The sequence below is a fragment of the Xanthomonas sp. NCPPB 1068 genome, from assembly GCF_041479385.2.
GTDB classification, from domain to species: Bacteria; Pseudomonadota; Gammaproteobacteria; order Xanthomonadales; family Xanthomonadaceae; genus Xanthomonas; species Xanthomonas cannabis.
The window spans coordinates 1,087,185-1,141,844 of the sequence record NZ_CM192986.1; the positions used below are offsets into that span (position 1 = coordinate 1,087,185).

Genomic DNA, 54,660 nt, shown 5'->3' on the forward strand with positions numbered 1-54,660 from the left:
ATGGGCGTGCGCGAAATCGCCAGGCGTTCGGCCAGGGCCGCTTCGGTGATGCGTTCGCCCGGGGCAAAGGTGCCGCACAGGATCAGTTCGCGTAACTGCTGGACCGCTTGCAATCGGTGGTTGTTCGCCATTGGCTCCATTCTCTCGCGCCGTGCCGCAGCGCACGTTCCTTGGAAGGGAAAACTCGCAAATGCGTGTATAAAAACCTTGCGGACGAGATCGCTTGATGGCAATTTGGATCCCAAGGATACCTTTTTGGCAATCCGGAGTGCTCGATCGTCCCTGTTGGGATCCATTGCATCGCCGGTCCCGACCCAATCAATGACGCGCGCCCGGCCTTCCTCGGCAGCGCCGCGTCGCAGGAGCGCAGCATGGCAAGCATCATCGGCGGCATCGGAACCTCGCACGTTCCCACCATCGGGGTGGCCTACGACAAGGGCAAACAACAGGATCCGATATGGAAACCGTTGTTCGACGGCTACGGGCCGGTCGCCGAGTGGTTGGCCCGGCAACGGGCCGACGTGCTGGTGTTCTTCTACAACGATCACTGCACCACGTTCTTTTTCGATCTGTACCCGACCTTCGCGTTGGGCGTGGGCGAGCGTTTCCCGGTGGCCGACGAGGGAGCGGGCTTGCGCAACCTGCCGCCCATTCGCGGCGATGTGCAGTTGCAGGCGCATATCGCCGAGTGCCTGGTCAACGACGAATTCGACCTGACCGTGTTCCAGGACAAGCCCATCGACCATGGCTGCGCGGCTCCCTTGCCGCTGCTATGGCCGCATGTGCCCGACTGGCCCGGCACGGTGGTACCCATCGCGATCAACGTGCTGCAGTACCCGCTGCCGACCGCGCGCCGCTGCTACCGGCTTGGTCAGGCGGTGCGGCGTGCCATCGAGTCGTATCCGGAAGATCTCAGGGTGGTGGTGGTCGGCACCGGCGGTTTGTCGCACCAGATCCATGGCGAGCGCACCGGCTTCAACAACACCGAGTGGGACATGGAGTTTCTGGACCGCTTCCAGCATGCCCCCGAGACCCTGACCGACCTGACCCACACCGATTACGTGCGCCTGGGCGGGGCCGAGAGCGTGGAGCAGATCATGTGGCTGGCCATGCGTGGCGCGCTGGAGGGTCCGATCCGCAAGTTGCATCAGAACTACTACTTGATGACCACCACCGCGATGACCGTGGTGGTGTACGAGCCGGGCGAAGAGGCGGCCGATGCGCCGCGTTCGGCAGAGCTGTTGGCGCGTACCGCCAACGCGGCATGAGGGCGTGCACATGAATCCGCAAGTCAACGGCATGGACAAGATCGACGGGACCTATCTGTTCGATCTGCGCACCAGCAACCGCGCGCTGCGCCTGAATCGCTTCTTCTGGCAGATGATCCGCGCGCCGTGGCGCGACCGCTTCTTGCAGGATGCAGAAGTGCTGATGCAGGAGGCCGGACTCACCGAGCAGGAGAAGGCGCTGATCCGCGCGCGCGACTGGCTTGGCCTGGTGCAGTACGGCGCCAATTTTTTCGTCATCGAAAAGTTCGCCCGTGTGGTGCGCATGACCAATCTGCAGGTCTACGCCATCATGCGCGGTGAATCGTTCGAAGCGTTCATGCAGACCCGGCAGGTGCCCGAGGCGCGCTGAACTGCGCGCCTCGGGCATCTGCCGGGTGCTGTCACCCGACTTCCCAACGTAAGGCCCACCCCCATGACCATGTCCTCCGTGTTCTTCGAACACCGCATCAAGGTCCGGCATCTACGTGTCATCGAGGCGCTGGACCGGCAAAAAAGCCTGCTCCGCGCCTCGCGCGTCTTGAATGTGACCCAACCTGCGCTCACGCGTGCCCTGCAGGAGATCGAAGAGATCGTCGGGGCACCGCTGTTCGAACGTCACTCACGCGGCGTGCGCCCCAACGCCATGGGCGAGGTGCTGGTGCAGACCGCGCATGTGGTGCTGGGCCAGTTGCGCCGCGCCCAGGACACGTTCGAGGGTCTGCTGCAGGACGACGCGCTCACGATCACCGTGGGCGCCCTGCCGGTGGCGGCAAGCGGCCTGTTGCCGGCCGTGCTGGCGGCGCTCTACCGCGCCGAGCCCACGCTGCGGGTGCGGCTGTTGCATGGCCGTACCGACGAACTGCTGCCCAAGCTGGCCGGCAACGAAGTCGATCTGGTCGTGGGCCGGCTCTATCCGCTGGCACGCTACGACGCACTGGTCCGCAAGGTGCTGTACCAGGATCCGATCGCGCTGGTGGCGCGCAGCGACCACCCCCTGTTCGCGAACGGCCCGGTACGCATTGCCGAAGCCGCGGCATATCGCCAGGTGCTGCCGACGCTGAGCCAGCACGTGGAGCGCGACGTGGCGCAGGTCATGCGCGAGCATGGGCTGGCCACGCGCGACCAGCTGCGTTCCAGCTCGGCCAGCTTCACCCGTGAGATTCTGCTCGGCACCGACAGCATCGCGGTGATGCCGAGCATGATGGTGGCCGGCGACATCGCCCGTGGCGAGTTGCGTGCCTTCCAGCTGCAGCAGCCGTCGCAGGCGCGTGCAGGTGGGGTGATCTACCGCGACAACAATGCCATTCTCAAGCCGGGCGTGCGTCTGCTGATGCGCGAGCTGGAGCACCAGTTGGCGCTCATGGCCGAGCAGGGCGCTGTGTGGGTGGACGACCATGTCGGCGAAGACGACATCCTGCTGGATGCGTCCGCGTAAGCGATGGCGTGCCTGTCTGCTCGTGCTGCAGTGAAAGGCACGATGCAGGCGGTCTGAGTAACGCACATCGGGCAGCCAAGGCTGCCCGATGTGCGTATTGGGACAGTGGTGCCTACGACGGTGTCTTCAGCACTCGCCCTGCGCGTGCGTTGGATGCAGGTGAGTGCAGCGTGCTGGAGTCAGGGACGCGCAGCGACACACACGCCGCCAAGGCCAATCGGCGGGCACGTCGCCGTCGGGCAACGTGTCCGCCCAAAAGCGGCCAACAAAACCTAGCGAGCGGTCGTCAGGCGGGTGCGGGCGGCGCGGAGGAACCGGCGTGTACGCGTGGTACATGCGGGTTCCGGGCACCGGCCGCGCAGCCGTTTTGTCAGCTGCTCTGCGTCCGACGTGCATCAGCAGGCGCTACGCATCGTTCGCGAGCGCATCCTTCAGGCGCGCCTTCTGCAGTTTGCCTGTCGCCGTGCGTGGCAACGCTTCCACCACGCGTAGATGCTTTGGCACCTTGTACTTGGCCAGGCGCTCGATCAGGTAGCTGCGGATTTGCTCCAGATCCGGGTCCTCGGCGGCTGGCACGATCGCCAGATACCCCACCTCGCCCCATTGCGGGTCGGCCATGCCCACCACCGCGCATTCGCGGATCTGCGGGTGATCCGCGAGCACGGCTTCGATCTCCGCGGGGTAGACGTTCTCGCCGCCGGAAATGAACATGTCCTTCTTGCGGTCCACCACAAAGAAGAAGCCATCGGCATCGCGCTTGACGATATCGCCGGTACGGAACCAGCCCTGCGCATCGCGCATCTCCGCAGTGGCCTTGGGGTCGCGCCAGTAGCCGGGGCTGAGATTTGGCCCGCGCAGCAACAGCTCGCCGGGAACACCCGTCGGGCAGTCGTTGCCGTCGCCATCGACGATGCGGGTCTGCACCGTCGGCGAGCAGATGCCGGCCGCGCCCAGCTTGTTGCGAATGACCTCGCAATCGACCGACATGCCGAACACCGTGCCGGCCTCGCTCATGCCGAAGCCGCAGACCATGGGAATGCCGTCGTCCACCCAGCCCAGCAGGTCGTCGCTGGCGTGCGGCGCACCGCCGCTGACCAGGGCAGTAAGGTGACGCAGCGCTGCGGGGTCGAAACCCGGTTGAGCGCGGAAGGCCTGCATCATCTGCGGCACACCGACGTAGTGGGTGATGCCCAGCGCCGGATTGCCGAGCCAGCCCAGCGTGCGCTGCGGCTCGAAACCGCTGGAGACCTGGATCGACCCGCCCACCGCCAGTGCCGGCCGCACATTGGTGGCCAGGCCGATGATGTGGAACATCGGTGCTTCGCACAGGAAGCTGCTGCCCGCATCCACGCGGGTGGTGACGCCGAAGTTGTGCGCCACCTGCTGCAGGTTCTGCTCGCTCAGCATCACGCCCTTGGGCTGGCCGGACGTGCCCGAGGTGAACAGGATCAGGCTGACGCGGTCCGGCGGAATGTAGGACGTCTCGGCCGGCGCGAGGCCTTTGGCGGTCTCGATGAAGTCCGTCAGCGCTTCGACATGCGCGCGCCCGGCGGCGACATCATCGCCCAGCAGCAAACGCGGCTCGGCGCGTTGCAACAGGGCATCCAGCTCGGTGGCGCTCAGGCGCCAGTTGAGCGGCACGTAGATCGCGCCCACGCGTCCGCAGGCGAAGTGCAGCGCCACCTGCCAGACCGAATTGCGCGCGAGCACGGCGAGCCGTTCGCCGTCGATGCAGCCGCGCGCCTGCAGCAGGGCGGCGAGGCGGCCGATCAGCTCGTCCAGTTCGGCGTAGGTCCATTGCTGATCCAGCAACAGGTCGCGCGCGGCGAGGCGTTGCGGTGTGAGGCGGGCATGGAAGGAAATCGAGTCAGTCGGCATGGTCATGGCGCTGTCTTCCGAATGCGGTTTGGGGGAGTGGCTGGCGTGAGTGCGACGGCAACGGCAGAAGGTTCACGCGCACGCCCGATGACGCAGCGGGCATTCACCAGCGATGGCGTGAACCGGTTGCAGGAGAGCGGCAGGGCCGCGGCGTTAGCGCCGCGAGGCGGAGCGCGCACCGCTGGCCGGTACGCGCTCGGGGGGTGCCCGGCTAGCTGAGATAGACGGTTTTGGTTTCGAGGAAGGCGTGCAGCCCTTCGATGCCGCCTTCGCGGCCGACGCCGGAGTGCTTGAAGCCGCCGAACGGCATGTCGATGTCCACCCACATGCCGTTGATCGAGTGGCTGCCGCTGCGCACGCGGCGTGCGATGCGGTACGCGCGGTCGACATCCTCGCTGTAGACGGTGCCATGCAGGCCGTAATCGCTGGCATTGACCTTGGCGATCAGGTCGGCCTCGTCGTGGTAGTCGATGAAGCTGACTACCGGGCCGAAGATTTCCTCGCGTGCGATGGTCATGTCGGGCGTGACATTGGCGAACACCGTCGGTTCGAGGAAAAACCCGCGCGGCAGATGCGCTGGCCGGTTGCCGCCCATCACCAGCTGCGCGCCTTCGGCGCTGCCTTGCGCAATGTAGGACTGCACGCGTTCCAGCTGCCGGCCGAGCGCCAACGGGCCCATGCCGGTGTCGGCGGCGAACGGGTCGCCGAGCTTGAGTGCGCCCAGGGCCGCGCAATACGCCTGCAGGATCTCCTCGCGCCGTTGCGCCGGGACCAGCACCCGGGTCAGCGAGAAACACACCTGGCCGGTGATCGGCATGGAGTAGGGCACCAGGCTGGGCAGCACCTTGGTGAGGTCGGCATCCTCGAGCACGATGGCGGCCGACTTGCCGCCCAGCTCCAGGCCGACACGGGCCAGCCGTTCGGCGCAGGCCACACCGATCAGTCGCCCCGCCTGGGTGGAGCCGGTAAAGCTCACCTTGTCGACGAGCGGATCGCGGATCAGCTGTTCGCCAACGTCGCGACCGGCCGGCAGCAGGTTGAACACGCCATCGGGCACACCGGCGGCGCTGATGCATTCGGCCAGGATGTAGGCATCGATCGGGGTTTCCGGCGATGGCTTGGCCACCACCGTGCAACCGGCGGCCAACGCGGCGGCGACCTTGTAACAGAGCAGTACCAGCGGCGCATTCCAGGGCGTGATGGCGGCGACTACGCCAACCGGTTCCTGCACCACGTGCACGCGGCCGCCGTTGGCACGTGCGCGCGGTTCGACGAACGGGTGGGTGGTGATCAACTCGCCGTAATAGTCGAACAGCCCCGGCGCCTGCTGCGAGGCGCGGCGGCTGAAGCCGATGGTGGCGCCGACCTGGCCGGTCCAGGCCTCGGCCAGTTCCGGCAGGCGGGCACGCAACTGGTCGGCAACCCGCTTGAGCACCGCGCCGCGTTCGGGTGGCGACAGCTGCGGCCACGGGCCGGTATCGAAGGCGGCACGCGCCGCGGCCACGGCGGCCTCGGTATCTGCGTGCGAGGGTTCGGTGTAGCGCAGCAGGCGCTCTTCGTTATGCGGGGCGACCACGTCGACATGCCGGTCGCCGCTGCTCGCGCGCCACTGGCCATCGATGAACAGGCCCAGGGGCCCACGCGCGGCGATTCCGCGCAGCGTTGCGGATAAGGCTTCCATACTCCCTCCTCGGTGCAGAAAACCACTGGCGGCGCCAGCGATGCGTGGCGTGCACGCAGCGCTGCAGGTGCCGTTGGACGTGCTCAGGTGCTCTTTTTGGTCAGGTCGTATTCGCCCAGGCCGGGCTTGTAGCTCTTCTCGTCGATGAACTGACGGATGCCTTCCTTGCGCGCGTTGTTGTCGAAGGAATTGGCCGCTTCCTGCATGCGCACCAGATAGTCCTCGGCTTCGTCGTAGGTCATGGTGCCCACGCGACGGACCGCATCCTTGGCGTATTTCAGCGCCACCGGGTTCTTGCGCAGCAGCAGCTCGGCCACTTCGCGGGTGCGCGCTTCCAGGTGCTCCAGCGGCACGCTTTCGTTGACCAGGCGCCACTCGGCGGCCTTCTTGCCATCCACCATTTCGCCGGTCAGCGTCATCCACATCGCATCGCGCATGGACAGCAGTTCCACCGCCACCTTGGTCACCCCGCCGCCGGGCAGGATGCCCCAGTTGATTTCCGACAGGCCGAACTGCGCCTCGTCGGCGGCAATGGCCAGATCGCACGCGAACAACGGGCCGAAGCCACCGCCGAAGCACCAGCCGTTGACCATCGCGATGGTCGACTTCTGATACCAGCGCAGGCGCCGGAACCAGCCATAGGATTCGCGTTGCGAACGGCGCACGCCACGCAGGCCCTGCGCTTCGGTTTCGCGGAAGTATTCCTTCAGGTCCATGCCGGCCGACCAGGCGGTGCCTTCGCCGCCGAGCACCAGCACGCCGACGTTGTCGTCGAACTCCAGCTCGTCCAGCACATCCATCATGCGGCGGTTGAGCGCCGGGCTCATCGCGTTGCGCTTGTCAGGGCGGGCGAACTTCACCCAGGCAATGCGGTTTTCGATGCGAACCGATACCACGTCATGCTCGTTCAAGCGGCGTCTCCTTCAAGTCGGGGGCTGCGGGGATCAGAAATCTTCTGCCAGCGCGGGGTCCGGCGCGGTCGTCCGTTCCAGCGTGGCGCTGGCGTTCAATTTGCATAGCAGGCGCAGCAGGGTCTGCTGCTCGCTGGCCTGCAGGCCGGCGCAGGTGCGTTCGACGGCGCGCGCAAGGCAGCCCTGCGCCACTTCCAGCGTGCGCTGGCCGTGCTCGGTCAGGTACAGGCCCTTGCTGCGGCGGTCGCGGCCGGCCAGGCGTTCGATCAGGCCCTGCTCGGCCAGCGCATTGGCGATCTTCATGCCGGCGGCGCGGTTGACCAGCAGGCGATTGCCGAGTTCGGTCTGGTCGCAGCCGGGCTGGTCGCGGATATGGATCAACGCGGTGACACGCGCCGGTGTCAGGTGCAGTTCGGCCAGCTCCTGGCGCGCAGCGTGGCTGGAGGCCAGGGTGGCCAGTTGCAGTTGGTAGCCGAGGTCGGCGGCAAGGGCCAGGCGAGCGGTCATCGATCCATCCAGATTGTATCCGTTAAATACAATCTAGCTGAGCGAAGCGAGCGCTGCAAGGGGGTTGGTGCGTCAAAAACGAAGGCCGGCGCGCGCCTGCGTAGCGTCGGCGCGCGTGGCTGCCATGCGGATGTGCGCCAGCGCTACTGGATCAGCCAGCCGGCCAGCTGTTCGCGGGTGAGATAGCCGCTGTGACGGCTATCCAGCGCATCGAATTCGTCGGCCAGTGCGGGGTTGGTCTGGGCTTCGGTGCGACTGATGCGGCCATCGCCGTCCACGTCCATGGCCTGGAAGTCGATGCGGTAGCTGCCCGCCACGCTGCTTGGCTGGATCGAGCGCACGATCACGCTGGATTCGCCGCGCGGGCGCTCCAGCTGGGTCTGATGGGTGACCTCGCCGCTGGCGAGCGGCTGGGTGCGGATGACGTTGGGTACCTCGATCAGCGGCATGCTGCTGGCAGGTGAGGGTGCTTGCTGTGCGTGCGCGGCGCCGCACGCGAGCAGCATGGCAATGAGGGTGGCAATACGGCTGGTGGTCATCAGATCCCCCTGATGTGGAACAGCCGGTAAGGATAGTGGGTGTCGAGCCGATTGCGGTGGGCGCCGCTTGCACGCTGGCCGCTGCGCGCCACGCGGGCGACCGCCAGCGTGCGGGCAACGGCGTGTGGCCGCTGCCCTGCACGTCGCTCAACCGGGAATGAAGGGAAACACGATTTTGAGCAAACCCTTCAGTCCGCCCTCGGCGGTGCTGGCCACGGCCTTGGCGCCCAGGCTGTTGAGTGCGCGGCGCACATCGTCCCAACGCAGCTGGGCGATGTCTTTTTTCAACAGGTCCGACACCTCTTCGGCGGTGGGGGTGAGTTTTTGCAGTGCGCGGATGGCCGCCTGCGGGTCCTGCTGCAGATAGCCCCAGCGTTCGGCAATCTTCAACAGCGTGTCGAAACGCACCGCCACCACTTCGCGATTGCGTTCGTACACCGGCAATGCGCCGACGTCGAGGATGGCCTGCTCGAACTGTTGCGCGTCATCGGGGTGTTCGATGCGCACTGCCAGGAAGCCTTCCTTGCGGCTGCGTTCGCTGACATGCTTGGCACCCGAGCGCAGGTTGTCCTCGGTCAGCACGTTGGCCACGATGCGCTGCATGGCCGCATCGCCTTCCTCGGGCACCAGCGCACGCCAGCGCGCATAGCCATCGCGACGCAGGGCCTTGACCTTGGCCGAGGTGACCCGCAACTGCAGTGCGACCACGGCATTGGCGCTGTTGCGCGAGATGGCGCCATCGCGTTCGAGCAGCACGAAGATCAACAATTCCAGGTCGCGCTTGGTCAATGACTGAAACCCCTGCAACAGGGTCAGTCGCAGGAATTCGCTGCCGAAGGCGGCTGCGTCCTTGAGTTCGATCGGTTGCATGGGGAGTCCTCCGCGGGTGACCTGCACAATGCCAGCACCCGGTTGCGCGGGCTGAGAACCGATGCGACGCGCACAGCAGTTTCAGTGTCCGGTTTCGCGCCCGGTGCGGTCGGATCTGAACGTTTCAACTGCGCCGCGATCCTGCAGTGTCACAAAGACCTGTTTGCCGTCGCTGCCGCCGAAGGCGACGCTGCTGGCCTTGCGCCCCTTCAGCGCAACCGTGCGCAGCAGCCTGCCCGTTGGCGACACCACGGCGATCTGCCCCGCATCGTAGCGGGCGATGTACAGATTGCCATCGGCATCGCAGCGCATGCCATCCATGCCGAAATCGGGGAACGCGATCAGCAGGCGTTTGTTGCGCAGGCTGCCGTCATCGCGACGGTCATACACCCACACCTTGCGCGACATGCTTTCGTTGACGTAGAGACGCTTGCCGTCCGGGCTGACGTCCAGTCCGTTGGGGGTGGTCATGCCGGACTCCAGCAGCCGCACTGCGCCGTCGCGCCCGATGCCCCACAAGCGCCCGCTGTTGTCCTCCCAGTTCGGGTCGCTGGCGTAGAAGCTGCCGTCCGGTGCAAGCGCCAGATCGTTGGGACCATCGGCGTCGGGCAACGCAGCGAACGTGGTCACGGCACGCGTCTGCATGTTCACCTGCAGCAGTTTGTGGCCGGTGTAATCGGCCACGTACATCGCCCCATCGCGAAAGCGGATGCCGTTGCCGGTGCTGCCTGCTGGCAAGGTGACGAACACTTGTGCGTTGGCACTGCCGTCCGGCTGCAGGGTGATGCGTGCGATGGTGCCATCCTTGCCCAGATTCACGGCGTAGAGCGCGCCATCCGGGCCGGTGGCCGGGCCTTCTGCGTTATGCGTGAAGGCGCCATCGCCGATCAGGTCACGCGCAACGAAGGGCGCGTCGGCCGCGGCAGCGAGCGAACTGGACAACAACAACGCCAACGTCAGGCAGCGAGCGCGTGCAATAGCCATCATGCGGAATGCTCCAGGCGGGATCGTGCGCAGTGTGCCAGAACGTGCAGCGCGACCATGGCGGTACTCACGCGCGATCAAGTAAGGTGCGCGGGCGGTACCGAACCAGTGCAACGTGCAGGCGGCAGCTTCTGCTCCGGCAGGCGATGGCGTGGTGCATACGTGCCGTGCATGCCGCATGACATCGCGGTGTCACCGCTGCCTGCCTGACGTCGCTTGCCGGTGCTGGTCGCCATTCTCACTTGAAGGAGGTTTGCATGTCCGTGGAATCCTTGACACGTCGCCGCTTGCTCGCCGCCTTCGGCAGTGCCGGCATCCTGCTGGGCGCGCCGGCCTGGGCGCTGCCCAAGAAGAAACCGGGAAAGCCGCTCAATGTCGCCCTGGCCGGTCTCGGCAGTTATGCCAGCGAACAACTCGCGCCGGGTCTGGCCTTGACCAAGCACTGCAAGCTGGCCGGCATCGTCACCGGCACGCCGTCGAAGATTCCGCAATGGCAATCCAAGTACGGTATCGCCGATCGCAATGTCTACAGCTACGAGAACTTCGACAAGATTGCCGATAACGACGATATCGACGTGGTGTACATCGTCACCCCGACCCATCTGCATGCGCCGCTGACCCTGCGCGCAGCGGCAGCCGGCAAGCACGTGTGGTGCGAAAAGCCGATGGCGATGCATGCCGGCGAATGCGAGGCGATGATTGCCGCCTGCAAGCGCAACAAGGTGGCGCTGACGATCGGCTACCGCATGCAGCACGAGCCCAACACGCGGCGGCTGATTGCGATGGCCAGCGAGAAGCCGTTCGGCGCCATGCAGCGCGTGCGTGCCGAGGCCGGTTACAACGGGTATCGCGATACGACCAAGGCCGATCGCCCATGGCGGTTGCGCTCGGAATTCGGCGGCGGCGCGATGTACGACATGGGCGTGTATCCACTCAATGCCGCACGCTACACCGTGGGTGCCGAGCCGCTGGCAGTCACCGCCAAGCGCTGGACCGACCGTCCCGAACTGTTCGATGAAGTGGACGAACATATGGATTTCACGCTGGAATTCCCCAATGCCGTGCGTGCGGCGTGCAAGACCAGTTTCGGTGCCAACATGAATGTGCTGCGTGCCGACTGCGAGCGCGGCTGGTACGAACTGTCGCCGTTCCAGAGCTACCAAGGCGTCACCGGCAAGGCCAGCGATGGCCGTGTGTTCGATGCCAAGGTGCCGCACCAGCAGGCCTTGCAGATGGACGAAGACGCCTTGGCCATCATGAATGGCACGCCGCTGCGCGCGCCCGGCGAAGAAGGCCTGCGCGATATCCGCATCGTCGATGCGATCTACCGCTCCGCCCGCGAAGGCAGCAAGCGCATCGTGCTGTAAATGAGCCAGCTCCGGCGGCCGACTGCCGCCGGGGCAACCGCAATAGCGGCGGCGGCTCAGGACCGCTGGGCATGGCAGCACACAGCGGCAACCGACAGCGGAATCTGGAGCGAGCAAGCAGCCAACGGAACGCAGTGCATCACGCTCGCACAATCAACGCTCGACAGCGGCGCGCAGCACGCCAGCGGCAGGCAGCGCCCACAGGTCGCAGAAACGTCGATGCAGTGAGTGGCAGTGAGTGACGGACAAGCGTCGTCAACGCGCGGGACCAACCATCTCCAGAATTCCCGCTCCACGTCCTGGGTGCGCTTCAGACGCTCATCGCTTCGCTGTGCAGGAGTTGTTCAAACGCTCAGTGAGCTGCGCGCGGTTGTCGAGGGAATGGACGGCGGCACATACAGACAGGGCGCCAACCAACCGCTTTTACGATTCCCGATTCCCCATTCCCAGCCTCAGTCCCGCATCGCCAGCACCGTGATCTCTTCGCGATCGTGATACAGCTGCTTGGCCCGCACGGTCAGGGACTTTTCGGCCTGCTGCTCGAATAGATCCAGGCACAGGCGGGTTTCGTCCCAGCGCTTTTTCATTGGCAGCTTGAGGTTGAACAGGGTGTGGCGACACCAGCCTTCACGCACCCAGGTGGCCATGCGCTCGGCGACGCGGCGTGGTTGCTCGACCATGTCGCAGACCATCCAGTCCAGCGCCTGTGCCGGTTTCCAGTGGAAGCCATCGGCGCGCAGGTGCTCGACCAGGCCGGTGTCCAGCACGTGCTCGCGCAGCGGGCCGTTGTCCACGCTGGTGACATGCAGGTGCTGGCGGGTGAGCACCCAGGTCCAGCCGCCGGGCGCGGCGCCCAGATCGGCAGCGCGCATGCCGGGCTTGACCAGGCGTTCGCGCTCGTCGGGCGTCAGCAAGGTGAGCAGTGCTTCGTCGAGTTTGAGCGCCGAACGCGACGGTGCGTCGGGCAGCAATTTGAGCCGCGGAATGCCCAGAGGCCAGGGCGCGCTGTCGTCGGCATCGGCCACCGCCAGCAATGCGTGGTCGCCATCGAGGAAACACACGTGCAAGCGTGGCAGGCGCGGCTGCGGCTTGTCGGTGAGCAGGCCGGCCTTGCGCAGGGCCGGGCGTAACGCATTGCCAAAGCTGCGCGCCAGGCCTGCCAGCGGTTTGCCTGCATCCGAATCCGGATGCTCCACCCACAGGTCGCCAAAGCGCGGTTGCCCGTGCAGTGCGGCCAGGATCGGGGTGATGCGATCGGTTGGGTCGATGCCCTTGAGTTCGGCAAGCACGACCAGTTTCTGGCGGGCAAAGATCAGCTCGCGCCACTGCAGTCTGGCGGCCAGATGCGCGGCGTCTTCGCAGACGAACAGCACATAGCCGTCGTTGCGTTGGGTGCGCGCATAGCCGGCAATGCCGACAAATGCCGCGCGCGCGCTCAGTTCGGCCGCCAGTTCCGGCTCGAAGCCCTGGCGGCAGTAACACAGCAGCCCGCTCATCGCAGCGCTCGCAGGGAGAGGTCAATAATGGTCACCGCCGCCCTCGCCGTAACTGCGCAGCACCGCGCACGCCTGCTCGCGCTGTACGTCGCGCACCACATCGATGCCGCGGCGGGTGAGCTCGCCCACCCAGTCGGCGGGCAGCGGGCCTTCGTCGAATTCGGTCAGGGCCATCACGTCTTCGGCGCGGGCGCCGATCAGCAGCCGGTCGATGCCCGCCCATACCGTGGCGCCGTAGCACTGGCAGCACGGTTGCGCGGAGGTCGCCAGGGTGATGGGCGACAGCACATCGTTCAGGCGCGGGGTCTGCAGGCGCTGCTGCGCCAGCATGTACGCCATGTTTTCGGCGTGCGCCAGCGAGGTGGTCTGCGGCACCACACGATTCACGGCTGCGGCGATGATGTGATGGTCCGGGCCGAACACCACTGCGCCAAAGGGGCCGCCGCTGCGCGCTTCGACGTTCATCCGCGACAACGCGATCGCCAGCGCCACCTTCTCGTCGTCGCTGGGATAGGCGCGACTGGCATCCACGAAATCATGGATCCAGGCGGGCAAGGTGAGGTGGACCTGCGCGTAGAGCATCACGTGACGACCGGTAGGAGAGGGGGAAGGGGCGGCGCAGTGTATCGGCCCGGGGGCAGCGCGCAACACCAGGAGGCGGCCGGAGATGAATGCCGTCACTGCCGGCCACGCTCTGCTGCACACCAGGCGGCAACCAACGTACGCGATCGCTACCTGCGTGGTCCTACCTGGCGGCGCACTGGCCGGAGACGCATTGGCAGCCGCTGATGTCCTGAAAACCGCACACGCTCATCATGCCGCTGGACTGGCATTGCGCCATCACACCCTTGGGGTCGGTGGCGCTGTTGACGTTGACGCAGGCCGGGAACGCCCCGCAACAGTTGCCGACGTTCTTTACCGTGCAATCGGCATCGACCTTGCACGTGGTGATGACGGTGACGGGTTTGGCGGTCGCCGCAGGTGGCGTGGCGGCCTCGGTCGGCGGTGCGGCGACACAACCGATCAACGTGAACACTACCAACAGCAACAGGCTGCTCAAATACCAGGACAAGGCACGGGACATGCGGTTGCTCCGATCAGGACAGGTGAGAGGTCATGGTAAGCCTTGGGCGCGCCCTGGGGTGCGGCCAAGCGGCCCTGGCGTTGATCGCTGCGCGTTTCGCGACTGCATGTCGCTGGCGTCAACGGGCGTTGCCGCGCGCAGTGTGACCACTGAGGTGGACGACGTCTGGTCAGCCGGTTGGCGGGGCACCGGCGGCACCCGGCTGTCGCGGTCGTGCAGAAGACCACGGGTCCCCATCCACGGCTCGCTGTACTGCAAGCGCGTGGTCAGCGACCTCGGGTCAGCGCAGAACCGCAACGGCTGGCCAGCGCTAGTTGCTGCATGCTTTCGTCGCGGCGATCACTGGGCAGTTCGTCGTCCGGCGGGTGCGGAACGAACAGGCACAATGCCTCGGCCGGAGTCACCGCTTGCGCGTTGTGCGGCGGCGGCGAGCAGGCCGTCAGCCCGAGGGAGAGCGAAAACACGGCGCCATATAGCGTCCGCGGGCTGGGGCGTGGCAGGCACATGGCGGCGTTCCAGTGGACACAGCCTGCAATCTAGGCGCAGCACCTCGACAGCGCTGGGCGTCAATTCGCTTCCGAATGCAGTGCTGCGCACCACAGCACGCCGACCAGCAGGCACGCGATCGCTGCCAGTTCCAGTGGCGTGGGCAGACGCATTTCCCAGGCAAAGCCGTACAGCAGTGCAAAGATGGTCTCGAACACGATCATCTGCCCGACCAGCGTCAACGGCAGCACGCGGCTGGCGCGGTTCCACAGGGCGTTGCCGATCACCGAGGCCAGGATGCCCAGCAGCAGCGAGACGCCCCAGAAGCCGGCCCAGTCGATCGGCGCATGCGGCGCGCTGCCGATCAGCGCAGCCGGCGCCAGCAACGCCGCCAGTGCGCCGGTGACCACGCCGGTCAGCAGCGACCAGTCGCCCCCGGACAGATCGGGGCGGCGCCGCAACCAGCGTGCATTGACGATCGAATAGGCCGACCACGAGACCAGTGCACCGACGGCGCACAACAGGCCGGCAATGCGGGTGAGACGGTCGCTCGCCTGCTGCCCCGAATCGTCCTGCACGGTGTCCAGCGCTACCAGCGTCACGCCGATGACGCACAGCACGCACGGGGCAGCGAGCCGCCTTAATTGCACCGCGCCCGCCGCCCGCGTGCCGATGACGGTCACCACCACCGGCAACAGGCCGATGATCAGCGCGGTGGCAGCGCTGCCGGCCCATTGCACCGCGCTGCCCAGCAGCACGTAATAGACCAGATTCCCCATCAGGCTGAGGCGCACCAGCGCCCACCACTCGGCGCGGCCCAGCCGGGCGGCGGTCTGGCGCGCGCGTGGTGCCAGCACCAACGCCGCCACCGCGCCGTACGACAGGTAGCGTGCCACCGCCAGTTGCAGGGGCGTGAACGCCGACAACAACTGCGGTGCCAGAAACACCAGCCCCCACAGCGCGCCCGCGCCGACGCCGCAGGCAACCCCCACCATCAAGCGCTCACGCATCGTGTTGCTCCTGTCAGTCGTGCAGCATGCAGGCCACGGCCGGGCGCAGCTCCCTGCGCGTGTGCATTAGCTCAGAACGCGACGCGTCTTGACAGCCCTGTGCGGGGTGCGCAATGCCATGTGGCCCCGCCGTTTGCATCGGTAGCCACGTGTTGCGCAGTGCAAAGGCCGCACCGGCGCCTTGATCCGGTGCAGACACCCGTTACTTGGCCCAGGTATCGCGCAAGGTCACGCTGCGATTGAACACCGGTGTGGCTGCACTATGGTCACGGCGATCGGCAACGAAGTAGCCGGTGCGCTCGAACTGGAACGCCTGCTCTGGCGTTGCCTGCGCGGCGGCCGGTTCCACATACCCGCGCACGCTGCGCTTGGACTCGGGGTTCAGATAGTCGCGGTAGGTCTTGCCTTCGGATTCGTCGTCGGGCTTTTCCACCGAGAACAGACGGTCGTACAGGCGGATTTCCGCGTCCACCGCATGCACGGCGCTGACCCAATGGATGGTGCCCTTGACCTTGCGGTTGGCACCTTCCATGCCCGGGCGCGATTCCGGGTCCAGCCAGCCGCGCAGCTCGACGATGTCGCCGTCGGCGTTCTTGATCACCTCATCCACGCGTGCAATGCCGGCGCCACGCAGGCGGATCTCACCGCCCGGTACCAGCCGTTTCCAGCCTTTGGGCGGCACTTCGGCAAAGTCTTCGCGCTCGATCCACAGCTCGCGGGCGAACGGCACTTCACGCGTGCCGAAGCTCTCGTCCTTGGGGTGATTGGAAAACTGCAGCGTCTCGGTGTGGCCTTCGGGCAGGTTGGTCAGCACCAGCTTGAGCGGTTCGATCACCGCCATGCGGCGCGGCGCTGCTGCGTCCAGATCTTCGCGCAGGCAGCCTTCCAGCACCGAGAAATCGATCAGCGAGTTCTGCTTGCTGATGCCGACGCGGTCCACGAACAACCGCATCGCCGCCGGTGTGTAGCCTCGACGACGCAAGCCCTGCAGCGTGTACATGCGCGGGTCGTCCCAGCCGTCCACCAGCTGTTCTTCCACCAGCGCGGTGAGCTTGCGCTTGCTCATCACCGTGTAATTGATGTTGAGGCGCGAAAACTCGATCTGACGCGGCTTGCCGGCTTCGCGCGGCAGGCCTTTCTCCAGCAGCGGCTGCAGCAATTCCGGGTGGCCGGCCAGGTCCACCTTGTCCACGCACCAGTCGTAGAGCGGGCGGTGGTCTTCGAATTCCAGCGTGCACAGCGAGTGGGTGATGCCTTCCACCGCATCGCCCAGCGAATGCGCAAAGTCGTACATCGGGTAGATCGGCCAGGTGTTGCCGGTGTTCTGGTGCTCCACGTGCTTGATGCGGTAGAGCGCCGGATCGCGCAGGTTGATGTTGCCGCTGGCCATGTCGATCTTGGCGCGCAGCGTGCGCGCACCATCAGGGAACTCACCGGCGCGCATGCGGCCGAACAGGTCCAGGTTTTCCTCGACGCTGCGCTCGCGAAACGGCGAATTGCGACCGGGTTCGGTCAGCGTGCCGCGGTACTCGCGGACCTGTTCTGCGGAGAGATCGCAGACGAAGGCGTGGCCGTCGCGGATCAGCTTCTGCGCGGCCAGGTAATACACCTCGAAGTAGTCTGAGGCATGGCGCAACTGTGCCCATTCGTAGCCCAGCCAGCGCACATCGTCCTGGATGGCGACCACGAACTCGGGGTCTTCCTTGGCCGGGTTGGTGTCGTCCAGGCGCAGGTTGCACAGCCCGCCGAACTCGGCGGCCAGGCCGAAGTCCAGGCAGATCGCCTTGGCGTGGCCGATGTGCAGGTAGCCGTTGGGCTCGGGCGGGAAGCGGGTGCGGATGACCGTGTGCTTGCCGCTGGCCAGGTCCTCGCGAACGATCTGGCGGATGAAGTCTTTCTTCTCCGCCGGGGCGGTGGCGTCGGTGGCTGCAATCTCGGACATGCGGGGCATCGGCATTAGGTAAACCGCAAGTTTAGGCGGTGGCACCGGTTAGGGGTAGGCGGCGGGGCAGCGGGGCGCGTCGGGCCGGTAGTTCGGGTGTGCCGGCCAGATGGTTCGTCACCGCTGCAGGCTGTGCTGGCAATGCCTGGCGTAGCCGTGGCCCGGTTTGGCACCATGCAACCCACCGGCGCATCGTGTGGTCCGCATGCCCGGCGGCCAGTGCGCGGTTGCCGCCATCGGTGCGCCGCAACCGAATTGCGTGGCTGCGGCCATGCAATGCCTGGGCATCGGTCGCCCCGGCCCTGCCCAAAGCGCCGCCCCGTCGCTGCGCTGCGGCCGGGCGCGGCTGGCGGGCATCGGTCGCCACGCGTACGCTGCGCCAACCCCGTTGGAGCGCCCTACCCATGTCACTGCCCCGCCTGGTGATCGGCGACAAGACCCTGTCTTCCTGGTCGTTGCGGCCGTGGCTGCTGTTGCGGCACTTCCAGGTGCCGTTCGAGGAAGTCGCGCTGCCGCTGGACACGCCGGAATTCCAGGCCCGCATCGCCGGGTATTCGCCCACGCGCCAGGTGCCGGTGCTGTGGGACGACACCCTGCATGTATGGGATTCGCTGGCGATCTGCGAGTACGTCAACGAGCGCTGGCTGGATGGACGCGGCTGGCCTGCCAAGCTGGCCGTGCGTGCACAGGCGCGCGCGGCCGCGGCGGAGATGCACTCGGGCTTTGGCGCGCTGCGCACCCAATTGCCGATGGACCTGGCCCGCACGCCCGCGCCCGCGCAGTGGGACGCCGCCGTCGAGCGCGATATCACCCGTATCCAGGCGCTGTGGGCCAGTTTGCGCGCAGAGCACGGCCACGCCGGGCCGTTCCTGTGCGGCGAGTTCGGCATCGTCGATGCGATGTACGCGCCGGTCGCGTTGCGCTTTACCAGCTATGGCGTCCCGCTGTTCGAAGCCGCCGGCGATTACCTGGCTGCACTGGATGCACTGCCGGCGCTGCGCGAGTGGAAGCAGGGCGCTGAGCGCGAACGCCTGGAGCGCGGCTGACATGCAGATCGCGTATCGCGCCAGTCACATCATCGACGCGCATCTGGCCAAGCACGCGCTGGAAGATGCCGGCATCACCGCATTCGTGTTCGGCGAGTCGCTATTGGGCGGTGCCGGCGAACTGCCGGCCTTCGGCGTGTTGCAGGTCTGCGTGGCCGACCTGCACCTGAGCCAGGCGCAGGCGGTGCTGGCAGACATCGGCCTGTGCGGCGAGGTCACCCGCGCGCTGTAGCGGCCAGCCGCCTGTCGTAGGAGCGCACCGGGGCGCGACGGGGCCGTGCCGATAAACGCCCCGTCGCACCCCGGTGCGCTCCTACGCTGTGCAGGCATCATCCCGGCTGGCGCCACCCGGGCGGCGCAGCCTCCGGCGCGGCCAATGCACGCAGCCGCTTGAACAGCACCGTGGTTTCGGCCACGTTCCAGACCCGCAGCGCCACTTCGAAGGTGTCCAGCGGCTTGGTCAGAAAGTCTTTTGCCCCCAGCCCCAATGCGCGGTGGCGCGCGCTGCGGCTGGGGTCGGCGGTGAGCACGATCACCGGCAGGAAATGCGCCGGGTCGGACAGCCGGGCCAGCTGTTCCAGCAGGGCGTAGCCGTCCAGCTCCGGCATCTTCAGGTCCAGCAAGATCAGATCCGGTGCAAATGCCGAGACCAGGCCCATGACCCGCAGTGGATCGGTGGTGGCGATGACCTGCTGGAAGCCTTCGCGCTGCAGCAGGTCTTCCAGCAGCCGCACATTGGCCGGCTCGTCGTCGACGATGAGGATGCGGGAGCCGAGGATTTCGTCGCGTGTCATGCCAGCAACCTGTCGATCACGGTGAAGAATTCCGCCACGTCCAGTGGCTTGGTCAGATACGCACGCACGCCCTGATTGCCGACGCGCGCCAGCGTGGCGGTGGTGGCATCGGCACTGATCACCACCACCGGGACCTGCGCGGTGGCCGGCTGCGCCTGCAGCTCGCGCAGCAACTCTTCGCCGTTGCCGTCGCTCAGGTGCAGGTCCAGCAGGATCAGGTCCGGCACGCCCTGCAGCAGCAGTTCGCGCGCCTGCGCCAGGCTGGCCGCTTCCAGCAGCTGCCATTGCGGGCGGCGCTCGGTGAGCGTGCGGATCAACGCCTGGTTGGAGGGGTTGTCCTCGATGCTCAACAGGCGGCAGACGCCACTGCCGGTGGTGCTGGGCGGCAGCAGGGTCCGTGCAGGCTCGCTGCGTTGCGGCTCGCCCTGCGGCAGCGAGATCCAGAAGCGCGCGCCATCGCGACTGCTGTCCACCCCGATCTGCCCACCCATCGCCTCGATCAGGCGCTTGCTCAGCGCCAGCCCCAGGCCGGTGCCTTCCACGGCAGAACGCTCGGCACCCAGCCGCTCGAACGGCGTGAACAGCCGCTCGATCTGCGCCGGGGTGAGCCCCGCGCCCTGGTCGGCCACGGTGATGCGCACCTGCTCGTCGCCGGCGTGTGCGCTCACCTGCACCTGGCCACCGGGACGATTGAACTTCACCGCATTGGACAACAGGTTGAGCAGGACCTGCCGCAGCCGCTGCGCGTCGGCGCGCACCGTCCACGTCGCTTCGATGGCCGGCGGTTGCAGGGCAATGCCGTATCGGTCCGCATCCGGTGCGATCAGGCCCAGCGCCTCGTGCACGGCCGCGCGCACCGAGATCGGTTCCGGGCTCAGATCCAGCTGATCGGCCTCGATGCGCGCGATGTCCAGCAGCTCGGTGATCAGACCCAGCAAGTGCCGGCCGGCGCCCAGGATGTGTTGCAGGTGGCGGCGGTGGCCGGGCTCGGGCAGGTCCATTTCCAGCACTTGCGCATAGCCCAGGATGGCATTGAGCGGAGTGCGCAGTTCGTGGCTGCTGCGCGAAAGGAACTCGGTCTTCGCGCGGTTGGCGGTTTCTGCTTCGCGCCGCGCCAGCTGCGCTTCGGCCGCGCGCGCGGCCAGCAGTTCGCTGGCCTGCGCCAGACGCTGACCGACCTGGCCCAGCTCGTCGCCGGCACGCGGTTGCGGTGCCAGCGGCAGGCCTTCGCCCAGGCGGTCCGCATTTGCCGCCAGCGTACGCAGACGCCCGGACAGCGCCGAGGCAAACCAGGCCACGGCAAACACCGCGCCCAGGCCGCCGAGCATGGCCGCACTCAGGGTGATGATGAGATTGCGCTGGCGCAGCCCTTGCGCCTTGGCGGTACGCACCTGCAATTGCGCGGTTTCGTAATTGCGCAGCTCGCGCAGTTCCGCGCGCAGGATGTCGAGCTTGTACTTGCCGTCCCAGAGCTGGCGAATTTCTTCCTCGCGGCTCAGATCCGGTGCCAGCAGCCGGCGCCAACCCTGCATTTTTTCGGCAAAAAGTGGCTTGATGCGCGCAAACCGCTGCGCCTGGCCCGGGTCGGTAATGCGTTGCGACAAGCGCTCGGCCACCCGTTGCAGGCGCGGCTCGGCATCGCGATACGGGGTGAGGAATTCATCGCGCCGCACCAGCCGGTAGCCACGCACACCGGCCGCAGTTTCGGCCAGCAGCGCATGCGCTTCGTACAGATCGCTCAGCACCTCCAGCGTCTGACGCACGTCGTTTTCGGCGGCGATGTTCTGCCGCTCCACGCTGTAGATCGCCATCAATGCGACGGCCAGCAACAACAACGGCAACGTGACGACCGCCAGGCTCTTGCGGGTGATCGGCCAATCGTTCCAACGCACTGCCAATGCATTCATAGCGCGAGTCCGGCTTGGACCGCGTACACCGCGGCCTGGGTGCGATCTTTTACCTCAAGTTTCTGCAGGATTCGCTCCACATGCACTTTCACCGTGCCGGGAGAAATCCCCAGTTCAGCTGCGAGGCTCGCGTTGGTGAGTCCGCGCGGGAGCAATGACAGCACCTGTTTCTCGCGCTTGCTCAGTGCGTTCAGGCGATCGTCCTGCAGCGGTTTGCGCCGCCGCGTGGCAACCGGCTTGGCCGGTTCGGCCACCATCGCCGGCAGCAACAGGGCGAACGCCTGCAACGCCTGCACGTCATCGTTGCCGGGGGCAGGGCGGCCGTCGTTCCAGGCCACGCAGACCATGCCGTGAGTAGTGCCCAGCGCATGGATCGGCACCCTGGCCTCGCGGATGTCGGCCGGGCGCGGCGGCATCAGCCAGGCTGCGTCGTGGCTGTCGCCGGCCGCACTGGCCCCGGGTGGCAGGGCCTGCCCACGGCTGGCGAGCACCTGCGTACGCGGCCCGCGCTGTGCCAGCACCGCGCCGTGCTCCAGGCCCAGCAACAGCAGCACGCGCCCCAGCACGGCATCGCACGCCTGCTCGGGTGTGTGTGCCTGACGCAGCGCCACGGCTGCTTCCCAGAGCGCCTGCCAGCGTGCGCCATCGGAGGCCTCGCGGCGCAAGGCAAGCCGCCAATCACCAGCACTGGTAGGGGTTTCCATGGATTCGCTCTAGGCCGATCAGCATATTTAAGTATATGCCAGTCGGCAGAATTGTTGGGGCCGCTTGATTTCGATACTGAGCTCGCCCGATGAGGCACCCCACAACAACCCAACGGAGATTCCCATGCGTCGCACTCTGTCCTCTATGGTTCTGGCTCTGGCTGCCACCCCGGCGCTGGCTGGCGGCGTGATGCACTACACCGACAAGGCCAAGCTGCCGGCTGGCGGCGAAGAGCGCGAAGTCGCTGCACTGTTCGACACCTGGAACGCCGCACTGGCAACCGGTAACCCGGACAAGGTGGCCGATCTGTACGCACCGGATGGCGTGTTGCTGCCGACCGTATCCAATGAAGTGCGCGCCTCGCGCGAGCAGATCGAAAAGTACTTCGAGATGTTCCTGGCCAAAAAGCCCAAGGGCGTGGTCAATTACCGCACCGTGCGCGTGCTCGATGACGACAGCGCCGTGGACGCCGGCGTCTACACCTTCACGTTGACCGACAAGGACGGCAAGAAGAGCGACGTGCAGGCGCGCTACACCTTCGTGTACGAAAAGCGCGACGGCAAGTGGTTGATCATCAACCACCACAGCTCGGCAATGCCGGAAGTGGATACGCGCTCGGCGGTTGCCAAGACCAAGTAAGTGCCGTCCGGCGACCGTGCGCCGGCCGTGCAGGCTTGAAAGCTGCCGCGGCCGGCGCCATCCAGCAGGCAATCCTCACGATTGCGGAGTTGCACCATGCTGGGAATCGGCGCCTTCAAACAACGCATGCCACGTCCGGGCGAGGCATTGCCCGGACGCGAGCAGGCACTACCGCTGCACAACACGCACCTGATCAACGGTCATCCGTTGCGCGGTGAATTCACCGGCCTGGCCCAGGTGCAGTTCGGGCTTGGTTGCTTCTGGGGCGCGGAACGCAAGTTCTGGAACGTGCCCGGGGTGTACACCACGGCGGTGGGCTACGCCGGGGGCGAGACGCCGAATGCAACCTACTCGGAAGTGTGCTCCGGGCAGACCGGCCATACCGAGGCGGTGCTGGTGGTGTACGACGCGCAAGCGGTGTCGTTCGCCCAGTTGTTGCGCACGTTCTGGGAAAGCCACGACCCCACCCAGGGCATGCAGCAAGGCAACGATGTCGGTACGCAATACCGCTCGGCCATCTACTGCACGACGCAGGAGCAATACGACGCGGCACTGGCCAGCCGCGATGCCTACCAGCAGCAACTCACTGCAGCCGGGTATGGCGCGATCACCACGGAGATCCGTTTCCCGGCGCCCACGTTCTATTACGCCGAAGACGATCACCAGCAATATCTCGCCAAGCACCCCAACGGCTATTGCGGGCTTGGCGGAACGGGAGTGAGCTGCCCGATCGGGCTGGATGCCTGACGGAAAGGCGGGCCGGATTGAAGCGCTGTCATCCACGTGATCGTGGCAGTGCGCCGATGGCCGACAGTGACCGGCAGCGTTATCACGATCAGGCAGCGCATGGGAGTGCATGCCAGGCAACTTGAATGGCTACGTCGGAGACGACGTGGCCATCTTTTTTTGGGTGGTGTTCGCAATACGGGCTGGCGATGGCGCCGTGTGTGTGAACAGCGAATCGGCTGGCGAAGCTGTGCCGCAATCAGTATTGATGAGTTGCTGCGGCGAGCGATGCAGAAGGTGGATGCACTCGTTGCAACGACTCGGTGGCGAATCACTGCAGGTGAATCGCTGCAGCCAACGGTGCGCAGACCGGGTTCAGTGCATCGGCACGGCGCATCGATGCCGAGCATCAGCTGTGCGTGGCTGGATCCGCTGGATCACACGAATTCGCCGGCGAACATGCCGCGCAACTGCGCCAACGTGTCGGTGCGCTCCGGATGCAGCAAGCGCATGCACGCCAGGGCGAAGCCCACCGGGCTGGTGCCCGGTGCGGTAATGACCCCATCGGCGCTGACGACCTTTTCATGGCGGTAGTGCGCTGCGCCCGCATATGGCACGACGTGTTCCTGCAGGAAGGCCAGCGCGTTGCTGGTGTGCGCGCGCTCATCGAGCAGGCCGGCATAGGCCAGGGCAATGGTGGCGCCGCAGATGGCCGCGACCGGGCGTTGTTGCTGCACGCGCTCGACCAGCAGGCCGCTCAGGCCGGGGATCTCACCGGCTTGCCAGCGTTCACTGCCGGGCAGAATCCATAGATCGGCCTCAAGCGGCGCCAGATCGGACAGTGCAAATTCCGGCGTGATGCGCAGGCCGCCGATGGACTGTACCGGCTGCCCGTCGATGCTGGCGATGGCGACCTGATCGCCGAACCATTCGCGTGCCGCCGGTAGCACCACGCCGATTTCCCAATCGGCGACGCCGTCGACCATCACCACTGCAATGTTTGCCATTGTCCGTTACGCCAGTTGAGGGAATCCGGATTCTAGGCAGTGCGCGCGTGGCGGGTGTAAGCGGCGTGTGGAGAGCAGTGGCGGGCCGTGCTCGGCAATCATGTGGCGCGTTACCCGCCGGGCCAGGGCGTGTGCAATAGCCAAGAGCGCAAGGTCGCAGCTGTCCTGGCACTGCGGATACGGGGCTTGAGGCCTGCGCGAATGGCGCGCGGTCGAGGATGGAAGGCGCCACGGTGCCGCATCCATCGCTGTGCCTCGATGGCAGGCGATGTTGCTGCCACCTCCACAAACGACAACGCCCGCAGCCATCTGGCTGCAGGCGTCGTATCGCAGAAGCACCCTGCCGCTATCAGCCGGCGAGCTTGTCGGCGATGGTCTTGCGCAGGGCCTGCAGATCCTTGGCAAAGGTGTCGATGCCGCCGGCGAGCTTTTCGGTGGCCATCGCATCGGCCGCCAGATCGGTGGCAAAGCTGTCGCTGTCGATCGGGGTGATCTGCGCGTCATTGGCTTTGGCCGGCGAGAGCTTGCGCGGCAGCTCGCCGTGTTCGGCGTCGAGCTTTTCCAGCAGGTCCGGCGAAATGGTCAGGCGGTCGCAACCGGCCAGCGCTTCGATCTGGGCGGTGGAGCGGAACGAGGCCCCCATCACCACGGTGGACGAGCCGCGCTGCTTGAACTCGTTGTAGACGGTGCGGACGAACACCACGCCCGGATCTTCATCGATCGTGGCCGGGGTCTGGCCCTGGGCGACGTAGTAATCCAGGATCCGGCCCACGAACGGGGAGATCAGGAACACGCCGGCCTCTGCGCAGGCCAGTGCCTGCGAGCGGTTGAAGATCAGCGTCAGGTTGCAGTCGATGCCTTCCTTCTGCAGCTGACGGGCGGCTTCGATGCCTTCCCAGGTCGCGGCGATCTTGATCAGGATCTTGTCCTTGGACACGCCGCGCTCGGCGTACATCGCAATGAACTTGCGCGCCTTGGCGATGGTGGCCTGGGTGTCGTGCGCCAGATCGGCGTCGACTTCGGTGGACACGCGCCCCGGCACCAGTTCGGCCAGCTTGACGCCCACGCCGATGGTCAGGCGGTCGGCGACTTCGTTGACGGTGGCAGTGCGGTCTTCGCCACCGTGCTCGCGGCCCCAGGCCAGCTCGCGTTCGATCAGGTCGGCATAGACCGGCAGGTCCAGCGCCTTCTTGACCAGGGTGGGGTTGGTGGTGCAATCGACCGGCTTCAGGCGCTTGATGGCGTCGTAATCGCCGGTGTCGGCGACAACAACGGACAGCTCACGCAGTTGGGCAAGCTTGGAGGGGGATGCAGTCATGCGGGTTCTCTCGAATCGTGGAACGGGTCGGGGATGACGCAGCGCGCTACGTTAGCGCGCCGCGCGCTGGAAGTCGCCCGCAATGGCGGGTTGGTCGTGCACGGCGGTCACGCGCAGGCGCAGGTTGCGCCCGTCAGGCGTGCGCCAGTCGATGCTCTGGCCAACCGACAGGCCAAGCAGGGCACTGCCGACCGGCGAAAGCACCGAGATGCGGCTGTGCTGGACATCGGCCTCGTGCGGGTACACCAGGGTGAGCGTATGCCGTTCGCCATGCAGCTCATCTTCGCAGTCGATGCGGGAGTGCATGGTGACGACATCGCCGGGAATCTGATCGGGCGGCAGCACACGGGCGCGGCCCAGTTCGTCGCTCAGCGCGGTGGCGGCGGGATGCTTGTGGAAGGCGGGCGAATCGAGCAACGCCTCAAGCCGGGCGAGGTCGTGGCTGGACACAAGGATGGACGGCGGCAAGCCGCTGTGGTGTTGCGAAGTCATGGCGATCTCCTGACAGAAACGGCTCGCCGACATGGCAAGCGGCACTCACAAGATGAGGGCGCCGGCGGCTGATCGCAATGCATGGACGCGTTGCGACCCCAAGGCATGGGCACGTGTCGCCAGGCAGGCGCTGCAGGCCTGGTGCAGCAGCAAGTGTTCCAGATGAACTAGCCGCAGGGGCAGGGCATGACAGCTGCTGTTGGACGAGCCCGCTCTGCCGACGCATGCTGCAAATGCCGCGCTCCGAGCCCCAAGCAAACGAATCAAAACGCCGTTTGCAAATCGCGGGGCGGCCCGGCCGGCCGGCTCCACCCAGCCCAGCACGCAGCGGCGAGTTGATGCGTGGCCAACCGCCAGGCAAGAGTACTGCGCACACAGACAAACAAAAAGCGACGCTCGCGCGCCGCCCAATTCAAACCTCCACCCGGCGATAAAGCGACCGCAACCGCGATACGCTTTCCCGATTCCCGATTCCCGATTCCCGATTCCCGATTCCCGATTCCCGATTCCCGATTCCCGAATCCCGATTCCCGATTCCCGATTCCCCGCCTTCAGGCAGCCACTGCCTTCGGCCCGGTCGCAGGCTGATCCAGCGCAAACAGGGTGTCGGGCAATTCCTTGAACAACTGCGACAGTTGCTCCAGAAACCCGGTCATGGCCGAGCTACGGCGCCATGCCATCGCAATCCGGCGGCTGGGCTGCTTGTCTTCGCGGAAGCGGATCAGACGGATGTTGTCCGAACGCGCCACCGGCGGCTTGACCGCCAGCAGTGGCAGCAAGGTCACGCCGACATTGGCCGCCACCATCTGGCGCAGGGTTTCCAGACTGGTGGCCTGGAATTCGGATTTCTCCAGCGCGCCGGCCAGGTGGCAGACATCCAGTGCCTGCTCGCGCAGGCAATGGCCGTCTTCCAGCAGCAACAGACGCTGCTCGGACAGATCGTCCAGGGTCATGCTGTCATGGCGCGACAGCGGGTGGCCTTCCGGCACGGCCAGTACGAAGGGTTCTTCGAACAGGAATTCGGCATGCAGCTGGTCGTCCTGCAACGGCAGCGCCAGCAACGCAGCGTCCAGCCGGCCTTCGCGCAGCTGATGCATCAGTTGATCGCTTTTCTCTTCGATCAACAGCAGTTCCAGACGCGGGAACCGCTCGCGGATGCGCGGCACCACATGCGGCAACAGGTACGGTGCCAGAGTGGGAAAGATGCCCAGCCGCACGGTGCCCGCTTCCGGGTCCTGGCTGCGCCGTGCGGCTTCCTTCATCTGTTCGACCTCGGCCACGATGCTGCGCGCACGCACGGCAGCTTCGCGGCCGGCCGGGGTCAGCATGACCTTGCGCGGCGCGCGTTCCACCAGCGACACGCCGAGCTCGTCTTCGAGTTTCTTGATCTGGGTGGACAGCGTCGGCTGGCTGACGAAACATGCCGTCGCAGCACGGCCGAAGTGCTTGTGGTCGGCCAGGGCTACCAGATATTTCAGGTCACGCAGATTCATGTGCAGCAGCCCTCATGGCGATGACGGTGGACGACGGACGCGTGCAGCCAGCTTAGCGCCCGGCTGGGCCGGGCGTTGGCGGTCGCTGCGCTTATGCGGCCTGCGCGACGTTCTCGGCGCTGACCGGGGCGCTGGAGCGGATCAGGTAATCGAACGCGCTCAGCGCGGCCTTGGAACCTTCGCCCATCGCGATCACGATCTGCTTGTATGGCACCGTGGTGGCGTCGCCGGCGGCGAACACGCCCGGCACGCTGGTCTGGCCACGGTCATCGACGATGATCTCGCCGCGCGGAGACAGCTCCACCGTGCCACGCAGGAACTCGGTGTTGGGCAGCAGGCCGATCTGCACGAACACGCCCTCCAGTTCCACATGCTGGCTGTCGCCGCCGGTGCGGTCGGTGTAGACCAGTCCGGTGACCTTCTGCCCGTCGCCCAGCACTTCGGTGGTCTGCGCACTGGTGATGATGCGCACGTTGTGCAGGCTGCGCAGCTTGCGTTGCAGTACCTCGTCGGCGCGCAGCTTGTCGTCGAATTCCACCAGCGTGACATGCGCCACGATGCCGGCCAGATCGATCGCCGCTTCCACACCGGAGTTGCCGCCGCCGATCACCGCCACGCGCTTGCCCTTGAACAGCGGGCCGTCGCAGTGCGGGCAATAGGCCACGCCCTTGTTCTTGTACTGGTCCTCGCCCGGCACGTTCATCTGCCTCCAGCGCGCGCCGGTGGACAGGATCACGGTCTTGCCCTTGAGCGAGGCGCCATTGGCCAGCTTGATCTCGATCAGGCCATCGGCACCGGCCGGCACCAACTGCTCGGCACGCTGCAGGTTCATGATGTCCACGTCGTACTGGCGCACGTGCTGCTCCAACGCTGCAGCCATCTTCGGGCCTTCGGTCTCCGGCACGGAGATGAAGTTTTCGATCGACATGGTGTCCAGCACCTGCCCGCCGAAGCGTTCGGCGGCCACGCCGGTGCGGATGCCCTTGCGTGCGGCATACACCGCCGCTGCCGAGCCGGCCGGGCCACCGCCCACCACCAGCACGTCGAAGGCATCCTTGGCGGCGATTTTTGCGGCATCGCGCTTGGCGGCATTGGTGTCGAGCTTGGCGACGATCTGCTCCAGCGTCATGCGGCCCTGGTCGAACAGCTCGCCGTTCAAGTAGACCGTCGGCACCGACATGATCTGGCGGGTTTCGACCTCGTCCTGGAACAGCGCGCCATCGATGGCGACATGCTTGATGCGCGGATTGAGCACGGCGGCCAGGTTCAGCGCCTGCACCACGTCCGGGCAGTTCTGGCACGACAGCGAGAAATAGGTTTCAAACTGGTAATCGCCGTCCAGGTGCTGCACCTGCTCGATCAGCTCGGCAGTGGCCTTGGACGGGTGGCCGCCCACCTGCAGCAGCGCCAGCACCAGCGAGGTGAACTCGTGGCCCATCGGCAGGCCGGCAAAGCGCAGCGAGATGTCCTGGCCCGGCGTGGTCAGCGCGAACGACGGCTTGCGCTGGTTGTCGTCGCGGTGGATGTCCAGGCTGATCTTGTCCGAGAGCAGCACCAGATCTTCGAGCAGGTCGAGCATCTCGCGCGCAGCCGGGCTGTCGTCGATGGACGCATTGATCTGGATCGGCCGCGTGACCCGTTCCAGGTAGGCGGTCAGCTGGGTCTTGAGGTTGGCATCCAACATGGGGGAACTCCTGGGAATGGGCAAGGGGAGGGCGTGGCGTCGCTGCGCTGAGGCAGGTCGCCGGGAGAGGAAGGAGGTGAACCGCAGCCGGCGCAAGGTCGGAGTGCGTGCTGGCGATGGCTGGCGGGCAGCCCGGCACCGGCTCCGGTTCACCCCCGGCCCGTGCGGGCCGGAGATGCTCCAACCTGAGGACAGGTCGGAGGTGACAGCCGACTTAGATCTTGCCGACCAGATCCAGCGACGGAGCCAGGGTCTTGGCGCCTTCCTTCCACTTGGCCGGGCAGACCTGGCCAGGATTGTTGGCCACGAACTGCGCTGCGGTGAGCTTGCGCAGCGTCTCGGTGACGTCGCGGGCGATGGAGTTGTCGTGGATTTCCAGGGTCTTGATCACGCCTTCCGGATTGATGATGAAGGTGCCGCGCAGGGCCAGGCCTTCTTCTTCAATGTGCACGCCGAAGGCGCGGGTCAGCTTGTGGGTCGGGTCGCCGATCAACGGGAACTGCGCCTTGCCCACGGCCGGGGAGGTTTCGTGCCACACCTTGTGCGAGAAGTGCGTGTCGGTGGTGACGATGTAGACCTCTGCGCCAGCCTTCTGGAAGGCGGCATAGTTATCGGCGGCGTCTTCCACTTCGGTCGGGCAGTTGAAGGTGAACGCGGCCGGCATGAAGATCAGCACCGACCACTTGCCCTTCAGGCTGGCCTCGGTGACTTCGATGAAGTTGCCATTGTGGTACGCATTCGCCTTGAACGGCTGGACCTGAGTGTTGATGAGAGACATTGAGTTTCCTCGTGCGATGAAAGGGGGGCGGGGGATGGAACAGTCGCCATGGTAGGCAGGATCGATAGATTCCTCAAATCGATTGATGGAATTGGATAGATAGTTTTTGGCTATCGATTTTGCAGACGGCATCTGGTGCTGCAGCGGCGATGCTCCATCTCCGATAATGGTCAGCCGATGTTTCGCATGAGTGAACGATCCGTATGAGCCACGATCCTGCCGCCTTATCCGGCGAACAGCTGCTGCGGCTGGCGGCGGCGCGGATCGAGCGCGGCGATGCCGAACCCCTGCTATTGCACGCGCTGGGCCGCGACCGCGCCTGGCTCTTCGCCCATGGCCGCGACCCGGTGCCCAGCGCCGTCGCCGCTGCCTTCGACGCGTTGGTGCAGCGGCGTCAGGCCGGTGAACCGGTGGCGTATCTGACCGGCTCGCGCGGGTTCTGGACGCTGGATCTGGAGGTCTCGCCGGCGACGCTGATCCCGCGCGCCGACACCGAGACCCTGGTGGAGCTGGCGCTGGAACGGCTGGACCACGCGCCCGGCCGACGCGTCGTCGACCTGGGCACCGGCAGCGGTGCCATCGCACTGGCGATCGCCAGCGAGCGGCCGCAGACCGCGGTGGTCGCCACCGATGCCAGTGCGGCCGCGCTCGCCATCGCCCGGCGCAATGCCGACAGGCATCGCCTATCGAACGTGCACTGCCGACACGGCAGCTGGTTTGCGCCGCTGACCGGCGAGCAGTTCGACCTGATCGCCAGCAACCCGCCGTACATCGCGGCCGGCGACCCGCATCTGGAACAGGGCGACCTGCGCCATGAACCGGCCAGCGCACTGGCCTCCGGCAGGGACGGGCTGGATGACATCCGGTTGATCGTGGCGCAGGCGCCCGGCCATCTGCGTACCGGCGGCTGGCTGCTGCTCGAGCATGGCTGGGACCAGGGCGCGGCGGTGGCCGAGCTGCTGCGCGCGCAGGGGTTTGCGCAGGTGGCCACGCATCAGGACCTGGAACAGCGCGACCGGGTGACCCTTGGCCGCTGGGAGGCAGCCGCCACGCGCTGAGCCGCGTTGCCGCCACAGTGCTCAAGACCGGCCGCTCTGCGCCGGCATGCGCAGCGGCGCTGCGCTACAGGAAGGGGCAGGCGGTAGCGATGTCGCCGGTCGATACACTATGCGTTTTCGCCCAGGACCGACGCATGCGCACGCTCTATCCCGAGATCACGCCCTACGAGCAGGGCAGCCTGAAGGTCGATGACCGCCACACGCTGTATTTCGAGCAGTGCGGCAACCCGCAGGGCAAGCCGGTGGTCATGCTGCACGGCGGCCCGGGTGGCGGCTGCAATGCCAAGATGCGGCGCTTCCATGACCCGGCCAAGTACCGCATCGTGCTGTTCGACCAGCGTGGCTCGGGGCGCTCTACCCCGCATGCAGACCTCACCGACAACACCACCTGGGATCTGGTCGCCGACATCGAGCGCCTGCGCACGCACCTGGGTATCGACCGCTGGCAGGTGTTCGGCGGCAGCTGGGGCTCGACGCTGGCGCTGGCCTATGCGCAGACCCATCCGCAGCAGGTCACCGAGCTGGTGCTGCGCGGCATCTTCCTGCTGCGCCGCTTCGAGCTGGAGTGGTTTTACCAGGAGGGCGCCAGCCGCCTGTTCCCGGATGCCTGGGAGCACTACATCAATGCGATCCCGACCGCAGAGCGCGGCGATCTGATCGCGGCCTTCCATCGCCGCCTGACCAGCGACGACGAAGCCACGCGCCTGGCCGCGGCCAAGGCCTGGAGCGTGTGGGAAGGCGCCACCAGCTTCCTGCACGTGGACGAGGACTTCGTCACCGGACACGAGGACGCGCACTTTGCGCTCGCGTTCGCGCGCATCGAAAACCACTACTTCGTCAACAAGGGCTTCTTCGAGGTCGAAGGCCAGCTGCTGCGCGATGCGCACCGCATCGCCGACATCCCCGGCGTGATCGTGCACGGCCGCTACGACGTGGTCTGCCCGTTGCAAAGCGCCTGGGACCTGCACAAGGTGTGGCCGAAGGCGCAGCTGCAGATCAGCCCGGCCTCGGGGCATTCAGCATTCGAGCCGGAAAACGTCGACGCGCTGGTGCGTGCCACCGATGGGTTTGCCTAAGCGACGACGTCAGGGCAGCCGGGTCATGCCCTCGCATGACCCGTAGGAGCGCGCTTGCGCGCGATGGAGCGTTACCGCTAAAGCCTCAGCACCCGTAGGAGCGCGCTTGCGCGCGATGGAGCGTTACCGTTAAAGCCTCAACACCCGGTAGGAGCGCGCTTGCGCGCGATGGAGCGTTATCGGTAACGCCTCATCGCGCGCAAGCGCGCTCCTACATTAATTGCCAAAAATGATTGCCGGTTTCAGGGCAGCAGCAATGCCTGTGCCAATGGCGGCAGGATACGTGCCAGGCGCTGTGCCCATGCGTGTTGCCCGGCCGCATCGGCGATCAGGTCCTGGCGGATCTCCAGCTCCACATGCGGCAGGCCGCGGCCTTCGCCATACACCGGAATCGCATAGTCGCTGGCATCGCTGACCGCATAGGGCTGGTTGTCGCCGACCACCAGATCCGGTTCGGCGCGCAACGCCTGCAACAGGCGATGCGCCAGCCGGGTGTCGCGGTTGTACAGCACGCCGGCATGCCAGGGCCGCGCATGGCCGGCCATGATCGGGGTGAAGCTGTGCATCGACACCAGCAAGGTCGGTTGCTGGCGCTGCGCACGGGTCTCCAGCTCCGCCGCGATGCGTGCGTGGTACGGCGCGAAGATCTCGTCGATGCGCTGCCGCCGCGCCTCGGCCGACAGCTGCAGATTGCCGGGAATCGATGTGCCGTCGCTCACCTCGGGCATCAGGGTGGCGGACGCGTGCGGGCGGTTGCAGTCGACCACCAGCCGCGAATAGGTCTGGGCGATGGCAACGGCGTCCAGCGCATCGGCCAACAGCTGCGTGACCTGCGCAATGCCGATATCCCAGCCGATATGGCGGTCCAGCTCGAACTGCGGCAGGCCCAGATTGGCCAGCCGTGCCGGCACGCGCTGGCCGGCGTGGTCGGCGATCAACAGCCATGGCGAGGCCGCCTGCGCGTTGTGCACGGTAAACGGTGCCGGATCGTCGGGGCCAAGCAAGGGAGCGACGACAGCGTCAGCCACGCGGGGTGCCATCCAGTGCGTGATCGACCAGGTACAGGCCGGCCCACAGCTTGGGGTCCATCTGGTAGCCCTCGGCCATCTTCTGCACCAGCCAGGTGCCGACCTGCGCGCGCGGAATCTCGTGCACGGTGATGTCTTCGCTGTCGTCGCCGCCGCCGGCGCCGACTCTGCTCAGCCCGGTGGCGCGCACGAAGGCGATCTTCTCGCTGCTGGCACCGGCCGAGGTGGGGCCGATCATCAGCACTTCGGCATGCTCGGCGGTCCAGCCGGTTTCTTCTTCCAGTTCGCGGATCGCCGACAGCTCGATCGACTCGCCCGCATGCACATCGCCCACCAGCCCGGCCGGCATTTCGATCGTGCGCGCCTGCAGCGGCACGCGGAATTGTTCGACGAACAACATCGCATCGTCCGGCGTCACCGCCACGATGATCGCGGCCAGGCCGCCGGCATGCACGCGCTCGGAATATTCCCAGGTGCCACGCACGACCATGCGCTGGTACTTGCCTTCGTAGACCACGGTGGGCGGGGTGTCGTGTCGGTTCATGGGGAGATGCCTTGAGACAGGGAGGCGGGAGGAGGGGGGAGTGCGGCGCCGTCGCACACGGCCAGCAGCCGCCGGCGTGTAAGCGGGCCGAAGCGCAGGCTGTCGCACAGCCCGATCAGCATGTCCGCGTCGGCGTGCGCGCGCGTGAAACCGGCGTCGGTCAGGTCAAGCGGCGCGTCCAGCGCGATGGTCGTGAGCTGGCGCCACAGCAATGCGTGCTCGCGCTGTTCGCGCAACCGCACCGCCATCTGCGCGGCGCCGCGCAAGCGCAGGAACGGGATCTCGTCGATGCGCTCCAGCAGTGCGTCCAGGCTGCCGAAATGCGCCAGCAGCACGGCGGCCGATTTGGCGCCGATCCCGGTGATGCCGGGGATGTTGTCGATCGCGTCGCCGCACAGCGCCAGATAGTCGGCGATCTGGTGCGCATGCACGCCATGCCGTGCCTTGACCCCGTCCATGCCCCAACGCAGGTTGCGTGCGTAATCCCACTGTTCGTCGTGTTCGAACAGCAATTGCGACAGATCCTTGTCGGCCGACACGATGACACCGCGCAGCCCCTGTGCGCGCACGCTGTGCAGGGCGCTGCCGATCAGATCGTCGGCCTCGTAGTCGCGATGCGCCAGCACGCTCAGGCCCAGTGCGGCGCATAGCGCCTTGCAATGCGCGAACTGGCGACGCAACGCATCCGGCGCCGGCTCGCGGTTGCCCTTGTAGGCCGGGTAGATCGCATGCCGGAAGCAGCTGTCCAACGCCTCGTCGAAGGCGATGGTGATGTGGTGCGGGCGCTCGCGTTCGAGCAGGTCCAGCAAGAAACGCGCAAACCCGTGCACCGCGTTGGTCGGCCAGCCTTGTGCATCCTGAAATTCGTCCGGGATCGAGTGCCAGGCGCGAAAAACGTACAGGCTGGCATCGATCAGGTACAGCGGCTGCGGACGTGGCCCGCCCGGCAGCGCCGCGGCAATCGCACCGGGCAGGCTGCTCATGGGGTCCAGTCGCGCAGCAAGGTGCGCGGGTCCGGGCGCTCGCGCTCGGGCACCTGCATGCGTGGCGTGCCGATATGGATGAAACCGGCAACGCGTTCGTGTTCTTCCAGGCCGAGATAGCCGATGACCGCTGGGTCGTAGGCCATCCAGCCGCTCAGCCACTGTGCGCCGAAGCCGTGTGCCTGCGCAGCCTGCAGCAGCGCGAAACACACGCAGCCGGCGGTCAGCAGTTGTTCCTGCTCGGGGACCTTGTGCCCGGGACGCAGCGCGGCAATCACCACGATCACCAGCGGAGCGTCGCTGAAGCGGTTGCGGTCCTTCTCCACCACCGCCGGCGGCGCCAGCGGATCGGCAGCCTGGGTGCGCTCGGCCAGGAAGTCGCCCAGCGCGTGCCGTGCCTCGCCACTGATGCGCAGGAAACGGAACGGCACCAGCTTGCCGTGGTCGGGTACGCGCACGGCCGATGTCAGCATGCGCAGCAAGGTGTCTTCATCCGGCCCGGGCTCACCCAGCTGTTTGGACGGGACCGAGCGACGCGCGTCCAGCGCCTGTAGCGAATACGGTGCGTGCATAAGTTGCGGTTCTGGGCGACGGGCAGGCGATTATAGACGGGCCCTTCCCAACGCCCGCCGCATGCGGGCCGGCAGGGTCGATGCCCGCAGCGTGGTCACCTCATGCCTCTCTTCTGGGTGGCTCGATGACCCGGTTCGCTGCCATCGGCCCGCAGCCCAGCCGCAACCGCACCTGCTCGATCAGGTCTGCGACATCGTGCTGATCCCGCTGGCCGAGGCGTTTACCGAGGACGATGCCTTCTACAGTGTGATGCAGGGCGTGGTCGACGGTCTGGACGCGTCCGTCAAGCTGAAGCCTTAACCCCCGCAGGCGTATAACGGGTGACGGCAGGCTCCACCGCAGCGTTGCGGGCTAGGATGTCGGCTTGACACGCAAACCCTGGGCGGTCACGAGTAAAGTGAGAATAGCGTCACATTTAGCAAACGAGCGAAACGCCTACCATGCGGGGGCGGAATTTGGGGCCGCGTCTGTTTTTCCTCGTTTGAATATTTTCACGCCTGCAGAGGCGGGGAGCCTTTGCGCATGACTTTTCAGCCCAGTCCGTCGGGACATCCGGGCCGTGACCAACGCTTGCTCGAACAGGCGCACGACGTATTCGTGCCCGCGCTCGTGCAGGTGTTTGCAGCTGCAGTTGCACATTTCGATGATGTCCTGTTCGATCGCGCCGAGTCTGCGGGCGCGTCACAGTTGCTGTTTCTCGATGGCATGCGCGAGCTGCGCCGCAGGCGCGAGGACGTGGCCACGCAATTCCGCCAGCAGCTGGAAGACGGCTGGCAGGCGCTGGTACTGGGCACGCCGTTGTCGGCCGAAGTGGTGCTGGCCGGCGACATGGGCACCGGTCCGCTGAGCCTGGTGCCCGAGCACGTGCTCGAATCGCGGCTGGCGGTCCGCAATCTAGCGACCGTGCTGCTGCGCGATTTCAAGCAGGTGCTGTCGCGGGTGGACCGCCGGCTGGGCTGGATCGCCGGCGGCCTGGAACTGGTGGCCGACACCAACCCGATCGGTCCCGAACACCTGGGCGTGGCGATCCATGAGGCCTTTGCCACCTGCGATCTGGCGCCGGAAGTGCGTCTGGTCCTGATCAAGCTGTGCGAACGCGACCTGGCCGAGCCGATCGGCAAGCTGTACGCCCGTCTGGACGAGACGCTGGCCAAGGCCGGCGTGATGCCGGAAATGTCCCAGCCCAAGCGCCCGCCGCCGCGCATGCCGTCACGCGGCGAGACCCCGGAAGAACGCGCGCAGGCCGAGGCGCAGGGCGGTAACGTCGAGATGGGCGGCGACGATCAGAACGACCAGTACGCGCCCGCCTGGGCCAACCGCTTCCTGGATCGCTGGGCGCACAGCCGCGGTCGCATGCAGGCGGCCGCACAGCGTGGCCATGCCGACGGTGCCGGCGGTGGCATGGAGGGCGACGCCGATCATCCCGGCGGCAGCCAGGGCATGCTGCTGGATGCGTTGCACGAGTTGTTGCAGCAGACCCGCAACGTGCGCGACAACGCCGCCTCTGCCGCGTCGGTGGCGGTGGGCCAGCAACGGCCGTTGAGCCAGCGCGAAATGATGTCGGTGCTGTCGTTGCTGCAGGCGACGCCGAGCGCGACGTTGCAGGCAGCGATCGGCGACGACAACGAGTCGCTCGCGCAGCGGTTGAAGAACGAGGTGCTCAACAGCGCCACGCGGCTGGGCGTGGACCCGGCCACCGCAAAACTCGACCCGATGGACGAAGATGCGATCGATCTGGTCGGCATGCTGTTCGACGTGATGCTGGACGAGCGCGATCTGGAAAGCCGCTCGCGCGAAATGATCGGCCGCCTGGTGGTGCCGTTCGTCAAGGTGGCGCTGCTGGACCGCAAGATGTTCGTGCAGAAGACCCACCCGGCGCGGCGCCTGCTCAATTCGCTGGCCGAGGCCTGCGAAGGCAACAACGGCGACAGCGCCGCCGAACGCGTGCTGATGGGCAAGGTCGAAGAAATCGTCGACCGCCTGGTGGCCGAGTTCAACGAGAACCTGGCGATCTTCCTGACCCTGGAAGAAGAATTCCGCGATTTCCTGTCGCAGCATCGGCGCCGTGTGGAAATTGCCGAGCGCCGCGCCACCGAGACCCAGCGCGGGCAGGAAAAACTCGAGCTGGCGCGTACACGCGCGCTGGCGGAAATGGAGCAGCGCGTGCAGGCCGGTGCGCCGTTGCCCAAGGCACTGGAAGACTTCCTGCGCCAGCCGTGGCTGCACCATCTGACCATGGCGATCCTGCGCGACGGCGACGAAGGTCCCGGCACCGTGGAGGCGCTGGCGCTGGCCGACGGCGTGCTTGAAGAACTGGGCGAGGCACGCCGGCACATCATCGGCAAGCCCTGGCTGCAGGTCTGGCAACCGGCCCTGCACCGCGTCTTCGCCAGCGTCGGTCTGCATGGCGATGCGGTGGTGGTGGCCATCACCGCGCTGCACGACACCTTGCAGGCAATCGCCGAAGCGCGCCCGGAGCTGGAAAAGGCCTTGCCGGAACTGCCGCAGGTCAATCTGCCGCCACCGGCGGCCGAGAGTGTCAGCGTGGTACTCGGTGCCGATGCCGTCGCGCAGAGCATCGACAGCGCCGATGCCGAGCGCTTCCGTGCGATGGATATCGGGACCTGGCTGGATTTCGTCGACAAGGACGGCAAGGTGCAGGCCGGCAAGCTGTCCTGGGTAAGCCCGATTTCGCAGCGGTTGCTGTTCGTCAACCGGCGTGGCGTGCGCTTCTGCGTTGCCTCGCCGGAAGAACTGGCGGTGATGGTGCGGCTGGGCCGCCTGCGCGAGCACATCAACGATGGCGCGTTCGACAGCGCGATGCAGGGCGTGATCGACCGGCTGGATCCGCTGCATAACAACAGCACGGTGCACTGAGCGGCGCTCTTCGCGCCGCTGCGTCAGCGTGGTGGATCAGAACGGGCGCGGGTGCGTTCCTTGTAGGGCCGGGCAGTGCGCGCAAGCGGCGTGTCATTGCGCAACAGTGGCACTGCACCGGCGACGGGATTGCGTGCAGCGCAATGCCTGCGCGCTTACCGCGATGCCGGCCCGATGAACTCCAATGCCCGCGCCATCACCGAGGCATGATCGACCAGACGGTTGTGGCCCAGGCCTTCGGTACTGAACAGCTGCGCGCCCGGCCACAGGGCGGCAAAGCGCGCGCCTTCGTCCCACGGCGTTTCGCGATCGCGGCGGTCGTGGATGACCAGTGCCGGGCGATCGAACTGCGGCAGATGCAGGCTCGCGTCGAGATCGGCAAAACGCAGGCCGGTGAGCTGGCAAAGCCAGTTTTCGAACGGTGCAAATGCCGCAGGCGCGATCGAGGAGGCGCGGAACTGACGATGCGCGCTACCACCGGGTTCGACCAGCGGCGCGATCAGCACGTAGCGCTCGGGCTGCCATGCCGGCTCGTTGGCAAACACGGCCGCTGCCGCGCCGATCGAGTGCCCGATGAAGACGGCAGGGCGACCGAAGCGGCTGCCGATCTGGCGCAGCACCTGCACGAAATGCGGCATGTTGCTGATCTTGCCGCTGCTCAGCCCATGCGCGGCCTGATCGAACGCCAGCACCGCATAGCCGAGCGCGCGCAGCTGCGGCACCCATGCGGCAAAGCGCAACCCGTAACTGGACCAGCCGTGCGACAGCAGCACATACGGCTGTTCGCTCAGGTCGCCCCACTGGTACACCGCGATGTCGAACCCGTCGATGTGCAGCGTCTGGCGGTGCACCTCGGTCAAAGTCGCCGCAATCGCTTCCGCCTGCTGGCGCCCTGCGTTGGCAGGTGTCACGAAGCGGCGCGCCAGATAGCGCCCGGTCGGACCGGGGGCCAGGCGGCTGGCGGCAGCCAGCACACCGCGAAGCATGCGTAGACGCAGTTTGGCAATGGGCGCGCGCATGAGCGGGATCCTTGTGGAGTCGGGCGGATTGCATCTTGTCGATGCCAAGATGCAGCGAGTCTGCGGTTGTATCTTGTCAGCGTCAAGATGATCTGCTCCACTGGAATCCCGAAAAGCGAAGCCGCCATGTCGCGCCCCGACGCTCCTGCTGCCTATCACCATGGCGACCTGCCGGCTGCATTGCGCCGGGCCGGCTGGGAACTGCTGGGCGAATCCGGCGTGCGCGGGCTGACCCTGCGCGAATGCGCACGCCGCGCCGGTGTCTCGCACGCGGCCCCGGCGCATCACTTCGGTTCGCTGGACGGGTTGCTGGCGGAGCTGGCGGCCGACGGCTACGAGCGCATGCTCGCCTGCATCCTCACCGCCCAGCGGGAACTGGCCGACCCGTTGCTGGGCTGTGGGTTGGGCTATGTGCGCTTCGCGCTCGACTACCCGCAGCAGTTTCGGCTGATGCTTGGGCTGGAGGTGTGTTCGCGCAGCCTGCCGCGGCTGGTGCAGGCCAGCGACGCGGCGATGGCGAGCCTGCGCGAGACGGTGCGGACGCAGTGGATCGCCCGCCACGGCCGCGCCCCGGCCACCGACGTGCTGCAGCAACGCACGCTGCTGGCCTGGAGCGCGGTGCACGGCTATGCCTCGCTGGCGATCGACCGCAAGCACACGGCGTTGCTGGCCTTTGCGCCCGAGGTGGTGTTTGCGCCGCTGCTGCACGCCGTGCTCGACCCCTGACGACGCGCTCGACTGCTCGACCGCTCGGGCGGCGTGCCCGGGCATGGCTGCATCCGCCGCGTATCGGTTGGCACGGCCGGCAGCGGTGCCGCGCTCTGCTAGCATCGCCCCGACTGGGCGCAAGACCGGAGCAACCCATGGCTGTGCAGGTGCTGGTGCTGAAAGAACGGGCCGCTGGCGAACGCCGCGTGGCCGCAACGCCCGAAACGGTCAGGAAGCTGGTCGCGCTTGGCGCCGGCGTGTGGATCGAGCCGGATGCCGGCCGCGCCAGCAGCATGGACGATGCGGCGTATCTGCAGGCCGGTGCGCAGCTGGCCAACGCGCAGACGCTCGGCCAGGCGGATGTCGTGGTGTGCGTGCAGGCGCCGCCGACCGATGTCCTGCTGCAATGCAAACCGCACACGGTGCTGATCGGCATGCTCTCGCCCGATGCCGACCCCGCACGCGCGCAGGCCCTTTCCGAGCGCGAGGTGATCGCATTTCCGCTGGAACGCCTGCCGCGCACCACGCGCGCGCAATCGATGGACGTGTTGAGCTCGCAGGCCGGCATGGCCGGCTACAAGGCGGTCTTGATCGCAGCGCAACTGGCGCCGCGTTTCTTTCCGATGCTGACCACCGCGGCCGGCACCATGCGGCCGTGCAAGGTGCTGGTGATCGGTGCGGGGGTGGCCGGCTTGCAGGCGATCGCCACGGCCAAGCGGCTGGGCGCGCAGGTGGAAGGGTTCGATGTCCGCCCGGAAACCCGCGAGCAGATCGCCTCGCTGGGCGCACGCTTCCTGGATCTGGGCGTCAGCGCCGCCGGCGAGGGTGGCTATGCGCGTCAGCTCACCGACGACGAACGCGCCGAACAGCAGCGCCGTCTGGCCGAACATCTGAAGGGCGTGGACGTGGTGGTCTGCACGGCCGCCGTGCCCGGGCGCCCGGCGCCGAAAATCCTGACCATGGAGATGGCACGCGACATGCGCGCCGGTAGCGTGATCGTGGATCTGGCCGCAGAAACCGGCGGCAATTGCGCGGCCACCCGTCCGGGTGACACCTATGATCTCGACGGGGTGGTCATCGCCGGCCCGCTCGATCTGGCCAGCCAGGGCGCAGTGCATGCCAGCGAGATGTTCGCGCGCAACGTGTATGCCTTCGCCGCACTGCTGATCAAGGATGGCGCGCTGTCGTTCGATTGGGACGACGAACTGCTGGCCAGGACACGCTGGTCGGTGACATCGACTGCATAGCCCCGCCGAGTCCATGCGCCTTGTGCGTCGGCGGTTCCGGGTAGGAGCGCGCTGGCGCGCGATGGAGCGTCACCGATGAAGCTCCATCGCGCGCCAGCGCGCTCCTACGGTGGCCGCACGCACGTCCACCTGCACCAGGGATGCACCCGTGCGATGGCGTGCCGCGCTCGCCGCGGCGACGCTGCCGTCAGTCGTCGGTTGGCGGATGCTCGCGGAGCCAGGTGCTGCGTTCGGCCGGGCTCATCTTCTGCCAGCGCTGTTGCAGCGCGTCGCGTTGTTGCGGGTTGAGCGTGCGCATGCGGTCGAACAAGGCCTTGGCTTCGCGGCGTTGCTCCGGACTCATGTTGCGGAAGCGGTCCATGCCGGCCTTGGCCTGCTTGCGCTGCTCGGGCGTCATGTCCAGCCAGCGTCGGGCGTGCCGGTACATGCGCGGGCGTTCTTCGGGCACGTCGTTCCAGCGCTCGCGCAGCGCATCGATCAATACCTGGCGCTGCTGCTGGGTCAGGCGGTCCCATTCGGGCATCGGGGTCTCGTCGCGCGGGCCCTGGCCGCGGGGGCCAGGCCCGTCCATGGGCGGGCCCGGCGGTCCCGGTGGGCGGTCCTGGGCCAGCGCCAGGGCGCACGGCCCGGCGCACAGCAACAGGGTCAACAATAGGCGGGTCGTGCGGGTCATCGTGCTCATTCCATGGCCAGGGCGGTGTCGGACCCGAGCCAGACGTACAGGTCGGGGTTCTGGGTCAGCAGGTCGTCGGTGTCGGTGCTGGCGGTGTTGCCGGCTACCGCCTGGGTTGGCGCCGCGCCTGCCGGGGCGGTGTCGCTGGGCCGCATCTGCAGGCCGATGCCGACAGCCAGCAAGGCCGAACAGGCGGTGGCCAGCAACCAATGGCCACGGCGCATGCGCGCGGCCGGCGCCTGGCGTGCCTGGCGCAGGCGCGCCAGGGTCTGCGGGGGCAGCTGGGCGAGCGCGGTGGCGTGCAGTTGGCGTAGCTGCGCATCCAACTGGGCCGGATCGTGGGAGCGGTTCACAGGAAATCCTCGAACTGTTTTTGCAACGCGTCGCGGGCGCGCGACAGGTGGGTTTTGACCGAGCCTTCGGAGCAGCCCATGGCCTTGGCGGTGGTGGCCACGTCCAGGTCTTCCAGTACGCGTAGCGTGAACGCTTCGCGCTGGCGTGCCGGCAGCGAGCGCAGCGCATCGACCAAGCGCTGGTAGGCCTGCTGGTGTTGTTGCTCGCCGACCGGGCCGATGCCCGGGTCGGCCCAGTCGATGGGGCCTTCGTCATCGGCGCGCTCGGCCGGTGCCCAGAACTTCAGGCGGAACGTGCGGCGGCGCTGCAGGTCGATGATGCGGCTGCGCAGGATGCTCCAGAACAAGGGCGTCCATTCTTCTGCGGGCCGCTCACGGTAGCCGAGCAGCTTCACCATGGCGTCCTGCACGGCATCCAGCGCGTCTTCGCGGTGACGCAAACCGGCCTCGGCGAAGCGGAACGCGCGCGGGCCGATGCCGGCCAGAAATGCATCCAGCGACACGGGGACGGCAGCGGCCGGTGCAACAGGCTGCGGATCGAAAGGGGTTCCCACCAGCACAGCGTAGCTTCCGCGAAGACGATACGACGTCAACGGCCGGGCGCCGATTCGGTTGACACGCCGATGCATGGGTATGATCGGCGGGCCGCACCGGCCAGTGGAGCGAAAGACCATGAGCGACGGGTTCGTAGCGCTGTACATCTTCATGCTGGCGGCCATCGCCGGCCACGTGATCATCGCGCGGGTGCCGGTGATCCTGCATACGCCACTGATGTCGGGGTCCAACTTCATCCACGGCATCGTGCTGATCGGGGCGATGGTGGTGCTGGGCCATGCCGATACCACGCTGGAAAAGGCGCTGGGGTTTGTCGCCGTGGTGCTGGGCGCGGGCAATGCGGCCGGCGGCTACGTGGTGACCGAGCGGATGCTGGACATGTTCAGGGCCAGCAAGAAGCCGGCGGCCAGGGAGGAGCCATGACCGTCACCACTGCCGAGCTGCTGGACTGGCTGGTCAAGTCCAGCTATCTGGTCGCCGCCACGCTGTTTCTGCTCGGCCTGCAGCGCATGGCCTCGCCAGTGACCGCGCGCAGCGGCATCCGCTGGGCCGGGCTGGGCATGCTGATCGCCACCGTGGCCACGTTCTTCCTTCCCGAACTGCACAACGTGCCGCTGATCCTGGCGGCACTGGCGATCGGCACCGGGGTGGCGTGGTGGTCGGCCAAGAAGGTGGCCATCACCGACATGCCGCAGATGGTGGCGCTGTACAACGGCATGGGCGGCGGCTCGGCGGCGGCGATCGGCGCAGTGGAGCTGCTGCGGTTTTCCTTCCTTGCCAACCGCGACACTGCGCACTGGAGCGCGCAGGCCATTGCCGAGCTGGCGGCGCGGCGGCCGGACGCCACCACCGTGGCGCTGGCGGTAGTTGGCTCGGCGATCGGCGCGGTGTCGTTGTCCGGCTCGATCATCGCCTGGGCCAAGCTGGATGGCCGGCTCGACCGGCGGGTGACCTTCCCCGGCCAGCAGGCGTTCAATCTGGTGGTGGCAGTGGCGGTGCTGGCGCTCGGCATCTGGGCGGCGAGCAGCCTGCAGCCGCTGGCGATCATCGCCTTCTTCGTGCTGGCGCTGGCGCTGGGCGTGCTGATGACCCTGCCGATCGGCGGTGCCGACATGCCGGTGGTGATCTCGCTCTACAACGCCTTCACCGGGCTGGCGGTGGCCTTCGAGGGCTATGTACTGGGCAACGAGGCGTTGATCATTGCCGGCATGATGGTGGGTGCGGCCGGCATCCTGCTGACGCGCCTCATGGCCAAGGCGATGAATCGGCCGATCAGTGGCGTGCTGTTTTCCAACTTCGGTGGCGGTGGGCAGACGCAGGAGATCAGCGGCGCACAGAAGCCGATCGAGGCCGGCGATGTGGCCGCGATGATGGCGTTCGCCGAGCGGGTGGTGATCGTGCCCGGCTACGGCATGGCAGTGGCGCAGGCGCAGCACAAGATCTGGGAGCTGGCGCAGCGCCTGATCGCACGCGGGGTCAAGGTGAAGTTCGCGATCCATCCGGTCGCCGGGCGCATGCCCGGGCACATGAACGTGCTGTTGGCCGAAGCCGGCGTGCCTTACGACCTGATCGCCGACATGGACGACATCAATCCGGAATTCGCCAGCACCGATGTGGCGTTGGTGATCGGCGCCAACGACGTGGTCAATCCGGTCGCAAAGACCGACCCGGCCAGCCCGATCTACGGCATGCCGATCCTGGACGTGGTCAATTCGAAGAACACGGTGGTCATCAAGCGTGGCAGGGGCACAGGGTTTGCCGGTATCGAGAATGCGCTGTTCTACGCCGACAACACGCGCATGTTGTACGGCGATGGAGCGGAGGCGGCCGGTGCCCTGGTCAGCGAGTTGAAGGCGCTGGATGGCGGCGGGCATTGAGGGCGTGGGTCTTGTCAGCCTCTCTTTAACTGGTTGGTGAGGGCGGGTGTGTTCGTGCGCGATGACGAATCACTGCACCGCAGAGTTGGTTGTTTTTTTAAGAACGAAGGCATCACGTCGCTGATTGCTTTTGGAAAGCTTTACGCACCGACCACCGTCGAGGGCGCGGTGCCCTCACCGCTCGCGGCGTGTCCTGCGATGGTGGGCGGGCAAGGGTCCTGCAGCAAAGGCGCAGATGATCCGCTCAGCGCCTGACCTGTCCGTAGCGAGCAATCAGATAGCGACGCCCGCATCGTGCCTATCGCGATCGCTTGGCGATCTTCACGTCTGGTCGAGGGCGCGGCGCCCTCACCGCTCGCGGGACACGCCGTCAACCCGTCCATGGGGGCTCGATGGCGGCATCCATGCCGCCAACGGTCCCGCAATCGGCGAGGGCACCGCACCAGACAGTTGGCTGGTGGTTTTGTTGAAAAGCAAAGACACCGCGTTGCAGCTTGCTAGTCGCTGTTGAAATCCATGTAGACCGACCATCTTTACTGGTCCTTGCCCGCCCACCGTCGCGGGACCTTGAGCGGCATGGATGCCGCGCCAGAGCCTCCAGGGATGGATTCACGGCGTGTCCCGCGATGGTGGGCGGGCGAGGGCCCTGCAGCAAACACGACGACATCGAATACGCGATGAGGACACCGCAACAGAGAGTTTGCTGGTGGTTTTATTGAAGAGCCAGAACAACGCGCCAGGGCGTTGATCGTGGGCCTTGTCGAAAACTCTGTGTACCAACCATCCCTGCGCCAAACGCGCCCGACTCAGCGCGCGGCCCACCACGCAACGAATAGCGCGGCGACGTAGCACAGCAGATCGAAGCCGTTGTTGGCCAGTTGCAACAGGGTCCAGGCCAGGCCGGTGCCCATCTTCTGTGCCGAGGTCCATGGGTCCAGACCGAGCGGTCCGCCCAGTTGGGCCGAGGCGATCCCCCAGTTGGCGCCGACGATGATCAATGCTGTCGTGACGACGGCAACACCGATGCGCAGCCGGCCGGCGTGCAAGGTGCCAAGGCGCAGCATCCAGGCGATCTCCAGCGCTGCCACCACCGCCATCCAGCCGGCCTGGTTGCCGAGCGCGAGTGCGATGAGGAGCCAGGCGATGAGGGCGGTGACGCATCCCAGCAGCAGGAGCGGGGGCCAGAGCCAGGGGGCGGTTCTGGCGGACGCGGTGGTGGGCGGCATTGGAGCTCCTGACAGTGCGCACATGATAGAACGCGGGCCTGCCTCTGCGCTGCATGCCTCGCCCCCACGGTGCGGCGGATGGAATGCAGCGTCGTCGCTGACGGGCGCCGCGTGCGGCGGCGATGCCGTCGCGGTCGGCTAGAATGGCCGACTTGCGCGAGTCCGGCGCGGCCCCATATCCAGCCCATGTATTCCCGTAGCAGCGAACCCGTCCAGTTCGAACGCGATTGCGATGCCGTCATGGTGCCGCAGGGCGATTCGGTGACCCTGCCCGCAGGCAGTTACGGCTATATCACCCAGGCGCTGGGTGGCAGCTACACCGTCTTTGTCGAGGGCAATCTATTCCGTATTGCCGGCAAGGATGGCGATGCGATCGGCAAGGAGGCTCCGCCCGGGCTGGAATTGCCCGACAACGCCAGCGACGAAGAGGTTGAAGCCCTGGTGTGGCAGCAGCTGCGCACCTGTTTCGACCCGGAAATCCCGTTCAACATCGTCGACCTGGGGCTGGTCTACGAGGCCGTGGTCAGCCATCGCGAAGAAGACGATCAGCGCCGGGTGGACGTCAAGATGACGCTCACCGCGCCCGGTTGCGGCATGGGCGAGATCCTGGTCGACGACGTGCGCAGCAAGGTCGAAATGATTCCGACCATCGCCGAGGCCGATGTCGAGCTGGTGTTCGACCCGCCATGGGGCCGGCATATGATGTCCGAAGCGGCCCGTCTCGAGACCGGCATGCTCTGATCGTCACGCGCCATGTCCACGATGTGGCGCCGCGTCCTTTCGCCCGCCATACAGGAATCTCCCGGTGTCCGTGTCCTTCGCTTCCACCCGTTCTCCGTCGCCGCGCAGCGCCGACGAACTGTCCGTGATCCTGGCCGCGCCCGGTTTCGGGCTGCATTTCACCGACCACATGGTCGCCATTTCCTGGAACAACGAGCAGGGCTGGCATGACGCGCAGGTGCGCGCGTACGGCCCGCTGCAGCTGGATCCGGCGGCGTCGGTGCTGCATTACGGCCAGGAGATCTTCGAGGGCATCAAGGCCTACCGGCATGCCGACGGCTCGATCTGGACCTTCCGCCCGCAGGCCAACGGCGAGCGTCTGCAGCGCTCTGCGCGCCGTCTGGCACTGCCGGAATTGCCGGTGGACCTGTTCGTCGAATCGCTGCGCCAGCTGGTGGCGGTGGACGCCGGCTGGGTGCCCTCGGCACCGGAAACCAGCCTGTATTTCCGCCCCTTCATGATCGCCGATGAGGCGTTTTTGGGCGTGCGTGCGGCGCACAAGGCTTCGTACTACGTGATCGCCAGCCCCGCTGGCCCGTACTTCGCCAAGGGTGTGGCGCCGGTATCGATCTGGTTGTCCACCGACTACGCGCGTGCGGCCAAGGGCGGCACCGGCGCGGCCAAGTGCGGCGGCAACTACGCTGCCTCGCTGCTGCCGCAGCAAAAAGCCTATGCGCAGGGCTGCTCGCAGGTGCTGTTCCTGGACCCGGTGGAAGGCAAGTACATCGAAGAGCTGGGCGGCATGAACGTGTTCCTGGTCTACAAGGACGGCAGCCTGGTGACGCCGGAACTGTCCGGCAGCATCCTGGAAGGCATCACCCGCGACAGCATCCTGCAACTGGCCCGCGACCGCGGCATGCAGGTGATCGAGCGCAAGGTGGCCATCGACGAGTGGAAGCAGGGCGTGGCCTCCGGCGAGATCACCGAGGTGTTCGCTTGCGGCACCGCGGCGGTGGTAACCCCGATCGGCGAGCTCAAGGGTGACGGTTTCGCGGTAGGCGATCTGTCCGCACCGGCGGGCGAGGTCACCATGTCGCTGCGCCAGGAGTTGACCGACATCCAATACGGCCGCGTGCCGGATCGTCACGGTTGGCTGGTGCGTTTGTCATAAGCCGCCATACATCGTCAAAAAATGGCCCTCGTGTGTCAGCACGGGGGTTTTTTTTGGCCCGCTCTGCAGCAAATGGGCCGTGACCGGTCAAAAAACTGTGCGAAGCGGACTGAACAGAGCTGATCGTTGTCACAAAACTGATATTTAAGTTTCAAAAGTGTCGATCTTGTATTGTCCAGTTTGGTTGCACTGGGGTAGGTTCGCTGAACGGATCGATAACAGGGGATCGTTCCGGGGACTCGGTGCTGACCGATGGAAGGCGGCGCCGGATAACACCGCTCAGGCGGTTCTCTTTGATTTGGAAGGGAATTCAATGTCGAACGCGTCCTCTCGCAAGCGTCCTCGCGCACTCATCGTCATGCGCGCAACCGCGCTGACCTCGCTGTTGCTGGCAACGCCTGCGTTCGCCGGCGAGGTCTACCTGGATGGCCTTGCCACCGCCCAGACCCACCAGAAATTCATCGTTACCTACAAGGACGGCAGCAATGCCCTGGCCAGTCCAAGCGTGTTGACCAGTTCGCTGCGCGCCGCCGCCCGCGCGGTACCGGCCAAGGCGGGCAGGGCGCTGGGTCTCAATTCGGTGCGCCGCCTGGCAGTGGGGCCGGAGCTGATCCAGGCCGACCGCGCGCTGGACCGTGCCGAAGCCGAGACGCTGATGCGCCAGCTGGCCGCCGACCCGAACGTGCAGAGCGTGGAAGTGGATCAGATCCTGCACGCCACGCTGACCCCGAACGACACCCGGTTGTCCGAGCAGTGGGCCTTCGGCACGACCAATGCCGGCCTCAATATCCGCTCGGCGTGGGACAAATCTACCGGTGCCGGCGTGCGCGTGGCGGTCATCGACACCGGCATCGTCAGCCACCCCGACCTCAATGCCAACGTCCTGTCGGGCTACGATTTCATCAGCGACGCGGCAACCGCGCGCGATGGCAACGGGCGCGACAGCAACCCCGCCGACGAGGGCGATTGGTACGCCGCCAACGAGTGCGGCACCGGCATTCCGGCGGCGACCTCCAGCTGGCACGGGACCCACGTCGCCGGCACGGTTGCCGCAGTGACCAACAACGCCACCGGCGTGGCCGGTACTGCCTATGGCGCCGAGGTGATCCCGGTGCGCGTGCTCGGCAAGTGCGGCGGTTCGCTGTCGGATATCTCCGATGCCATCATCTGGGCTTCGGGCGGCACCGTTTCGGGAGTGCCGACGCTGTCGTCGGCGAATGCGGCCGAGGTCATCAACATGTCGCTCGGCGGCGGCGGCGCCTGTTCGACCACCATGCAGAACGCCATCAATAGTGCGGTGTCCCGTGGTACCACCGTGGTGGTGGCTGCGGGCAACGATGCATCCAACGTGTCCGGTTCGCTGCCGGCCAACTGCGCCAACGTGATCGCGGTAGCGGCCACCACCTCGGCCGGCGCCAAGGCCAGCTATTCCAACTTCGGCACCGGCATCGACGTGTCAGCGCCGGGTTCGGCCATCCTGTCCACGCTCAATAGCGGCACTACCACGCCGGGCAGCGCCAGCTACGCGTCCTACAACGGCACCTCGATGGCGTCGCCGCATGTAGCCGGCGTGGTGGCGCTGGTGCAATCGGCGGCCCCGTCGCCGCTGACGCCTGCCGCCGTGGAAACCTTGCTGAAGAATACGGCCCGGGCATTGCCGGGCGCCTGCTCCGGTGGCTGCGGCGCCGGCATCGTCAACGCCGATGCCGCGGTCACGGCCGCGATCAGCGGCAGCAATGGGGGCGGCGGTGGCGGCGGCGGCAACACGCTGACCAATGGCACGCCGGTGACCGGCCTGGGCGCGGCCACCGGTGCAGAGCTGAACTACACCATCGCGGTGCCAGCGGGCAGCGGCACGCTCACCGTGGCGATCAGCGGCGGCAGCGGCGATGCCGACCTGTACGTGCGTGCCGGCAGTGCACCGACCGACACCACCTACACCTGCCGGCCCTACCGCAGTGGCAATGCGGAAACCTGCAGCATCACCGCGCCGTCGGGAACCTATTACGTGCGGGTCAAGGCGTACAGCACGTTCTCCGGCGTGACCCTGAGGGCCAGCTACTAGGGCCCGGTTGTTCGACGCCGCGTTGCGCTGCCGGTCACGTGCCGGCAGCCGCGCCGGCGGCGCCTCACCTCATCTGCGATGTCTCGCCCACGTCTGCCAGTTCGGCCGGCGCCGGCGGCGCATTGCCGCTCGGCCGGCAAGGACACCGGTCAGTCGTTTCGACGGGCGTCACCGCCCGTGCGTTCCGGCCCGATCCGCGGTGTGCGGCAAGGGGCCGGCCATCTCGCCGCAACCGCGGCACTTCATAAAAAACTGAGGAACGATCGATGTCCAATGTGTCGCAACGTCGTGCACCCGCACGCGCCCTGGTCGTGCTGGGTGTTTCCGCGCTGACCTGTCTGCTGGCCGTGCCGGCGTTCGCCGGTCAGGTCAATCTGTCCGGTTTGGAGTCGCAGCCCACGCTGGACCGGTTCATCGTCAAATACAAGGACGGCTCCAGCGCGGCAGTAAGCCCGACCTCGATGCGTGCATCGCTCAACTCCGTTGCCAAAGCCGTGCCGGCACGCGCCGGCCGTGCGCTGGGCCTGAACCACGTGCGCCGCACTGCGCTGGGTTCGGAAGTGCTCAAGACCGACCGTAGCCTGGACCGTGCCGAAGCCGAAACGCTGATGCGCCGCATCGCCGCCGATCCGAGCGTGGATTACGTCGAGGTCGATCAGATCATGTATCCGGTGTTGACCCCGAACGACACCCGTCTGTCCGAGCAGTGGGGCTTTGGCACCAGCGCCTCCAGCATCAACGTGCGCCCGGCCTGGGATACCGCCACCGGTACCGGGGTGGTGGTGGCCGTGATCGACACCGGCATCACCAGCCACCCGGATCTCAACGCCAACGTGCTGCCGGGTTACGACTTCATCAGCGATGCGGCGCGTGCGCGCGACAACAACGGGCGTGACAGCAACCCGGCCGACCAGGGCGACTGGCGCGCGGCCAACCAGTGCGGTACCGGCATTCCCGCCGCCAACTCCAGCTGGCACGGCACCCACGTGGCCGGCACCATCGCGGCGGTGACCAACAACAACAGCGGCGTGGCCGGTACTGCGTTCAATGCGCGCGTGGTGCCGATCCGTGCGCTGGGCCTGTGTGGCGGCGCCACCTCCGACATCGTCGATGCCATCGTCTGGGCTTCGGGCGGCACCGTGTCCGGCGTGCCGGCCAATGCCAACCCGGCCGAAGTGATCAACATGTCGCTGGGCGGCAATGGCACCTGTTCGGCCACCTACCAGAACGCGATCAACAGCGCGGTGTCGCGTGGCACCACCGTGGTGGTGGCGGCCGGCAACAGCAATGCCAACGTGGCCAACTTCACCCCGGCCAGCTGCGCCAACGTGATCTCGGTGGCCTCGATCACCTCGGCCGGTGCGCGTTCGAGCTTCTCCAACTTCGGCACCACCATCGATATCTCCGGCCCCGGCTCGTCGATCCTGTCCACGCTCAACAGCGGCACCACCACCCCCGGGTCGGCCAGCTACGCCAGCTACAACGGCACCTCGATGGCGGCCCCGCATGTGGCCGGCGTGGTGGCGCTGGTGCAGTCGGCGGCCAGCCGTCCGCTGACGCCGGCGGCGGTGGAAACCCTGTTGAAGAACACCGCCCGTCCGCTGCCGGGCGCCTGCTCGGGCGGCTGTGGTGCCGGCATTGTCAACGCCGCCGGCGCGGTCAGCCAGACCCCGTAAGGCCGCGCCGACACCCTGGATGCCGGCGCTCTTGCCGGCATCGACGTCGGGCCAACCCCGACGTAGCTGTCGGTGTTTTGAAACCTGCACTGCCCCGCTTCGGCGGGGCAGTGTGCGTTCGGGCAGCGGCAATTGCCGGGCTGCCGGCGCAGGCCGGCCGTAACGGCTGAATGAAGCGCATGCGGGCGCAGCGTGGCCGCTTCAGCGCCACCTGCGGCACGCCGATAGCCACCCCACGTGAGGCATGCGCCATCTGCCTGCCCACGCATCGGGCAAGGCGCATCGCCGTGGCGTTAGCGCGTTGCCATCCGGGTTGCCAGCTCCTTGGGGAGGGATGGATTCATGTCGTATCACTCAGTTGGCGCATTGCGCCGCATTGCACTCGTCTGTGCGTTGTCGTGCACGTTTCATGCCGCCGCCGGCGAGGTCAGCCTGCAAGGCTTGAACTCCAGCAGCAGCCATCAGCGCTTCATCGTCAGCTACAAGGACCGCGTCGGCAGCAGCCGGGCGACCGGGTTGTCTGCGCCCTGGCGCGACATCGCGCGCGCGGTGCCGGAAGCGCGCGGACGTGCGCTGGGCTTGTCTGCAACGCGTCGGCTCAGTACCGGTCCGATGTTGTTGGTGGCCGACCGCAAGCTGGACCGTGTGGACTCGGAAAGCCTGATGCGCCGCCTCGCAGCCGACCCGGCGGTCAAGCGCGTGGAAGTGGACGTGCTGATGCGTCCGTTGCTGGTGCCTAACGACCCGGGCGTGCCGCAGCAGTGGGCGATGGGCACGACCAGCGCCGGCCTCAACATCCGCCCGGCCTGGGACCGCACCACCGGCAAGGGCATCGTGGTGGCGGTGATCGATACCGGCATCACCAACCATCCCGACCTGGCAGCGAACGTGCTGCCCGGTTACGACTTCATCATCGATCCTGCGACTGCGCGCGACGGCAGCGCGCGCGATGCCAATGCCACCGACCAGGGCGACTGGACCGCCGCCAACGAATGCGGCCCCGGTGCATCCGCGTCCAGCTCCAGCTGGCATGGCACCCATGTCGCCGGCATCGTGGCGGCCGTCGGCAACAACGCGGCCGGTGTGGTCGGCACCGCCTTCAACGCCAAGATCCTGCCCCTGCGGGTACTGGGCCGATGCGGCGGCTACATGTCCGACATCGCCGATGCGATCGTCTGGGCGTCCGGCGGCAAGGTCAATGGCGTGCCGGCCAACCCGAACCCGGCCACGGTGATCAATCTTTCGCTCGGCGGCTACGGCAGTTGTTCGACAACCCTGAGCAACGCCATCACCGCTGCGGTGACGCGTGGCAGCGCAGTGGTGGCGGCGGCCGGCAACAGCAATATGGATGTCTCCACCAGCGTGCCGGCCAACTGCCCGAACGTGATCGCGGTGGCAGCCACCACCTCGGCCGGCGCCAAGGCCAGCTTCTCCAACTTCGGCAAGGGCGTGGACATCGCAGCGCCCGGGCAGTCCATCGTATCCACGCTCAATACCGGCACCACGGTTCCCGGCAATGCCGCCTACGCGGGCTATAGCGGTACCTCGATGGCCGCGCCGCATGTGGCCGGCGTGGTGGCACTGATGCAGTCGGTGGCCCTGAATCCGCTCACCCCGGCCACGGTGAAAGCCTTGCTCAAGAGCAGCGCTCGGCCCTTGCCGGTGGCCTGCACGCAGGGCTGCGGGGCAGGGCTGGTGAATGCCGACGGCGCGGTGACGGCGGTGATCGAGTCGACCACCTTGACCAGGAATGTTGCTCGCACCGGGCTGAGCGCAGCGCTTTCCGATTCGCTGTATTACCGGGTCAACGTGCCGGCCGGCACGCGCACGCTCAAGGTCACGCTTGCCGGTGGCAGCGGCAATGCCGATCTGTCGCTGCGGGCCGGTGCGTTGCCGACCGATGCCGCTTACAGCTGCCGCAGCATGTTGCCGGGCAATGGCGACAGCTGCACGCTGGCTGCGCCCGCAGCCGGCGTGTACTACGTCCGCTTGAAGGCGACGCTGGGCTTCTCTGCGGTCAGCGTCACTGCGGCGTATTGAGGAGTTCCGGCGCGTCGTTGCCGCCGCGTCTGGAGACGCTGACGAGTGCCGCGGCGTGGGCAGTCGTCAGTGGGTGCGGGGAGCCTGGCGCGACGTCGATTGGAAGTTGGATACTGAGGTCGAGGTCGAGGTTCGACCGAGATGTCGCGTGTGAGCCAGGATTCTGAGCGAGGAACGCGCGCACCAGCGGGTGCGTGCGGCAGCGCGATGATGCGTCTATTCGCACAGCGCACAGGCGCGTGCGGCCAGTGCCTGCAACAGCTGGGCGCCGGGCAATTCCAGCAGCAAGCCACGCTGGCCAGCGTTGATCCAGAGCGCGGGTGCATCCAGTGCGCTGGTGTCGACCAGCACCGGCGCCTGCCGTTGCTGGCCGAGCGGGCTGATGCCGCCGACCTTGTAGCCGGTGCGGCGTTCGGCATCGGCCACCTCCATCATGCGTGCCGACTTGCCGCCGTACGCGCTGGCGAGTTTCTTCAGCGACACCCGGCGGTCGCAGGGAATCACCACGCAGACGGCGTTGTCATCGACCCACGCCATCAGCGTCTTCAATACGGCGTGCGGCGGTAGCCCCAGCGCCTGTGCGGCTTGTAATCCCTTCGCATCGGCATCGGCCTGATAGGCGTACGGATGCAACGCATAGCCCACGCCGGCCGCGTCCAATGCCTTGGTGGCGCGGGTGGCCTTGCTCATCGTGTCAGATCGATTCGAAACGGTTGGCCGCCACGTTCTTGCGCACCTTTTCCGGGTTCCATATGCGGCCGTTCATGGCGATGTAGACCCCGGCCGGCAACGACTGCACCGCACCCACCGCGCAGCCGATGTTGAATTCCGCATCCGAGCCACGGAAGCGCGCCGGGTTCAACGCACCGGTCATCACGATGGTCTTGTCGGCGATCGTCTGCAGCACCTTGCCGGTTTCCACCATCGAGTCGGTGCCGTGGGTGATTAGCACGTGGCGGGTGGGTTGGGCGGCGATGGTGGCGCGGATCAGTTCGCGGTCGGCCTCGGTGATGTGCAGCGAGTCCTTGCGGACGATCGGAATCACCGAGAAGCGGAAGGTCACGCCCAGTTCCTTGAGGATCTGGCCGATCTGCGGGTCGCCGATCTGGTAGTCCGATTTGTCGTCGAAGTAGATCTTGTCGAT

The 54,660-nt window shown here is 66.7% G+C and carries 54 protein-coding genes and 1 other RNA gene (2 of these 55 running past the window's edge); 21 read left to right on the top strand and 34 right to left on the bottom strand.

Translation table 11 applies throughout. The features are described from left to right. On the bottom strand, positions 1-140 hold the 5' end (the start) of the coding sequence (locus ACCQ12_RS04530; protein WP_039413062.1) for a GntR family transcriptional regulator. Its footprint begins 535 nt before the window's first position; the window shows 140 of its 675 coding nt (coding positions 1-140); its start codon is at positions 138-140; its stop codon lies off the left edge, out of view. A 231-nt stretch (positions 141-371) separates the two neighbouring features. On the opposite strand from ACCQ12_RS04530, the gene ACCQ12_RS04535 reads away from it, so the two are divergent. The 3 genes from ACCQ12_RS04535 (at position 372) to ACCQ12_RS04545 (ending at position 2,703) form a co-directional block, all read left to right on the top strand. Continuing rightward, on the top strand, positions 372-1,268 hold the full coding sequence (locus ACCQ12_RS04535; RefSeq protein ID WP_039413073.1) for a gallate dioxygenase: 897 nt from the start codon (positions 372-374) through the stop codon (positions 1,266-1,268). 10 nt (positions 1,269-1,278) lie between these two features. Next, positions 1,279-1,638 (top strand): protocatechuate 3,4-dioxygenase, encoded by a 360-nt coding sequence (locus ACCQ12_RS04540; RefSeq protein WP_039563931.1) that lies wholly within the window; start codon positions 1,279-1,281, stop codon positions 1,636-1,638. A gap of 63 nt (positions 1,639-1,701) precedes the next feature. Beyond that, on the top strand, positions 1,702-2,703 hold the full coding sequence (locus ACCQ12_RS04545) for a LysR substrate-binding domain-containing protein (protein ID WP_039414712.1): 1,002 nt from the start codon (positions 1,702-1,704) through the stop codon (positions 2,701-2,703). A 260-nt stretch (positions 2,704-2,963) separates the two neighbouring features. Here ACCQ12_RS04545 and ACCQ12_RS04550 read toward each other — a convergent pair. The 8 genes from ACCQ12_RS04550 to ACCQ12_RS04585 all read right to left on the bottom strand — a co-directional run bounded on the left by ACCQ12_RS04550 (position 2,964) and on the right by ACCQ12_RS04585 (position 10,076). After that, positions 2,964-3,039, bottom strand: a non-coding RNA gene (locus ACCQ12_RS04550) — sX9 sRNA. Positions 3,040-3,108: 69 nt separating this feature from the next. Beyond that, on the bottom strand, positions 3,109-4,587 hold the full coding sequence (locus ACCQ12_RS04555) for an AMP-binding protein (RefSeq protein ID WP_349776903.1): 1,479 nt from the start codon (positions 4,585-4,587) through the stop codon (positions 3,109-3,111). A 205-nt stretch (positions 4,588-4,792) separates the two neighbouring features. Then, entirely contained in the window at positions 4,793-6,262 is a 1,470-nt protein-coding gene (locus tag ACCQ12_RS04560) for an aldehyde dehydrogenase (RefSeq protein WP_372383055.1), read from the bottom strand. A gap of 83 nt (positions 6,263-6,345) precedes the next feature. Beyond that, on the bottom strand, positions 6,346-7,173 hold the full coding sequence (locus tag ACCQ12_RS04565; RefSeq protein ID WP_372383056.1) for a p-hydroxycinnamoyl CoA hydratase/lyase: 828 nt from the start codon (positions 7,171-7,173) through the stop codon (positions 6,346-6,348). A 33-nt stretch (positions 7,174-7,206) separates the two neighbouring features. Further along, positions 7,207-7,680, bottom strand: a complete 474-nt coding sequence (locus ACCQ12_RS04570; RefSeq protein ID WP_039563926.1) for a MarR family winged helix-turn-helix transcriptional regulator — start codon at positions 7,678-7,680, stop codon at positions 7,207-7,209. 143 nt (positions 7,681-7,823) lie between these two features. Further along, positions 7,824-8,219 carry an EF-hand domain-containing protein gene (locus tag ACCQ12_RS04575; protein WP_372383057.1) on the bottom strand — a complete coding sequence of 132 codons (396 nt, stop codon included), beginning with the start codon at positions 8,217-8,219 and terminating at the stop codon, positions 7,824-7,826. A gap of 147 nt (positions 8,220-8,366) precedes the next feature. Then, the gene (locus ACCQ12_RS04580) at positions 8,367-9,089 is read right to left on the bottom strand and encodes a hypothetical protein (RefSeq protein WP_039414730.1); all 723 of its coding nucleotides are present in this window, start codon (positions 9,087-9,089) and stop codon (positions 8,367-8,369) included. An 81-nt stretch (positions 9,090-9,170) separates the two neighbouring features. After that, positions 9,171-10,076, bottom strand: coding sequence for an SMP-30/gluconolactonase/LRE family protein (locus ACCQ12_RS04585; RefSeq protein WP_372383058.1), 906 nt, complete (start codon positions 10,074-10,076; stop codon positions 9,171-9,173). A 254-nt stretch (positions 10,077-10,330) separates the two neighbouring features. Between ACCQ12_RS04585 and ACCQ12_RS04590 the strand changes: the two genes are divergently transcribed. Next, positions 10,331-11,440, top strand: coding sequence for a Gfo/Idh/MocA family protein (locus ACCQ12_RS04590; protein WP_039414734.1), 1,110 nt, complete (start codon positions 10,331-10,333; stop codon positions 11,438-11,440). 452 nt (positions 11,441-11,892) lie between these two features. Here the strand turns inward: ACCQ12_RS04590 and rlmM are convergent, their stop codons facing one another. The 5 genes from rlmM to ACCQ12_RS04615 all read right to left on the bottom strand — a co-directional run bounded on the left by rlmM (position 11,893) and on the right by ACCQ12_RS04615 (position 17,458). Beyond that, positions 11,893-12,936: a 23S rRNA (cytidine(2498)-2'-O)-methyltransferase RlmM gene (rlmM, locus tag ACCQ12_RS04595; RefSeq protein WP_372383059.1), complete on the bottom strand. Its 1,044-nt coding sequence runs from the start codon at positions 12,934-12,936 to the stop codon at positions 11,893-11,895. Positions 12,937-12,957: 21 nt separating this feature from the next. Continuing rightward, positions 12,958-13,518 (bottom strand): nucleoside deaminase, encoded by a 561-nt coding sequence (locus tag ACCQ12_RS04600; RefSeq protein ID WP_039409968.1) that lies wholly within the window; start codon positions 13,516-13,518, stop codon positions 12,958-12,960. 163 nt (positions 13,519-13,681) lie between these two features. After that, complete coding sequence (locus tag ACCQ12_RS04605) at positions 13,682-14,020, bottom strand: hypothetical protein (RefSeq protein WP_372383060.1); 339 nt, start codon at positions 14,018-14,020, stop codon at positions 13,682-13,684. A gap of 566 nt (positions 14,021-14,586) precedes the next feature. Continuing rightward, complete coding sequence (locus ACCQ12_RS04610) at positions 14,587-15,516, bottom strand: DMT family transporter (protein WP_047695335.1); 930 nt, start codon at positions 15,514-15,516, stop codon at positions 14,587-14,589. Between the two features lie 202 nt (positions 15,517-15,718). Further along, a complete protein-coding gene (locus ACCQ12_RS04615; protein ID WP_372383061.1) occupies positions 15,719-17,458 on the bottom strand; it encodes a glutamine--tRNA ligase/YqeY domain fusion protein in 1,740 nt (579 codons plus the stop codon). Between the two features lie 404 nt (positions 17,459-17,862). Between ACCQ12_RS04615 and ACCQ12_RS04620 the strand changes: the two genes are divergently transcribed. Both ACCQ12_RS04620 and ACCQ12_RS04625 read left to right on the top strand, forming a co-directional pair. Further along, entirely contained in the window at positions 17,863-18,504 is a 642-nt protein-coding gene (locus ACCQ12_RS04620) for a glutathione S-transferase family protein (protein ID WP_372383062.1), read from the top strand. Between the two features lies 1 nt (position 18,505). Continuing rightward, on the top strand, positions 18,506-18,736 hold the full coding sequence (locus tag ACCQ12_RS04625) for a putative signal transducing protein (RefSeq protein ID WP_039409981.1): 231 nt from the start codon (positions 18,506-18,508) through the stop codon (positions 18,734-18,736). A 97-nt stretch (positions 18,737-18,833) separates the two neighbouring features. On the opposite strand, the gene ACCQ12_RS04630 is transcribed toward ACCQ12_RS04625, so the two are convergent. From ACCQ12_RS04630 to ACCQ12_RS04640, 3 genes are read right to left on the bottom strand one after another with little or no spacing between them, the layout of a single operon-like run. Further along, positions 18,834-19,298 carry a response regulator gene (locus ACCQ12_RS04630; RefSeq protein ID WP_039409985.1) on the bottom strand — a complete coding sequence of 155 codons (465 nt, stop codon included), beginning with the start codon at positions 19,296-19,298 and terminating at the stop codon, positions 18,834-18,836. Continuing rightward, positions 19,295-21,205 carry a hybrid sensor histidine kinase/response regulator gene (locus ACCQ12_RS04635; RefSeq protein ID WP_166752398.1) on the bottom strand — a complete coding sequence of 637 codons (1,911 nt, stop codon included), beginning with the start codon at positions 21,203-21,205 and terminating at the stop codon, positions 19,295-19,297. The genes ACCQ12_RS04630 and ACCQ12_RS04635 overlap by 4 nt, the downstream gene beginning before the upstream one ends. Beyond that, positions 21,202-21,909, bottom strand: a complete 708-nt coding sequence (locus ACCQ12_RS04640) for a helix-turn-helix transcriptional regulator (protein ID WP_104580894.1) — start codon at positions 21,907-21,909, stop codon at positions 21,202-21,204. Before ACCQ12_RS04640 ends, ACCQ12_RS04635 begins: the two co-directional genes overlap by 4 nt. Before the next feature lie 124 nt (positions 21,910-22,033). Between ACCQ12_RS04640 and ACCQ12_RS04645 the strand changes: the two genes are divergently transcribed. Both ACCQ12_RS04645 and msrA read left to right on the top strand, forming a co-directional pair. Further along, a complete protein-coding gene (locus ACCQ12_RS04645) occupies positions 22,034-22,549 on the top strand; it encodes an SgcJ/EcaC family oxidoreductase (protein WP_047695340.1) in 516 nt (171 codons plus the stop codon). A 96-nt stretch (positions 22,550-22,645) separates the two neighbouring features. Continuing rightward, complete coding sequence (gene msrA / locus ACCQ12_RS04650) at positions 22,646-23,296, top strand: peptide-methionine (S)-S-oxide reductase MsrA (RefSeq protein WP_104580893.1); 651 nt, start codon at positions 22,646-22,648, stop codon at positions 23,294-23,296. Between the two features lie 416 nt (positions 23,297-23,712). On the opposite strand, the gene ACCQ12_RS04655 is transcribed toward msrA, so the two are convergent. The 6 genes from ACCQ12_RS04655 to ahpC all read right to left on the bottom strand — a co-directional run bounded on the left by ACCQ12_RS04655 (position 23,713) and on the right by ahpC (position 30,047). Further along, on the bottom strand, positions 23,713-24,282 hold the full coding sequence (locus ACCQ12_RS04655; RefSeq protein ID WP_039409999.1) for a type 1 glutamine amidotransferase family protein: 570 nt from the start codon (positions 24,280-24,282) through the stop codon (positions 23,713-23,715). Between the two features lie 349 nt (positions 24,283-24,631). Next, complete coding sequence (tal, locus tag ACCQ12_RS04660; RefSeq protein ID WP_039410002.1) at positions 24,632-25,600, bottom strand: transaldolase; 969 nt, start codon at positions 25,598-25,600, stop codon at positions 24,632-24,634. Between the two features lie 51 nt (positions 25,601-25,651). Then, entirely contained in the window at positions 25,652-26,092 is a 441-nt protein-coding gene (rnk, locus tag ACCQ12_RS04665) for a nucleoside diphosphate kinase regulator (RefSeq protein WP_372383063.1), read from the bottom strand. Positions 26,093-26,643: 551 nt separating this feature from the next. Further along, positions 26,644-27,585, bottom strand: coding sequence for a LysR substrate-binding domain-containing protein (locus ACCQ12_RS04670; RefSeq protein ID WP_039410005.1), 942 nt, complete (start codon positions 27,583-27,585; stop codon positions 26,644-26,646). Between the two features lie 91 nt (positions 27,586-27,676). After that, the gene (gene ahpF, locus ACCQ12_RS04675; RefSeq protein ID WP_372383064.1) at positions 27,677-29,269 is read right to left on the bottom strand and encodes an alkyl hydroperoxide reductase subunit F; all 1,593 of its coding nucleotides are present in this window, start codon (positions 29,267-29,269) and stop codon (positions 27,677-27,679) included. A 214-nt stretch (positions 29,270-29,483) separates the two neighbouring features. Further along, positions 29,484-30,047, bottom strand: coding sequence for an alkyl hydroperoxide reductase subunit C (gene ahpC / locus ACCQ12_RS04680; RefSeq protein ID WP_003488826.1), 564 nt, complete (start codon positions 30,045-30,047; stop codon positions 29,484-29,486). A 203-nt stretch (positions 30,048-30,250) separates the two neighbouring features. On the opposite strand from ahpC, the gene prmC reads away from it, so the two are divergent. Both prmC and pip read left to right on the top strand, forming a co-directional pair. Next, complete coding sequence (prmC, locus tag ACCQ12_RS04685; RefSeq protein WP_372383065.1) at positions 30,251-31,105, top strand: peptide chain release factor N(5)-glutamine methyltransferase; 855 nt, start codon at positions 30,251-30,253, stop codon at positions 31,103-31,105. A 134-nt stretch (positions 31,106-31,239) separates the two neighbouring features. Further along, entirely contained in the window at positions 31,240-32,181 is a 942-nt protein-coding gene (pip, locus tag ACCQ12_RS04690) for a prolyl aminopeptidase (protein WP_372383066.1), read from the top strand. A gap of 242 nt (positions 32,182-32,423) precedes the next feature. On the opposite strand, the gene ACCQ12_RS04695 is transcribed toward pip, so the two are convergent. The 4 genes from ACCQ12_RS04695 to ACCQ12_RS04710 are packed head-to-tail and all read right to left on the bottom strand — an operon-like array spanning position 32,424 to position 35,308. After that, entirely contained in the window at positions 32,424-33,221 is a 798-nt protein-coding gene (locus tag ACCQ12_RS04695) for an N-formylglutamate amidohydrolase (RefSeq protein ID WP_372383067.1), read from the bottom strand. Continuing rightward, on the bottom strand, positions 33,202-33,753 hold the full coding sequence (locus ACCQ12_RS04700; protein WP_166743971.1) for an NUDIX hydrolase: 552 nt from the start codon (positions 33,751-33,753) through the stop codon (positions 33,202-33,204). The genes ACCQ12_RS04695 and ACCQ12_RS04700 overlap by 20 nt, the downstream gene beginning before the upstream one ends. Beyond that, positions 33,750-34,736 (bottom strand): 5'-3' exonuclease, encoded by a 987-nt coding sequence (locus ACCQ12_RS04705; protein ID WP_039566787.1) that lies wholly within the window; start codon positions 34,734-34,736, stop codon positions 33,750-33,752. Before ACCQ12_RS04705 ends, ACCQ12_RS04700 begins: the two co-directional genes overlap by 4 nt. Continuing rightward, complete coding sequence (locus tag ACCQ12_RS04710) at positions 34,733-35,308, bottom strand: nitroreductase family protein (RefSeq protein WP_104580886.1); 576 nt, start codon at positions 35,306-35,308, stop codon at positions 34,733-34,735. The genes ACCQ12_RS04705 and ACCQ12_RS04710 overlap by 4 nt, the downstream gene beginning before the upstream one ends. 91 nt (positions 35,309-35,399) lie before the next feature. Between ACCQ12_RS04710 and ACCQ12_RS04715 the strand changes: the two genes are divergently transcribed. Further along, positions 35,400-35,609, top strand: coding sequence for a hypothetical protein (locus ACCQ12_RS04715; RefSeq protein ID WP_372383068.1), 210 nt, complete (start codon positions 35,400-35,402; stop codon positions 35,607-35,609). Between the two features lie 222 nt (positions 35,610-35,831). Further along, a complete protein-coding gene (gene pacR / locus ACCQ12_RS04720; RefSeq protein WP_104580884.1) occupies positions 35,832-38,186 on the top strand; it encodes a PacR family protein in 2,355 nt (784 codons plus the stop codon). Positions 38,187-38,341: 155 nt separating this feature from the next. On the opposite strand, the gene ACCQ12_RS04725 is transcribed toward pacR, so the two are convergent. After that, positions 38,342-39,205: an alpha/beta hydrolase gene (locus ACCQ12_RS04725; protein WP_104580883.1), complete on the bottom strand. Its 864-nt coding sequence runs from the start codon at positions 39,203-39,205 to the stop codon at positions 38,342-38,344. Positions 39,206-39,331: 126 nt separating this feature from the next. Between ACCQ12_RS04725 and ACCQ12_RS04730 the strand changes: the two genes are divergently transcribed. Beyond that, positions 39,332-39,931 (top strand): TetR/AcrR family transcriptional regulator, encoded by a 600-nt coding sequence (locus ACCQ12_RS04730; RefSeq protein ID WP_372383069.1) that lies wholly within the window; start codon positions 39,332-39,334, stop codon positions 39,929-39,931. 137 nt (positions 39,932-40,068) lie between these two features. After that, the gene (locus tag ACCQ12_RS04735) at positions 40,069-41,160 is read left to right on the top strand and encodes an NAD(P) transhydrogenase subunit alpha (RefSeq protein WP_047695352.1); all 1,092 of its coding nucleotides are present in this window, start codon (positions 40,069-40,071) and stop codon (positions 41,158-41,160) included. A gap of 187 nt (positions 41,161-41,347) precedes the next feature. Here the strand turns inward: ACCQ12_RS04735 and ACCQ12_RS04740 are convergent, their stop codons facing one another. From ACCQ12_RS04740 to ACCQ12_RS04750, 3 genes are read right to left on the bottom strand one after another with little or no spacing between them, the layout of a single operon-like run. Next, positions 41,348-41,833 (bottom strand): DUF3106 domain-containing protein, encoded by a 486-nt coding sequence (locus ACCQ12_RS04740; RefSeq protein WP_039410082.1) that lies wholly within the window; start codon positions 41,831-41,833, stop codon positions 41,348-41,350. Positions 41,834-41,838: 5 nt separating this feature from the next. Beyond that, positions 41,839-42,186 (bottom strand): hypothetical protein, encoded by a 348-nt coding sequence (locus tag ACCQ12_RS04745; RefSeq protein ID WP_047695353.1) that lies wholly within the window; start codon positions 42,184-42,186, stop codon positions 41,839-41,841. Continuing rightward, positions 42,183-42,746 carry an RNA polymerase sigma factor gene (locus ACCQ12_RS04750; RefSeq protein ID WP_047695354.1) on the bottom strand — a complete coding sequence of 188 codons (564 nt, stop codon included), beginning with the start codon at positions 42,744-42,746 and terminating at the stop codon, positions 42,183-42,185. The genes ACCQ12_RS04745 and ACCQ12_RS04750 overlap by 4 nt, the downstream gene beginning before the upstream one ends. Before the next feature lie 112 nt (positions 42,747-42,858). Between ACCQ12_RS04750 and ACCQ12_RS04755 the strand changes: the two genes are divergently transcribed. Together ACCQ12_RS04755 and ACCQ12_RS04760 are read left to right on the top strand one after the other, a co-directional pair. Further along, the gene (locus ACCQ12_RS04755; protein ID WP_179457004.1) at positions 42,859-43,164 is read left to right on the top strand and encodes an NAD(P) transhydrogenase subunit alpha part 2; all 306 of its coding nucleotides are present in this window, start codon (positions 42,859-42,861) and stop codon (positions 43,162-43,164) included. Continuing rightward, positions 43,161-44,618, top strand: a complete 1,458-nt coding sequence (locus ACCQ12_RS04760; RefSeq protein WP_372383070.1) for an NAD(P)(+) transhydrogenase (Re/Si-specific) subunit beta — start codon at positions 43,161-43,163, stop codon at positions 44,616-44,618. The genes ACCQ12_RS04755 and ACCQ12_RS04760 overlap by 4 nt, the downstream gene beginning before the upstream one ends. A gap of 806 nt (positions 44,619-45,424) precedes the next feature. Here ACCQ12_RS04760 and ACCQ12_RS04765 read toward each other — a convergent pair. Beyond that, positions 45,425-45,844 carry a hypothetical protein gene (locus tag ACCQ12_RS04765; RefSeq protein WP_372383071.1) on the bottom strand — a complete coding sequence of 140 codons (420 nt, stop codon included), beginning with the start codon at positions 45,842-45,844 and terminating at the stop codon, positions 45,425-45,427. A gap of 186 nt (positions 45,845-46,030) precedes the next feature. Here ACCQ12_RS04765 and sufT point away from each other — a divergent pair, with 186 nt between their 5' ends. The 5 genes from sufT to ACCQ12_RS04790 all read left to right on the top strand — a co-directional run bounded on the left by sufT (position 46,031) and on the right by ACCQ12_RS04790 (position 53,516). Continuing rightward, complete coding sequence (gene sufT / locus ACCQ12_RS04770) at positions 46,031-46,585, top strand: putative Fe-S cluster assembly protein SufT (RefSeq protein ID WP_029219190.1); 555 nt, start codon at positions 46,031-46,033, stop codon at positions 46,583-46,585. A gap of 64 nt (positions 46,586-46,649) precedes the next feature. After that, positions 46,650-47,735 carry a branched-chain amino acid aminotransferase gene (locus ACCQ12_RS04775; RefSeq protein ID WP_039410064.1) on the top strand — a complete coding sequence of 362 codons (1,086 nt, stop codon included), beginning with the start codon at positions 46,650-46,652 and terminating at the stop codon, positions 47,733-47,735. 313 nt (positions 47,736-48,048) lie between these two features. Then, positions 48,049-49,800 (top strand): S8 family peptidase, encoded by a 1,752-nt coding sequence (locus ACCQ12_RS04780; RefSeq protein ID WP_123137428.1) that lies wholly within the window; start codon positions 48,049-48,051, stop codon positions 49,798-49,800. A gap of 266 nt (positions 49,801-50,066) precedes the next feature. Next, a complete protein-coding gene (locus ACCQ12_RS04785) occupies positions 50,067-51,476 on the top strand; it encodes a S8 family peptidase (protein WP_047695358.1) in 1,410 nt (469 codons plus the stop codon). 342 nt (positions 51,477-51,818) lie between these two features. After that, entirely contained in the window at positions 51,819-53,516 is a 1,698-nt protein-coding gene (locus ACCQ12_RS04790) for a S8 family peptidase (protein ID WP_372383072.1), read from the top strand. Positions 53,517-53,732: 216 nt separating this feature from the next. Here the strand turns inward: ACCQ12_RS04790 and ybaK are convergent, their stop codons facing one another. Both ybaK and ACCQ12_RS04800 read right to left on the bottom strand, forming a co-directional pair. Further along, positions 53,733-54,206 (bottom strand): Cys-tRNA(Pro) deacylase, encoded by a 474-nt coding sequence (ybaK, locus tag ACCQ12_RS04795; RefSeq protein WP_184439597.1) that lies wholly within the window; start codon positions 54,204-54,206, stop codon positions 53,733-53,735. A gap of 4 nt (positions 54,207-54,210) precedes the next feature. Beyond that, positions 54,211-54,660, bottom strand: partial view of an asparaginase domain-containing protein gene (locus tag ACCQ12_RS04800; RefSeq protein ID WP_372383073.1) — the 3' portion only. It continues 36 nt past the right edge of the window; the window shows 450 of its 486 coding nt (coding positions 37-486); the start codon falls outside the window, past its right edge — the gene reads right to left on this strand; it ends in the stop codon at positions 54,211-54,213.

Excerpts from the sequence above, each read along its gene's own strand:
- ACCQ12_RS04535 (WP_039413073.1), top strand. The coding sequence starts at position 372 with ATGGCAAGCATCATCGGCGGCATCGGAACCTCGCACGTTCCCACCATC.
- ACCQ12_RS04540 (WP_039563931.1), top strand. The coding sequence starts at position 1,279 with ATGAATCCGCAAGTCAACGGCATGGACAAGATCGACGGGACCTATCTG.
- ACCQ12_RS04545 (WP_039414712.1), top strand. The coding sequence starts at position 1,702 with ATGACCATGTCCTCCGTGTTCTTCGAACACCGCATCAAGGTCCGGCAT.
- ACCQ12_RS04555 (WP_349776903.1), bottom strand. The coding sequence starts at position 4,587 with ATGACCATGCCGACTGACTCGATTTCCTTCCATGCCCGCCTCACACCG.
- ACCQ12_RS04560 (WP_372383055.1), bottom strand. The coding sequence starts at position 6,262 with ATGGAAGCCTTATCCGCAACGCTGCGCGGAATCGCCGCGCGTGGGCCC.
- ACCQ12_RS04570 (WP_039563926.1), bottom strand. The coding sequence starts at position 7,680 with ATGACCGCTCGCCTGGCCCTTGCCGCCGACCTCGGCTACCAACTGCAA.
- ACCQ12_RS04575 (WP_372383057.1), bottom strand. The coding sequence starts at position 8,219 with ATGACCACCAGCCGTATTGCCACCCTCATTGCCATGCTGCTCGCGTGC.
- ACCQ12_RS04580 (WP_039414730.1), bottom strand. The coding sequence starts at position 9,089 with ATGCAACCGATCGAACTCAAGGACGCAGCCGCCTTCGGCAGCGAATTC.
- ACCQ12_RS04585 (WP_372383058.1), bottom strand. The coding sequence starts at position 10,076 with ATGATGGCTATTGCACGCGCTCGCTGCCTGACGTTGGCGTTGTTGTTG.
- ACCQ12_RS04590 (WP_039414734.1), top strand. The coding sequence starts at position 10,331 with ATGTCCGTGGAATCCTTGACACGTCGCCGCTTGCTCGCCGCCTTCGGC.
- rlmM (WP_372383059.1), bottom strand. The coding sequence starts at position 12,936 with ATGAGCGGGCTGCTGTGTTACTGCCGCCAGGGCTTCGAGCCGGAACTG.
- ACCQ12_RS04600 (WP_039409968.1), bottom strand. The coding sequence starts at position 13,518 with ATGCTCTACGCGCAGGTCCACCTCACCTTGCCCGCCTGGATCCATGAT.
- ACCQ12_RS04605 (WP_372383060.1), bottom strand. The coding sequence starts at position 14,020 with ATGTCCCGTGCCTTGTCCTGGTATTTGAGCAGCCTGTTGCTGTTGGTA.
- ACCQ12_RS04610 (WP_047695335.1), bottom strand. The coding sequence starts at position 15,516 with ATGCGTGAGCGCTTGATGGTGGGGGTTGCCTGCGGCGTCGGCGCGGGC.
- ACCQ12_RS04615 (WP_372383061.1), bottom strand. The coding sequence starts at position 17,458 with ATGTCCGAGATTGCAGCCACCGACGCCACCGCCCCGGCGGAGAAGAAA.
- ACCQ12_RS04620 (WP_372383062.1), top strand. The coding sequence starts at position 17,863 with ATGTCACTGCCCCGCCTGGTGATCGGCGACAAGACCCTGTCTTCCTGG.
- ACCQ12_RS04625 (WP_039409981.1), top strand. The coding sequence starts at position 18,506 with ATGCAGATCGCGTATCGCGCCAGTCACATCATCGACGCGCATCTGGCC.
- ACCQ12_RS04630 (WP_039409985.1), bottom strand. The coding sequence starts at position 19,298 with ATGACACGCGACGAAATCCTCGGCTCCCGCATCCTCATCGTCGACGAC.
- ACCQ12_RS04635 (WP_166752398.1), bottom strand. The coding sequence starts at position 21,205 with ATGAATGCATTGGCAGTGCGTTGGAACGATTGGCCGATCACCCGCAAG.
- ACCQ12_RS04640 (WP_104580894.1), bottom strand. The coding sequence starts at position 21,909 with ATGGAAACCCCTACCAGTGCTGGTGATTGGCGGCTTGCCTTGCGCCGC.
- ACCQ12_RS04645 (WP_047695340.1), top strand. The coding sequence starts at position 22,034 with ATGCGTCGCACTCTGTCCTCTATGGTTCTGGCTCTGGCTGCCACCCCG.
- msrA (WP_104580893.1), top strand. The coding sequence starts at position 22,646 with ATGCTGGGAATCGGCGCCTTCAAACAACGCATGCCACGTCCGGGCGAG.
- ACCQ12_RS04655 (WP_039409999.1), bottom strand. The coding sequence starts at position 24,282 with ATGGCAAACATTGCAGTGGTGATGGTCGACGGCGTCGCCGATTGGGAA.
- tal (WP_039410002.1), bottom strand. The coding sequence starts at position 25,600 with ATGACTGCATCCCCCTCCAAGCTTGCCCAACTGCGTGAGCTGTCCGTT.
- rnk (WP_372383063.1), bottom strand. The coding sequence starts at position 26,092 with ATGACTTCGCAACACCACAGCGGCTTGCCGCCGTCCATCCTTGTGTCC.
- ACCQ12_RS04670 (WP_039410005.1), bottom strand. The coding sequence starts at position 27,585 with ATGAATCTGCGTGACCTGAAATATCTGGTAGCCCTGGCCGACCACAAG.
- ahpF (WP_372383064.1), bottom strand. The coding sequence starts at position 29,269 with ATGTTGGATGCCAACCTCAAGACCCAGCTGACCGCCTACCTGGAACGG.
- ahpC (WP_003488826.1), bottom strand. The coding sequence starts at position 30,047 with ATGTCTCTCATCAACACTCAGGTCCAGCCGTTCAAGGCGAATGCGTAC.
- prmC (WP_372383065.1), top strand. The coding sequence starts at position 30,251 with ATGAGCCACGATCCTGCCGCCTTATCCGGCGAACAGCTGCTGCGGCTG.
- pip (WP_372383066.1), top strand. The coding sequence starts at position 31,240 with ATGCGCACGCTCTATCCCGAGATCACGCCCTACGAGCAGGGCAGCCTG.
- ACCQ12_RS04695 (WP_372383067.1), bottom strand. The coding sequence starts at position 33,221 with ATGGCACCCCGCGTGGCTGACGCTGTCGTCGCTCCCTTGCTTGGCCCC.
- ACCQ12_RS04700 (WP_166743971.1), bottom strand. The coding sequence starts at position 33,753 with ATGAACCGACACGACACCCCGCCCACCGTGGTCTACGAAGGCAAGTAC.
- ACCQ12_RS04705 (WP_039566787.1), bottom strand. The coding sequence starts at position 34,736 with ATGAGCAGCCTGCCCGGTGCGATTGCCGCGGCGCTGCCGGGCGGGCCA.
- ACCQ12_RS04710 (WP_104580886.1), bottom strand. The coding sequence starts at position 35,308 with ATGCACGCACCGTATTCGCTACAGGCGCTGGACGCGCGTCGCTCGGTC.
- pacR (WP_104580884.1), top strand. The coding sequence starts at position 35,832 with ATGACTTTTCAGCCCAGTCCGTCGGGACATCCGGGCCGTGACCAACGC.
- ACCQ12_RS04725 (WP_104580883.1), bottom strand. The coding sequence starts at position 39,205 with ATGCGCGCGCCCATTGCCAAACTGCGTCTACGCATGCTTCGCGGTGTG.
- ACCQ12_RS04730 (WP_372383069.1), top strand. The coding sequence starts at position 39,332 with ATGTCGCGCCCCGACGCTCCTGCTGCCTATCACCATGGCGACCTGCCG.
- ACCQ12_RS04735 (WP_047695352.1), top strand. The coding sequence starts at position 40,069 with ATGGCTGTGCAGGTGCTGGTGCTGAAAGAACGGGCCGCTGGCGAACGC.
- ACCQ12_RS04740 (WP_039410082.1), bottom strand. The coding sequence starts at position 41,833 with ATGACCCGCACGACCCGCCTATTGTTGACCCTGTTGCTGTGCGCCGGG.
- ACCQ12_RS04755 (WP_179457004.1), top strand. The coding sequence starts at position 42,859 with ATGAGCGACGGGTTCGTAGCGCTGTACATCTTCATGCTGGCGGCCATC.
- ACCQ12_RS04760 (WP_372383070.1), top strand. The coding sequence starts at position 43,161 with ATGACCGTCACCACTGCCGAGCTGCTGGACTGGCTGGTCAAGTCCAGC.
- ACCQ12_RS04765 (WP_372383071.1), bottom strand. The coding sequence starts at position 45,844 with ATGCCGCCCACCACCGCGTCCGCCAGAACCGCCCCCTGGCTCTGGCCC.
- sufT (WP_029219190.1), top strand. The coding sequence starts at position 46,031 with ATGTATTCCCGTAGCAGCGAACCCGTCCAGTTCGAACGCGATTGCGAT.
- ACCQ12_RS04780 (WP_123137428.1), top strand. The coding sequence starts at position 48,049 with ATGTCGAACGCGTCCTCTCGCAAGCGTCCTCGCGCACTCATCGTCATG.
- ACCQ12_RS04785 (WP_047695358.1), top strand. The coding sequence starts at position 50,067 with ATGTCCAATGTGTCGCAACGTCGTGCACCCGCACGCGCCCTGGTCGTG.
- ACCQ12_RS04790 (WP_372383072.1), top strand. The coding sequence starts at position 51,819 with ATGTCGTATCACTCAGTTGGCGCATTGCGCCGCATTGCACTCGTCTGT.
- ybaK (WP_184439597.1), bottom strand. The coding sequence starts at position 54,206 with ATGAGCAAGGCCACCCGCGCCACCAAGGCATTGGACGCGGCCGGCGTG.